This is a genomic window from Streptomyces sp. NPDC100445 (assembly GCF_044759735.1).
In the GTDB taxonomy this organism is placed as follows: domain Bacteria; phylum Actinomycetota; class Actinomycetes; order Streptomycetales; family Streptomycetaceae; genus Streptomyces.
This window is the reverse complement of record NZ_JBIVZV010000017.1, coordinates 55,618-110,662: the sequence shown is the minus strand read 5'-3', so window position 1 is coordinate 110,662 and position 55,045 is coordinate 55,618. Positions and strand designations below refer to the sequence as shown.

The 55,045-nt window shown below is 74.0% G+C and carries 56 protein-coding genes and 1 riboswitch (2 of these 57 running past the window's edge); of the genes, 24 read left to right on the top strand and 32 right to left on the bottom strand.

Annotated features, from left to right (window positions below):
* Positions 1-252, top strand: the end of a protein-coding gene (locus tag ACIQVT_RS32595; RefSeq protein WP_403762533.1) for an RICIN domain-containing protein. Its footprint begins 1,644 nt before the window's first position; only the last 252 of its 1,896 coding nucleotides appear in the window; its start codon lies beyond the left edge, outside the window; it ends in the stop codon at positions 250-252.
* 267 nt (positions 253-519) lie between these two features.
* Positions 520-1,164 carry a DedA family protein gene (locus ACIQVT_RS32590; protein ID WP_403762530.1) on the top strand — a complete coding sequence of 215 codons (645 nt, stop codon included), beginning with the start codon at positions 520-522 and terminating at the stop codon, positions 1,162-1,164.
* 47 nt (positions 1,165-1,211) lie between these two features.
* Here ACIQVT_RS32590 and ACIQVT_RS32585 read toward each other — a convergent pair whose 3' ends face one another.
* Positions 1,212-1,739 (bottom strand): gamma carbonic anhydrase family protein, encoded by a 528-nt coding sequence (locus ACIQVT_RS32585; RefSeq protein WP_403762527.1) that lies wholly within the window; start codon positions 1,737-1,739, stop codon positions 1,212-1,214.
* A 109-nt stretch (positions 1,740-1,848) separates the two neighbouring features.
* Here ACIQVT_RS32585 and ACIQVT_RS32580 point away from each other — a divergent pair, with 109 nt between their 5' ends.
* The 3 genes from ACIQVT_RS32580 (at position 1,849) to ACIQVT_RS32570 (ending at position 3,919) form a co-directional block, all read left to right on the top strand.
* Positions 1,849-2,613 (top strand): acyltransferase, encoded by a 765-nt coding sequence (locus ACIQVT_RS32580; protein ID WP_403762524.1) that lies wholly within the window; start codon positions 1,849-1,851, stop codon positions 2,611-2,613.
* Between the two features lie 132 nt (positions 2,614-2,745).
* Positions 2,746-3,318 carry a helix-turn-helix domain-containing protein gene (locus tag ACIQVT_RS32575; RefSeq protein WP_403762521.1) on the top strand — a complete coding sequence of 191 codons (573 nt, stop codon included), beginning with the start codon at positions 2,746-2,748 and terminating at the stop codon, positions 3,316-3,318.
* 43 nt (positions 3,319-3,361) lie between these two features.
* Positions 3,362-3,919 (top strand): YbaK/EbsC family protein, encoded by a 558-nt coding sequence (locus ACIQVT_RS32570; RefSeq protein ID WP_403762519.1) that lies wholly within the window; start codon positions 3,362-3,364, stop codon positions 3,917-3,919.
* Positions 3,920-3,930: 11 nt separating this feature from the next.
* Here ACIQVT_RS32570 and ACIQVT_RS32565 read toward each other — a convergent pair whose 3' ends face one another.
* From ACIQVT_RS32565 to ACIQVT_RS32555, 3 genes are all read right to left on the bottom strand, one after another.
* Positions 3,931-5,151, bottom strand: a complete 1,221-nt coding sequence (locus ACIQVT_RS32565; RefSeq protein ID WP_403762516.1) for a 4-hydroxybenzoate 3-monooxygenase — start codon at positions 5,149-5,151, stop codon at positions 3,931-3,933.
* Between the two features lie 66 nt (positions 5,152-5,217).
* On the bottom strand, positions 5,218-6,855 hold the full coding sequence (locus ACIQVT_RS32560) for an APC family permease (RefSeq protein WP_403762513.1): 1,638 nt from the start codon (positions 6,853-6,855) through the stop codon (positions 5,218-5,220).
* A 218-nt stretch (positions 6,856-7,073) separates the two neighbouring features.
* Positions 7,074-7,487 (bottom strand): CoA-binding protein, encoded by a 414-nt coding sequence (locus ACIQVT_RS32555; protein WP_403762510.1) that lies wholly within the window; start codon positions 7,485-7,487, stop codon positions 7,074-7,076.
* Positions 7,488-7,628: 141 nt separating this feature from the next.
* Here ACIQVT_RS32555 and ACIQVT_RS32550 point away from each other — a divergent pair, with 141 nt between their 5' ends.
* From ACIQVT_RS32550 to ACIQVT_RS32530, 5 genes are all read left to right on the top strand, one after another.
* The gene (locus ACIQVT_RS32550) at positions 7,629-8,369 is read left to right on the top strand and encodes a hypothetical protein (RefSeq protein WP_403762508.1); all 741 of its coding nucleotides are present in this window, start codon (positions 7,629-7,631) and stop codon (positions 8,367-8,369) included.
* Positions 8,366-8,938 carry a SixA phosphatase family protein gene (locus ACIQVT_RS32545; protein ID WP_403762505.1) on the top strand — a complete coding sequence of 191 codons (573 nt, stop codon included), beginning with the start codon at positions 8,366-8,368 and terminating at the stop codon, positions 8,936-8,938. The genes ACIQVT_RS32550 and ACIQVT_RS32545 overlap by 4 nt, the downstream gene beginning before the upstream one ends.
* A gap of 23 nt (positions 8,939-8,961) precedes the next feature.
* Positions 8,962-9,588, top strand: coding sequence for a YigZ family protein (locus ACIQVT_RS32540; protein WP_403762503.1), 627 nt, complete (start codon positions 8,962-8,964; stop codon positions 9,586-9,588).
* Positions 9,589-9,695: 107 nt separating this feature from the next.
* A complete protein-coding gene (locus tag ACIQVT_RS32535; RefSeq protein ID WP_403762500.1) occupies positions 9,696-10,859 on the top strand; it encodes an exonuclease SbcCD subunit D in 1,164 nt (387 codons plus the stop codon).
* On the top strand, positions 10,856-13,849 hold the full coding sequence (locus tag ACIQVT_RS32530) for an AAA family ATPase (RefSeq protein WP_403762495.1): 2,994 nt from the start codon (positions 10,856-10,858) through the stop codon (positions 13,847-13,849). Before ACIQVT_RS32535 ends, ACIQVT_RS32530 begins: the two co-directional genes overlap by 4 nt.
* Here ACIQVT_RS32530 and ACIQVT_RS32525 read toward each other — a convergent pair.
* Positions 13,846-14,292 (bottom strand): Lrp/AsnC family transcriptional regulator, encoded by a 447-nt coding sequence (locus tag ACIQVT_RS32525; RefSeq protein ID WP_403762492.1) that lies wholly within the window; start codon positions 14,290-14,292, stop codon positions 13,846-13,848. The genes ACIQVT_RS32530 and ACIQVT_RS32525 overlap by 4 nt on opposite strands.
* Positions 14,293-14,385: 93 nt before the next feature.
* On the opposite strand from ACIQVT_RS32525, the gene ACIQVT_RS32520 reads away from it, so the two are divergent.
* Complete coding sequence (locus ACIQVT_RS32520) at positions 14,386-14,862, top strand: rhodanese-like domain-containing protein (RefSeq protein WP_403762489.1); 477 nt, start codon at positions 14,386-14,388, stop codon at positions 14,860-14,862.
* 16 nt (positions 14,863-14,878) lie between these two features.
* On the opposite strand, the gene ACIQVT_RS32515 is transcribed toward ACIQVT_RS32520, so the two are convergent.
* From ACIQVT_RS32515 to ACIQVT_RS32490, 6 genes are all read right to left on the bottom strand, one after another.
* On the bottom strand, positions 14,879-16,114 hold the full coding sequence (locus ACIQVT_RS32515; RefSeq protein WP_403762484.1) for a cytochrome P450: 1,236 nt from the start codon (positions 16,112-16,114) through the stop codon (positions 14,879-14,881).
* Between the two features lie 33 nt (positions 16,115-16,147).
* Positions 16,148-17,539, bottom strand: coding sequence for an NAD(P)/FAD-dependent oxidoreductase (locus ACIQVT_RS32510; protein WP_403762481.1), 1,392 nt, complete (start codon positions 17,537-17,539; stop codon positions 16,148-16,150).
* Complete coding sequence (locus tag ACIQVT_RS32505) at positions 17,529-17,777, bottom strand: ferredoxin (RefSeq protein WP_403762478.1); 249 nt, start codon at positions 17,775-17,777, stop codon at positions 17,529-17,531. Before ACIQVT_RS32505 ends, ACIQVT_RS32510 begins: the two co-directional genes overlap by 11 nt.
* Before the next feature lie 158 nt (positions 17,778-17,935).
* Positions 17,936-18,613 carry a hypothetical protein gene (locus ACIQVT_RS32500; protein WP_403762475.1) on the bottom strand — a complete coding sequence of 226 codons (678 nt, stop codon included), beginning with the start codon at positions 18,611-18,613 and terminating at the stop codon, positions 17,936-17,938.
* A gap of 140 nt (positions 18,614-18,753) precedes the next feature.
* Entirely contained in the window at positions 18,754-20,445 is a 1,692-nt protein-coding gene (locus ACIQVT_RS32495; protein ID WP_403762472.1) for a DUF885 domain-containing protein, read from the bottom strand.
* Positions 20,446-20,496: 51 nt separating this feature from the next.
* The gene (locus ACIQVT_RS32490; RefSeq protein ID WP_403762469.1) at positions 20,497-20,982 is read right to left on the bottom strand and encodes an Lrp/AsnC family transcriptional regulator; all 486 of its coding nucleotides are present in this window, start codon (positions 20,980-20,982) and stop codon (positions 20,497-20,499) included.
* A gap of 60 nt (positions 20,983-21,042) precedes the next feature.
* Between ACIQVT_RS32490 and ACIQVT_RS32485 the strand changes: the two genes are divergently transcribed.
* The gene (locus tag ACIQVT_RS32485) at positions 21,043-22,254 is read left to right on the top strand and encodes a trans-sulfuration enzyme family protein (RefSeq protein WP_403762466.1); all 1,212 of its coding nucleotides are present in this window, start codon (positions 21,043-21,045) and stop codon (positions 22,252-22,254) included.
* Between the two features lie 93 nt (positions 22,255-22,347).
* Here ACIQVT_RS32485 and ACIQVT_RS32480 read toward each other — a convergent pair whose 3' ends face one another.
* The 3 genes from ACIQVT_RS32480 to ACIQVT_RS32470 form a co-directional block, all read right to left on the bottom strand.
* Entirely contained in the window at positions 22,348-23,772 is a 1,425-nt protein-coding gene (locus tag ACIQVT_RS32480; protein ID WP_403762463.1) for a GNAT family N-acetyltransferase, read from the bottom strand.
* 148 nt (positions 23,773-23,920) lie between these two features.
* A complete protein-coding gene (locus tag ACIQVT_RS32475) occupies positions 23,921-25,507 on the bottom strand; it encodes an alkaline phosphatase D family protein (RefSeq protein WP_403762460.1) in 1,587 nt (528 codons plus the stop codon).
* 130 nt (positions 25,508-25,637) lie between these two features.
* Positions 25,638-26,468, bottom strand: coding sequence for an alpha/beta fold hydrolase (locus ACIQVT_RS32470; RefSeq protein ID WP_403762457.1), 831 nt, complete (start codon positions 26,466-26,468; stop codon positions 25,638-25,640).
* Between the two features lie 143 nt (positions 26,469-26,611).
* On the opposite strand from ACIQVT_RS32470, the gene ACIQVT_RS32465 reads away from it, so the two are divergent.
* Both ACIQVT_RS32465 and ACIQVT_RS32460 read left to right on the top strand, forming a co-directional pair.
* Positions 26,612-27,496, top strand: a complete 885-nt coding sequence (locus tag ACIQVT_RS32465; protein ID WP_403762454.1) for an RNA polymerase sigma-70 factor — start codon at positions 26,612-26,614, stop codon at positions 27,494-27,496.
* Between the two features lie 276 nt (positions 27,497-27,772).
* Positions 27,773-28,534, top strand: a complete 762-nt coding sequence (locus ACIQVT_RS32460; protein WP_403762451.1) for a GntR family transcriptional regulator — start codon at positions 27,773-27,775, stop codon at positions 28,532-28,534.
* A gap of 840 nt (positions 28,535-29,374) precedes the next feature.
* Here the strand turns inward: ACIQVT_RS32460 and ACIQVT_RS32455 are convergent.
* Together ACIQVT_RS32455 and ACIQVT_RS32450 are read right to left on the bottom strand one after the other, a co-directional pair.
* Positions 29,375-30,532, bottom strand: coding sequence for an ROK family transcriptional regulator (locus ACIQVT_RS32455; protein WP_403762448.1), 1,158 nt, complete (start codon positions 30,530-30,532; stop codon positions 29,375-29,377).
* 98 nt (positions 30,533-30,630) lie between these two features.
* Positions 30,631-31,287 carry a response regulator gene (locus ACIQVT_RS32450; protein WP_403762445.1) on the bottom strand — a complete coding sequence of 219 codons (657 nt, stop codon included), beginning with the start codon at positions 31,285-31,287 and terminating at the stop codon, positions 30,631-30,633.
* A 209-nt stretch (positions 31,288-31,496) separates the two neighbouring features.
* Here ACIQVT_RS32450 and ACIQVT_RS32445 point away from each other — a divergent pair, with 209 nt between their 5' ends.
* A complete protein-coding gene (locus ACIQVT_RS32445; RefSeq protein ID WP_403762442.1) occupies positions 31,497-31,949 on the top strand; it encodes a hypothetical protein in 453 nt (150 codons plus the stop codon).
* Here the strand turns inward: ACIQVT_RS32445 and mug are convergent.
* From mug to ACIQVT_RS32405, 8 genes are all read right to left on the bottom strand, one after another.
* The gene (mug, locus tag ACIQVT_RS32440) at positions 31,910-32,473 is read right to left on the bottom strand and encodes a G/U mismatch-specific DNA glycosylase (RefSeq protein ID WP_403762711.1); all 564 of its coding nucleotides are present in this window, start codon (positions 32,471-32,473) and stop codon (positions 31,910-31,912) included. The genes ACIQVT_RS32445 and mug overlap by 40 nt on opposite strands.
* Before the next feature lie 47 nt (positions 32,474-32,520).
* Complete coding sequence (gene purB, locus ACIQVT_RS32435) at positions 32,521-33,963, bottom strand: adenylosuccinate lyase (RefSeq protein WP_403762438.1); 1,443 nt, start codon at positions 33,961-33,963, stop codon at positions 32,521-32,523.
* A 102-nt stretch (positions 33,964-34,065) separates the two neighbouring features.
* Positions 34,066-34,854 carry an SGNH/GDSL hydrolase family protein gene (locus tag ACIQVT_RS32430; protein WP_403762435.1) on the bottom strand — a complete coding sequence of 263 codons (789 nt, stop codon included), beginning with the start codon at positions 34,852-34,854 and terminating at the stop codon, positions 34,066-34,068.
* Positions 34,855-35,649: 795 nt separating this feature from the next.
* Positions 35,650-36,669, bottom strand: coding sequence for a hemolysin family protein (locus tag ACIQVT_RS32425; RefSeq protein ID WP_403762432.1), 1,020 nt, complete (start codon positions 36,667-36,669; stop codon positions 35,650-35,652).
* Positions 36,666-38,051 carry a hemolysin family protein gene (locus ACIQVT_RS32420; RefSeq protein WP_403762429.1) on the bottom strand — a complete coding sequence of 462 codons (1,386 nt, stop codon included), beginning with the start codon at positions 38,049-38,051 and terminating at the stop codon, positions 36,666-36,668. Before ACIQVT_RS32420 ends, ACIQVT_RS32425 begins: the two co-directional genes overlap by 4 nt.
* Positions 38,052-38,218: 167 nt before the next feature.
* The gene (locus ACIQVT_RS32415) at positions 38,219-38,662 is read right to left on the bottom strand and encodes a GNAT family N-acetyltransferase (protein WP_403762426.1); all 444 of its coding nucleotides are present in this window, start codon (positions 38,660-38,662) and stop codon (positions 38,219-38,221) included.
* Between the two features lie 98 nt (positions 38,663-38,760).
* Positions 38,761-41,328 (bottom strand): ABC transporter permease, encoded by a 2,568-nt coding sequence (locus ACIQVT_RS32410; RefSeq protein WP_403762423.1) that lies wholly within the window; start codon positions 41,326-41,328, stop codon positions 38,761-38,763.
* A 3-nt stretch (positions 41,329-41,331) separates the two neighbouring features.
* Entirely contained in the window at positions 41,332-42,156 is an 825-nt protein-coding gene (locus ACIQVT_RS32405; RefSeq protein ID WP_403762420.1) for an ABC transporter ATP-binding protein, read from the bottom strand.
* Positions 42,157-42,274: 118 nt separating this feature from the next.
* Between ACIQVT_RS32405 and ACIQVT_RS32400 the strand changes: the two genes are divergently transcribed.
* Both ACIQVT_RS32400 and ACIQVT_RS32395 read left to right on the top strand, forming a co-directional pair.
* Entirely contained in the window at positions 42,275-42,529 is a 255-nt protein-coding gene (locus ACIQVT_RS32400; protein WP_403762417.1) for a toxin-antitoxin system HicB family antitoxin, read from the top strand.
* Between the two features lie 10 nt (positions 42,530-42,539).
* On the top strand, positions 42,540-42,914 hold the full coding sequence (locus tag ACIQVT_RS32395) for a fic family toxin-antitoxin system, toxin component (RefSeq protein ID WP_403762414.1): 375 nt from the start codon (positions 42,540-42,542) through the stop codon (positions 42,912-42,914).
* A gap of 487 nt (positions 42,915-43,401) precedes the next feature.
* On the opposite strand, the gene bioD is transcribed toward ACIQVT_RS32395, so the two are convergent.
* Genes bioD through bioB form a run of 3 tightly spaced genes read right to left on the bottom strand, consistent with a single transcriptional unit; the run spans position 43,402 to position 46,553 of the window.
* Positions 43,402-44,118: a dethiobiotin synthase gene (bioD, locus tag ACIQVT_RS32390; RefSeq protein ID WP_403762411.1), complete on the bottom strand. Its 717-nt coding sequence runs from the start codon at positions 44,116-44,118 to the stop codon at positions 43,402-43,404.
* A gap of 1 nt (position 44,119) precedes the next feature.
* Positions 44,120-45,400, bottom strand: coding sequence for an adenosylmethionine--8-amino-7-oxononanoate transaminase (locus ACIQVT_RS32385; RefSeq protein WP_403762408.1), 1,281 nt, complete (start codon positions 45,398-45,400; stop codon positions 44,120-44,122).
* The gene (bioB, locus tag ACIQVT_RS32380) at positions 45,393-46,553 is read right to left on the bottom strand and encodes a biotin synthase BioB (RefSeq protein WP_403762405.1); all 1,161 of its coding nucleotides are present in this window, start codon (positions 46,551-46,553) and stop codon (positions 45,393-45,395) included. The genes ACIQVT_RS32385 and bioB overlap by 8 nt, the downstream gene beginning before the upstream one ends.
* 146 nt (positions 46,554-46,699) lie before the next feature.
* Between bioB and ACIQVT_RS32375 the strand changes: the two genes are divergently transcribed.
* A complete protein-coding gene (locus ACIQVT_RS32375; protein ID WP_403762402.1) occupies positions 46,700-47,827 on the top strand; it encodes an 8-amino-7-oxononanoate synthase in 1,128 nt (375 codons plus the stop codon).
* Positions 47,828-47,884: 57 nt separating this feature from the next.
* Here the strand turns inward: ACIQVT_RS32375 and ACIQVT_RS32370 are convergent, their stop codons facing one another.
* Together ACIQVT_RS32370 and ACIQVT_RS32365 are read right to left on the bottom strand one after the other, a co-directional pair.
* Positions 47,885-48,106 (bottom strand): DUF397 domain-containing protein, encoded by a 222-nt coding sequence (locus ACIQVT_RS32370; protein WP_403762400.1) that lies wholly within the window; start codon positions 48,104-48,106, stop codon positions 47,885-47,887.
* A 9-nt stretch (positions 48,107-48,115) separates the two neighbouring features.
* Positions 48,116-48,976: a helix-turn-helix domain-containing protein gene (locus tag ACIQVT_RS32365; RefSeq protein WP_403762397.1), complete on the bottom strand. Its 861-nt coding sequence runs from the start codon at positions 48,974-48,976 to the stop codon at positions 48,116-48,118.
* A 214-nt stretch (positions 48,977-49,190) separates the two neighbouring features.
* On the opposite strand from ACIQVT_RS32365, the gene ACIQVT_RS32360 reads away from it, so the two are divergent.
* Positions 49,191-49,649, top strand: a complete 459-nt coding sequence (locus ACIQVT_RS32360; RefSeq protein ID WP_403762394.1) for an ATP-binding protein — start codon at positions 49,191-49,193, stop codon at positions 49,647-49,649.
* Positions 49,650-49,812: 163 nt separating this feature from the next.
* Here ACIQVT_RS32360 and ACIQVT_RS32355 read toward each other — a convergent pair whose 3' ends face one another.
* The 3 genes from ACIQVT_RS32355 to ACIQVT_RS32345 all read right to left on the bottom strand — a co-directional run bounded on the left by ACIQVT_RS32355 (position 49,813) and on the right by ACIQVT_RS32345 (position 51,808).
* The gene (locus ACIQVT_RS32355; RefSeq protein ID WP_403762391.1) at positions 49,813-50,286 is read right to left on the bottom strand and encodes a C40 family peptidase; all 474 of its coding nucleotides are present in this window, start codon (positions 50,284-50,286) and stop codon (positions 49,813-49,815) included.
* Positions 50,287-50,288: 2 nt separating this feature from the next.
* A riboswitch (cyclic di-AMP (ydaO/yuaA leader) is annotated at positions 50,289-50,426 on the bottom strand.
* Between the two features lie 432 nt (positions 50,427-50,858).
* The gene (locus tag ACIQVT_RS32350) at positions 50,859-51,164 is read right to left on the bottom strand and encodes a hypothetical protein (RefSeq protein ID WP_403762709.1); all 306 of its coding nucleotides are present in this window, start codon (positions 51,162-51,164) and stop codon (positions 50,859-50,861) included.
* An 8-nt stretch (positions 51,165-51,172) separates the two neighbouring features.
* Entirely contained in the window at positions 51,173-51,808 is a 636-nt protein-coding gene (locus ACIQVT_RS32345) for an ATP-dependent Clp protease proteolytic subunit (protein WP_403762388.1), read from the bottom strand.
* A 180-nt stretch (positions 51,809-51,988) separates the two neighbouring features.
* Between ACIQVT_RS32345 and ACIQVT_RS32340 the strand changes: the two genes are divergently transcribed.
* The 5 genes from ACIQVT_RS32340 to ACIQVT_RS32320 form a co-directional block, all read left to right on the top strand.
* A complete protein-coding gene (locus ACIQVT_RS32340) occupies positions 51,989-52,276 on the top strand; it encodes a type II toxin-antitoxin system Phd/YefM family antitoxin (protein ID WP_403762385.1) in 288 nt (95 codons plus the stop codon).
* Positions 52,277-52,515: 239 nt separating this feature from the next.
* On the top strand, positions 52,516-52,818 hold the full coding sequence (locus tag ACIQVT_RS32335; protein WP_403762382.1) for an urease subunit gamma: 303 nt from the start codon (positions 52,516-52,518) through the stop codon (positions 52,816-52,818).
* An 11-nt stretch (positions 52,819-52,829) separates the two neighbouring features.
* On the top strand, positions 52,830-53,141 hold the full coding sequence (locus ACIQVT_RS32330) for an urease subunit beta (protein ID WP_403762377.1): 312 nt from the start codon (positions 52,830-52,832) through the stop codon (positions 53,139-53,141).
* Positions 53,134-54,855 (top strand): urease subunit alpha, encoded by a 1,722-nt coding sequence (locus tag ACIQVT_RS32325; RefSeq protein WP_403762374.1) that lies wholly within the window; start codon positions 53,134-53,136, stop codon positions 54,853-54,855. The genes ACIQVT_RS32330 and ACIQVT_RS32325 overlap by 8 nt, the downstream gene beginning before the upstream one ends.
* Positions 54,855-55,045, top strand: the 5' portion of a protein-coding gene (locus ACIQVT_RS32320) for an urease accessory protein UreF (RefSeq protein WP_403762371.1). The gene runs 484 nt beyond the window's last position; only the first 191 of its 675 coding nucleotides appear in the window; its start codon is at positions 54,855-54,857; its stop codon lies beyond the right edge, outside the window. The genes ACIQVT_RS32325 and ACIQVT_RS32320 overlap by 1 nt, the downstream gene beginning before the upstream one ends.

The following is a 55,045-nucleotide window of genomic DNA, read 5'->3' as shown; positions in this document are numbered from 1 at the left end:
CCGGAGGACGACGCGACGGCAGCCGGCCGGGTGGCCGGGCCGGGAACCGCCGAGGTGCGCGCCGGGGGAGACCGGCACCGGGCGGCGGACGGCGGCCCGGACAGCGCCGGTGGTACGACGGATGCCGCGATGGCGCGCGTGGCGGTGACGCCGGGGCACGTCGTCGGTCCGGTGGGGGACGGCCCGGTGGGTGTGCGGGCGGGTTCGCCGGTGGGAAGCGCGGTCCGGGCCGTAGCGGTGTCGGCCGGGTGAGGTGCGGACCGCGTCCGCCGGTTCGGAGGTGCCGCCCGAGGATGCCGTGGGGGCGGGCCGGGCAGGGGCCGGCCGGTGTCAGGGCGGGGACGCGGTCGCCCGTCGGGTGCCACTCGGTGTCCGGAAGTGTGCGCGGCGGGCCGGGGGCGCCGGGACCGGGTGGCGCGGGCAGGCGGGTCTTCGGCGGCGACCAGGTAGCCTTCCCCGGGGGCGCGCTGTACACGCGGTGACCCGGAGGCAAGGGCAGCGACAGGGGAGGTACCGGCGGTGCACGTCCAGGAATGGCTCGACTCGGTGCCGGCGGCCGCCGTCTACGCCGTGGTGGCCCTCGTGATCGGTCTGGAGAGCCTGGGCATCCCGCTGCCCGGCGAGATCATCCTGGTCTCCGCGGCCCTGATGTCCTCCCAGAACTCGGGCGTCAACCCGGTCGTCCTCGGGGTGTGCGCGACCGCCGGCGCCGTGATCGGCGACTCCATCGGCTACGCGATCGGCCGCAAGGGCGGACGCCCGCTGCTCGCCTGGCTCGGCGCGAGGTTCCCGAGGCACTTCGGCGCGGGCCATGTGGCGACCGCCGAGCGGTCGTTCAAGAAGTGGGGCATGTGGGCGGTCTTCTTCGGCCGCTTCGTCGCCCTCCTGCGGATCTTCGCCGGTCCGCTCGCGGGTGTCCTGCACATGCCGTACTGGAAGTTCCTGATCGCCAACGTCCTCGGCGGCGTCTGCTGGGCCGGTGGCACGACGGCCGTCATCTACTACGTGGGTCTCGTCGCCGAGGACTGGCTGAAGCGGTTCTCGTACCTGGGCCTGGTGGTGGCCCTGCTGATCGGCCTGGGGTCGGTGCTGATCCTGAAGCGCAAGGCGAGGAACGCGCAGCCGGCCGAGCGGGAACCGGAACCCGTGAACGCCGGCGACTGAGCCGCCCCCGCGCATCCGCCCCGCACCGGGTCCTGCCGGCGCGCGGTCTACCGGTGCACGTCCTTGTGCGCCTTGCCGAGGTCCGCGTACAGGGTGCCGTTGAGGGTGATCCCCTCGCGTTCCTCCGCCGACAGTTCCCGCCGCACCTTCGCCGGCACCCCCGCCACCAGCGACCCGGCGGGCACCACCATCCCCTGCGGCACCAGGGCCTGCGCGGCGACCAGCGACCCGGCCCCGATCACCGCCCCGTTGAGCACGGTCGCCCCCATCCCGACCAGGCAGTCGTCCTCCACGGTCGCCCCGTGCACCACCGCGTTGTGCCCGATCGACACCCGCTCCCCGACGGTGACCGGGAAGCCGGGGTCGGCGTGCAGTGTGACGTTGTCCTGCACGTTGGCCCGCGCCCCCACGGTGATCCGTTCCACGTCGCCCCGCAGGACCGCCCCGTACCAGACGCTCGCGCCCGCGTGCAGCGTGACGTCCCCGATGACGGAGGCCGTGGGAGCCACGAACGCCTCCGGATCGACCTCGGGCTCCTTGCCCCCGATACCCACGATCAGCGCCTTGTGCGTCATCACCCGTCTCCTCGTGTCGGCAGTACACCGCACGGTACGACACCCGGTGGGGTGAAGATCACAGCAGCCCTCGGGCTCCTCCCGGGCGACCGGTGAGTAACGTGAGCGCGTGTCGAAGCGCAAGAACACGTTCACGTCCTGGCGGCGCCGGCTGGCGCAGCGTGCCGTGCACGCGGGCTGGTCGTGGGTGCGCGAGGCGGGTTCGGTGTCGGCCGAGCACCCCGGGCGGTACCGCTTCGGCTCGATCGGCGAGGCCACCCGGCTGGCCTTCCCGCTCGGCACGGTCTTCGGCGAGCCCTGGATCCGGCTGGGCTCCCACTGCATCATCGCGGAGCAGGTCACCCTCACCGCCGGCCTGATGCCGGACCTCGACCTGGGTCCCGACCCCATCCTGCGGATAGGCGACGGCGTCGTCCTCGGCCGCGGCAGCCACGTCATCGCGGACACGACGGTCACCATCGGCAGCGACTGCTACTTCGGCCCGTACGTCTACGTCACCTCCACCAACCACTCCTACGACGACCCGCACCAGCCCATCGGCCGGCAGTGGCCGCGGATGGAGCCCGTCGAGATCGGCCCGGGCTGCTGGATCGGCACCGGCGCGGTGATCCTGCCGGGCGCGCGGATCGGCCGGAACGTGGTCGTGGCGGCCGGCGCGGTGGTCCGGGGCACGGTCCCCGACCACGCCGTGGTGGCGGGGGCGCCCGCCCGGGTCGTCCGGCGCTGGACGGCCGGCGACGGCTGGCAGCCGCCCCTGCGGACCCCGGCCCCGGTGCCGATCCCGGACGGCACGACGCCGGAGCAGTTGCGGGCGCTGGGGGAGCTGGACGAGGACGTCGTCGCCCGGCTCGCCGCGCTCGAACCGGAGGCCTGACGGGACGGGCCGGCGACCGGCAGGGCCGACCGGGCAGTACAGTTCGGTGGACGCTCCGGTGCACCGCACCGTAGTGCGGGGGACCGCACCGCGCTCCCCGCCGTCCTGGACTTCCCGGATATTGGACACCACGTGTCGGACCTCGAACTCCTGACCCAGTCGCTGGCGCGCAACGTCAAGCACTGGCGTGCCGTGCGCGGCTTCACCCTGGACGTGCTCGCCGCCCGGGCCGGTGTCAGCCGCGGCATGCTCATCCAGATCGAGCAGGCCCGTACGAACCCCAGCATCGGCACGGTCGTGAAGATCGGTGACGCGCTGGGCGTCAGCGTCACCACGCTCCTCGACTACGAACAGGGCCCGACGGTCCGGATCGTCCCCGCCGAACGGGCCGTCCGGCTCTGGCACACGGAGGCCGGCAGCTACAACCGGCTGCTGGCCGGCACGGAGGCGCCGGGACCGCTGGAGATGTGGGACTGGCGGTTGATGCCGGGCGAGAGCAGCCCATCGGAGCCGCACCCGGGAGGCACCGTCGAGCTGGTGCACGTCACCGCGGGCGAGCTGACCCTCGTCGTGGACGGGACGGAGTACCGGGTACCGGCGGGCGCGAGCGCCTCCTTCGAGGCCAATGTCCCGCACCGGTACACCAACCGGGGGGACGCGCCGATGGAGATGGTGATGGCGGTCTCCGTGCCGCCCGTGCCCTGAGACGCCGGTACGGCGCGCGGGCGGCTCTTGCTAGCGTGCGGCCATGCGCCCACCCATCGGAGACTTCGACACCGCCACCCCCGCCCCCGAGTGCCTGGACGAGCTGACCGCGCCCGTCGCCGACGCCGTACGCGACTGGCAGGGCGCCGTCCCGGCCGACCGGATCCTGTACGTCGACACCGACCCCCGGTGGGCCGACACGGCCGTCTTCGTGGAGCACTACGGCCGTGACCTGCTGGAGCGGTCGGCGAACTGTGTCGTCGTCGCGGGCAAGCGGGGCGGCGCGACGACCCTGGCCGCCTGCGTGGTGCTCTCCACCACCCGGGTCGACGTCAACGGTGCCGTGCGCCGTCAACTCGGCGCCCGCAAGGCCTCGTTCGCCCCCATGGAGACGGCGACCGGCGAGACCGGCATGGAGTACGGCGGCATCACCCCGGTCGGGCTGCCCACCGGCTGGCCGGTGCTGGTGGACGCGGCCGTCGTCGACCTGCCCTACGTCCTGGTCGGCAGCGGCCGCCGGCGCGGGAAGCTGCTGGTGCCGGGCAAGGCCCTCGCCGAACTGCCGGGCGCGGTCGTGCGGGAGGGCCTGGGCGTCGTGTGACGCGGGAGCGTTCAGTACGCGGCGGCCGTGCCGAGGTACTGCTCGGCGAAGGCCGCCGCCGCTGCCGGTGACGTGAACAGCCGGCGCAGGCGGGCCCGGGCGGTGCCGGCCCGGTAGGGGTCGCCGTGGGACATGCCGTGGTAGATCTCGGAGAGCCACTGGGAGAACTCCTGGTAGTCCCACACCCGGCGCAGACAGGCCTCCGCGTAGTCGTCCAGGCCCGCGCCGTCGCCCCTCGTCAACCGCGCGACGAGGCCGTCGCCGAGCAGGAACGCGTCGTGGAGGGCCAGGTTCATGCCCTTGGCGGCGATCGGGGCGACGAGGTGCGCGGCGTCACCGGCCAGCAGGAGCCGGCCGTACACCATGGGCTCCACCACGTAGTTGTGCATGTCCAGCACCCGCTTCTCCAGCAGCGGACCCCGCGTCAGCGGCGGTCGGTCCGCGGCGCCGAGGCGTCGCTGGAGTTGGTCCCAGACCCGCTCGTCCGGCCAGTTGTCCGGGTCGTCGCCCGGTGGGCACTGGAGGTAGTACCGGGTCAGCCGCGGGCCGCGGGCCATGTGCCCGGCGAAACCGTCGGGGTGCATGCCGAACAGCACGCAGTCGGAGGACGGCGGTGCCTCGGCGAGCAGCGCCAGCCAGCCGATGCCGTAGTCGTGCCGGGAGATGCGGGCCCGCTCGGGCAGCGCGGCCCGGCTCGCCCCCCGGGCGCCGTCGCAGCCCGCCACGAAGTCGCAGCGCACCAGGTGCCGTTCGCCGCTGTCGGGGTCGGTGTAGGAGACCGCGGGCCGGTCGGAGTCCAGGTCGTGCAGGCGGACGTCGCGCACACCGAAGCGGATGGCGCCGCCGCGCACGTCGGCGTACTCGCGCACGAGGTCCGTGACCAGCGCGGGCTGCGGATAGACCCAGTGGTGGCGTCCCGTCAGCTCACCGTAGGCGAAGCGGTGGCCCCGGCCGTCGAAGCGGAACTCGCAGGCGGTGTGCGGCTGGGCGCGCGCGGTCAGGTCGCCGGCGAGGCCGCGCTGTTCGAGGCCGCGTACCGCCCATTCCTCGATGACCCCGGCGCGCGGCCGCTGTTCGATGAACGCGCGGCTGCCGGCCTCCAGGACCAGACAGTCGACGCCGGCGGCGCGCAGGATGTTCCCGACGGTCAGTCCGGCCGGGCCGGCGCCCACGACGACGACCGGGCGGTGGGACACGGCGGGGGAGCCGGGGTGGGGGGAGGGAGACGTCACCCGAGCATTATGACGGTGTCCCGTCAGACGAGCCGACGGGACACCGGGTGGGGACGCGCGGGCTGTTCAGTGCGCGGGCGCGTCCGTGACCACGACCTCCTCGATGCTGCGCTCGATCGCCGCGGGGCTGGACGCGGTGGCCCGGGCCCAGTAGTAGATGCCCAGCGAGAAGGCGGCGACGACCAGGATGTCCCACCACAGCGGGATGGTGCCCCGGCCGCCGAAGCCGCCGAGCCAGGAGATCACGCCGAGGCCGAGCAGGTAGCCGGGCAGCCACTGCGCCGCGCGGAAGTCCAGTCGGGGCGCGTCGGGCAGCCGCTTCCTGGTGGCGTACCAGGCGTAGGAGCCCAGCAGCACGTAGCCGAGCAGGATCGCGAAGCCCAGCCGCCACAGGGTGTCCCAGCCGGCCCAGTAGATGATGAGGTTGGCGACCACGAACGACAGCGGAGAAACGATTCTGCCGCCGGGCAGCCGGTACGGGCGGTCATGGTGCGGCAACCGGTCGGCGAAGACGCCGTAGGCCAGCGGCGCGCCCGCGTACATCAGCACACTCGCCGAGGTGATGAAGCCGACCAGCTCCTGCCAACTCGGGAACGGCAGGAAGCAGATCACACCGGTGACGAACGACATCAGCAGGCCGAACCACGGCACGCCGCGCTTGTCGGTGCGGGCGAAGGCCTTCGGGGCGTAGCCGTTCTTGGCGAGGCCGTAGGAGACGCGCGAGGTGGCGGTGGTGTAGATCAGGCCGGTGCCACCGGGGGAGATGATCGCGTCGATGTAGAGCACCCAGCCCAGCCAGCCGAGGCCCACGAGGGTCGCCAGGCCCGCCCAGGGACCGCTGATGCCGGGGAAGTCCAGCTTGGCCCAGCCGTGCGCGAAGGAGGCGTGCGGCAGCGCGGCGATGAACACGACCTGGAGGAGGATGTAGATCACGGCGCCGATCGCGACCGAGCCGAGGGTCGCCCGGGGCAGGTCACGCTTGGGGTTGCGGCTCTCGCCCGCCAGCTGGATCGCCTGCTCGAAGCCGAGCAGCGCGAAGATGATGCCGCTGGAGCTGATGGCGCCGAGCATGCCCTTGGCGCCGAACGGGGCGAAGCCCTCGGAGGTGAAGTTGCTCGCGTGGAAGTTGCCCATGGCGATGATGAAGATCGCGCCGAGCGGGACGGCGATCTTCCACCAGGTGGCGGCGCTGTTGGTGTGCGCCAGGGCCCGGACGCCGAAGAAGTTGACGCCGACGAAGACCGCCATCAGCCCGACGGCGGTGAGGAGGCCGACGACCGTCAGTGTGCCGTCGGCGTGCTGGAGTCCCTGCGCCCACTGCCAGTGACCGGCGTAACCGATCATGGCCTCGACCTCGATGGGTGCCACGGTGGCCGCCTGGAGCCAGGAGAACCAGCCGAAGGACATGCCGGCCAGGCCACCGAAGGCGTAGTGCGGGTAGCGGGCGGTGCCGCCCGCCACCGGGAACATGCCGCCGAGTTCGGCGTGCACCAGCGCGAGCAGCACGATCGCGACCGCGCCGATCACCCACGAGACGATCGCCGCGGGACCGGCCACGACGACCGCCTTCTCGGCGCCGTACAGCCAGCCGGAGCCGATGATGGAGCCGACGGAGGCCCACGTCAGGCCGATCAGTCCGACATCGCGGCGCAGGCCGCCGGACTCCGTCGTGGCCTGTGGCACGGCATGGTCGACTTTCACCATGTCAGGTGGCCTCTCAGTTCATGAACGCGAAACAAACGAGCAAGGACGCCACAGGCTAGAAAGACATTCCGCTTCTACAGAAGACTGTTTCCCAAAACTTGACCCAGGATCTTGTCGGGCTTGGGAACAGCGTTCACACAGGTCAGAGATCAACTCCGAATGTCAATATTCACCGGAGAATTGTGAGAAGAAGGTGAGACAGCGGAGTGCCGGGCTGGTTACAGGCGGGGAATTTCTATCGCCGGGCACCGGTCCATGACCATCTCCAGGCCCGCCGCCCGGGTCCGTTCGTAGGCATCGGGGTCGACGACCCCCAGCTGGAACCACACCGCCTTCGCGCCCCGCGCCACGGCCTCGTCGGCCACCGCGCCGGCCAGCGCGCTGTTGACGAAGACGTCCACCACGTCCACGTCGAAGGGGATGTCCGCCAGCGAGGCGTACCCCGGTTCGCCGTGCACCGTCTCCGCCTTGGGGTGCACCGGCACGATCCGCTTGCCGAACCGCTGGAGCACCCGCGCCACCCCGTGGGCGGCCCGGTCCCGGTTGGCGGACAGACCGACCACGGCCCAGGTGTCGCCCAGCTCGGTCAGGATCCTGCGGATCGTCGCGTCGTCGCCGTACTCGCCGTACATCGGCCGCCTCCTCGGGCTGCGGGAACAGAACGTCGGAGGAACAGCGTCCCCCGAGTGCGGATTCCCGCCGTACCCCGCCACGATGACCGGAATCGGCGCAAGCTGCCCGCATCCGGCCGTCCGGCCGCCTACGCTCGCCCCGTGCTGCGCATCCTCGACGTCCGAACCGGTGAGCCCGTCACCGCCGCGCCCGCCCGCCGCGGCCTGACCCGCGTCGAGGCCCACGCCCCGGGCCTCGACCCCACGGCCCTGCGGGTGCTGCTCACCGCCGACCTGCTCGTCCGGGCCCTGGAGCTGGGCGGCACCCCGGTCTGGACGCTCCTCACCGCCCCCCGCGAACAGGCCGAGCTCCGCACGGCCGCCACCCATCTCGCCATCCGGCCCTTCGAGGACGGCCGGGACCTCGCGTCCGGGCTGGGCGAGGCCCAGGTGATCCATGTCACGGGGCCCCACACCACGATCGTCCGTGCCGAGGGCCCGGTGGCGGCCGTGGCGCCGGTGGCCTGGACCGGCCCCGAGCCACCGCTCCCCGCCCTCCTCGCCGACCCCGCCGCCCTGCGGCTCGCCCTCGTCTCCGTGCCCCGGCGGGAGACCGCGCGGCTGGACGCCGCCGCCCTGGACCGGGCCGCCGGACAGCTGGCCCACTGGCGGCGGGCCGTGGCCGCATGGTCCCGGCGGCCCTCCCGGCCGGTGCCCGAGAACGTCCGGACGCGGCTGCGCGCCGCCTGGGACGACGACCTCGACCTGCCCCGCTGCCTGGAGGTGCTGCGCGACGCGGAGCGTGCCCCGGACCTGCCCGACGGCGCCCGCTTCGAGACCTTCGCCCACGCCGACCGCCTGCTCGCCCTCGACCTCCTGCGCGACCTCGGGAACCCGGCGTGATCGAGCGGCCGGGCGCGGGACCGCTGCGCCGGCTGGTGGTGCTCCGGCACGCCAAGTCGGCCTGGCCAGAGGGCGTCGAGGACCACGGCCGGCCGCTCGCGCCCAGGGGGCTGCGGGACGCCCCGGCCGCCGGACGCGCCCTCGCCGACGCCGGCTCGCTGCCCGACCTCGCCCTGTGCTCCACCGCCGTCCGCGCCCGCCGCACCTGGGAACTGGCCGCCGCCCAGTGGGGCACCCCGCCGCCGGTCCGCGCGGACCGGCGGCTGTACGCGGCCGGGGTGCCGGCTCTGCTGGAGGTCGTGCACGAGGTGGGGCCGGAGGTGGAGACGCTGCTGCTGGTCGGGCACAACCCGGGCCTGGCCGACCTGGTGCGGGCGCTCGCCGCGGACGGCCTGGACGACACCCTGGACCGGGTGCGGGCCAAGTTCCCGACGGCCGCGATCGCCGTCCTCGCCTGGCGCGGCACCGGCTGGCCCGCGCTGACCCCGGGCACGGCCCTGCTGACCTCGTTCACGGTGCCGCGCGGGGGCCGCGGGAGCGGCGGCGCCGGCACGGGCGCGGACCGGTGACGTGCTGCGCATAGGCTGACGGGATGCAGGACGAGTACCGCACCGTCGCCCGCGCGGGTGTGCACGAGACCGAGATCAACCGCTCCCGCTTCCGGTGCGCCCTCGCCCCGGCCGCCACCGAGCGGGAGGCGCAGGAGTTCGTCGCGGCCGTCCGCAGGGAGCACGCCGACGCCACCCACAACTGCTGGGCGTACGTCATCGGAGCCGACGCCTCGGTGCAGCGGGTCAGCGACGACGGCGAACCGGGCGGCACCGCCGGCGTCCCCATGCTCCAGATGCTGCTGCGCCGTGACGTGCGGTACGTCGCCGCCGTCGTCACCCGCTACTACGGCGGGGTCAAGCTCGGCGCCGGCGGACTCATCCGCGCGTACGGCGGCGTGGTCGGCGAGGCCCTGGACGCGCTCGGCACCCGCACCCGGCGCCGCTTCCGGCTGGCCACCGTGACCGTCGACCACCAGCGCGCGGGCAAGGTCCAGAACGACCTGCGGGCCACCGGACGCGAGGTGCGCGACGTCCGCTACGGCGAGGTCGTGACCCTGGAGATCGGGCTGCCGGACGCGGACGTGGCGGCCTTCCGCGCCTGGCTCGCCGATGTGACGGCGGGCACGGCCGGCTTCGAACTGGGCGGCGAAGCCTACGGAGATGCCTGACCATTCCGGCAAAACGGTCATAACCCTCTTGCGGTGGCGGGGTCGTGACGGGCTGGTACGGGAGTAACCGCCCGTGATGTCGGGCCCGGCCGATAGTCTCGGGGCCCATGAGATTCCTGCACACGTCCGACTGGCACCTGGGCCGGTCCTTCCACCGGGCGGACCTGCTCGGGGCGCAGGCCCGGTTCATCGGCCACCTCGTCGCCACCGCGCGTGAGCACGCGGTGGACGCGGTGGTCGTGTCGGGCGACGTGTACGACCGGGCGGTGCCCCCGCTCGCCGCCGTGGAACTCTTCGACACCGCCCTGCACCGCCTCGCGGACCTCGGCGTCCCCACGGTGATGATCTCCGGGAACCACGACTCGGCCCGCCGCCTCGGCGTAGGCGCCGGACTCATCGACCGCGCCGGCATCCACCTGCGCACCGAACCGGCCGCCGCCGGCACCCCCGTCGTCCTCCACGACGCCCACGGCGACGTCGCGTTCTACGGGCTGCCCTACCTCGAGCCCGCCCTCGTCAAGGACGAGTTCGCCGTGGACAAGGCCGGGCACGAGGCCGTGCTCGGCGCCGCCATGGACCGCGTCCGCGCCGACCTCGCCACCCGCCCGGCGGGCACCCGCTCCGTCGTCCTCGCCCACGCCTTCGTCACCGGCGGCCTGGCCAGCGACAGCGAGCGCGACATCACGGTCGGCGGCGTGGCCGCCGTACCGGCCGGCGTGTTCGACGGCGTCGACTACGTGGCCCTCGGACACCTGCACGGCTGCCAGGCCATCACCGAGCGCGTGCGCTACTCCGGCTCCCCGCTCGCCTACTCCTTCTCCGAGGCCGGCCACCGCAAGAGCATGTGGCTGGTCGACCTGGACGCGGACGGCTCGGTCACCGCCGAGCGCGTCGACTGCCCGGTGCCGCGCCCCCTGGCCCGCATCCGCGGCGCCCTGGACGCCCTCCTCGCCGACCCGGAGCTGACCCGCCACGAGGACGCCTGGATCGAGGCCACCCTCACCGACCCGGCCCGGCCCGCCGACCCCATGGCCCGCCTCACCGCACGCTTCCCGCACACCCTCAGCCTCGTCTTCGACCCCGACCGGGCCCCCGACGACCCCCAGGTGTCCTACGCCCGGCGGCTCACCGGCCGCGACGACCACCAGATCGCCCAGGACTTCGTCGCCCACGTGCGCGGCACCGGACCCGACGAGCACGAGACGGCCGTGCTGCGCGACGCGTTCGACGCCGTCCGCGCCGACGACGCCGTACGAGAGGTGGCACGATGAGGCTGCACCGGCTCGACATCACCGCCTTCGGGCCCTTCGGCGGCGCCCGGAGCGTCGACTTCGACGCCCTGTCCGCCGCCGGCCTCTTCCTGCTCCACGGCCCCACCGGCGCCGGCAAGACCTCCGTCCTGGACGCCGTCTGCTACGCCCTCTACGGCTCCGTCCCCGGCGCCCGGCAGAGCGGCCAGGGCGCGCACCTGCGCAGCGACCACGCCCCGCCCGGCACCCGCACCGAGGTCCGCCTCGACCTGACCGTCGCCGGACGCCGGCTGGAGATCACCCGGCAGCCCCCCTGGGAACGGCCCAAGCTGCGCGGCAGGGGCACCACCGTCGACAAGGCGCAGACCTGGTTGCGCGAGTACGACAACACGGCCGGTACCTGGCGCGACCTCAGCCGCTCCCACCAGGAGACGGGCGAGGAGATCACCCAGCTGCTCGGGATGAGCCGCGACCAGTTCTGCCAGGTCGTCCTGCTGCCCCAGGGCGACTTCGCGCGCTTCCTGCGCGCCGACGCCGAGGCCCGCGGCAAGCTGCTCGGCCGCCTCTTCGACACCCGGCGCTTCGCCGACGTCGAGAAGCGCCTCGCCGACCGCCGCAAGGCCACCGAGGCGCGCGTCCGCGACGGCGACGCGGCGCTGCTCGCCGACGCCTACCGCATGCAGCAGGCCGCCGGCGACGCCATGGACCTGCCCGACCTGGGCCCCGGCGACCCGGGACTGGCCGAGGCCGTCCTCGGCGCCGCCGCCGTCGCCCGCAGCACCGCCCGCGAACGCCTCACCGTCGCCCGCTGCCGTCTCGCCGCCGCCGAGTCCGCCCACGCCGAAGCCCGCGGTGCCCTGGACGAGATACGCGAACGGGCCCGGCTCCAGGCCCGGTTCGCCGAGGCCCGGGAGCGCACCGCCCGCCTCCGGGAGAGCGCCGGCGCCCGCCGGGAGGCGGGCGAGCGCATGGAACGGGCCCGCAAGGCCGAGGCCGTCGCGCCCGCCCTGGAGCTGCGGGAGGCCGCCGAGGCGGAGCACCGCCGGGCCGCCGCGGCCGAGACCCGCGCCCGCGGGCGGCTGACCGGACCGCACACCGGCGCCGACGCGAGCGGACTGGCCGCCGCCGCCCGCCGCACCGCCGAGGAACTCGGCGGGCTCGACGCGGCCCGGCGTGCCGAACGGCGGCTCGCCGAAGTCACCGAGGAGCGCGCCGGACTCGACCGGCAGGAGAGCGCCGATGAGGACGTCCTGCGCGAGGCCGACGCCTGGCTCGCCGAATGGGACGGCACCCGCGCGGCGCTCCAGGCCCGCGTCGACTCCGCCCAGGAGGCCGCCACCCGCGCCGAACAGCTCGCCGTCCAGCGCGCCCCCATGCGGCGCAGGCTCGACGCGGCCCGCACCCGCGACCGCCTCGCCGACGACCTCGCACAGGCCCGCCGGCGCGCGGAGGACTCCTCGCGGCACGCCCTCGACGCCCGCGCCCACTGGCTCGACCTCAAGGAACAGCGGCTGAACGGCATCGCCGCCGAACTCGCCGCCCACCTCACCGACGGGGAGCCCTGCGCGGTCTGCGGGGCCACCGCGCACCCCGCCCCGGCCCGCAAGGCCGCCGGACACGTCGACCGGGACACCGAGGATCGCGCCCTCACCGCCTACCAGCGGGCCGAGGAACAGCGCGGCGAGGACGAGCGGCGCCTCGGCGAGGTCCGCGAGGCGCTGGCCGCCGCCACCGCCGAGGCCGGCGGGACGCCCACCGACCGGCTCGCCGCCGAGGCCGGAGAGCTGGAGGAGGAGTATGCCCGCGCCCGGCACGCGGCCTCCGCGCTGCACGCCGCCCAGGAGGAGCTGCGGCGCGCCGGACAGGAACGGGAGCAGCGTCTCGCCGACCGCCAGCAGGCCGCCCTACGGGCCGCCTCCCGGCTCACCCGCCGCGACACCCTGGAACGGGAACAGACCTCCCTGGAAGCCGAGTTGGTGCTGGCCCGCGGCGCCTCGCAGAGCGTGGCCGCGCGCGCCGCGGAGCTGGAACGGCTCGCCGCACGCCTCACCGAGGCCGCCGACGCCGTGCGCCTCGCCGAGGACACCGCCCAGCGGCTGAAGGACGCCGACGCCCGCCTCGCCGACGCCGCCTACCGGGCCGGCTTCGACACCCCGCACGCCGCGGCGGCGGCCCTGCTGGACGCCGCCGGCCATCGCGAGCTCCAGCACCGACTGGACGCCTGGCAGCGGGAGGAGGCCGCCGTCCGCGCCGTCCTCGACGAGCCCGGCGCCGCGGCGGCCGCCCAGGAGCCGCCCGCCGACCCGGCCACCGCCGAGCGGGCGGCGGCCGGCGCGGAACGCCGGCTGCGTGAGGCCGCCTCCGCCCGCGACGCCGCCGCCCGTTGCCGCGCCGAGCTGGACCGTCTCTCCACCCGTGCCACCGAGGCCGTGCGCCGCCTCGGGCCGCTGCGCGAGGAGTACGGCCGGGTGGCCCGGCTCGCCGCGCTCACCGCCGGCAACTCCGCCGACAACGAACGCCGGATGCGCCTGGAGTCGTACGTCCTGGCGGCCCGGCTGGAGCAGGTCGCCGCCGCCGCGACCGTCCGCCTCCAGCGCATGTCGTCCGGCCGCTACACCCTCGTCCACTCCGACGACCGCACCGGACGCGGACGCAGCGGGCTGGGGCTGCACGTGGTCGACGCCTGGACCGGGCGGGCCCGGGACACCGCGACCCTGTCCGGCGGCGAGACCTTCTTCGCCTCGCTCGCCCTCGCCCTCGGCCTCGCCGACGTGGTCACCGACGAGGCGGGCGGCGTCCGCCTGGACACCCTCTTCATCGACGAGGGCTTCGGCAGCCTCGACGACCAGACCCTCGACGAGGTCCTGGACGTCCTCGACTCGCTGCGCGAACGCGACCGCAGCGTCGGCATCGTGAGCCACGTCGCCGACCTGCGCCGCCGCATCCACGCCCAGCTGGAGGTCGTCAAGGGCCGGACGGGCTCCACCCTGCGCCAGCACGGGGTGGGTTAACGGCCCAGCGGACGCCGTGGCAGCGGGGAGGAGTACACGACGCTGGTGGTGACCGAACCCAGCGAGCCGATCCGGCCCGAGACCTCCTCCAGGTGGGACATGGAGCGGGCGGCGACCTTGATGACGAAGCAGTCGTCGCCCGTCACGTGGTGCGCCTCCAGGATCTCCGGCGTCCCCGCCACCAGGTCGTGGAACGGCCGGTAGTTGCCGTTCGGGTAGCGCAGCCGCACGAACGCCAGGATGGGCAGGCCCAGCCGGTCGGGGTCGACCACCGCCGCGTACCCCTGTATGACGCCCGCCTCCTCCAGCCGCCGCACCCGTTCGGTGACGGCGCTGGGCGACATCGACACGGCGCGCGCCAGCTCGGCGTAGCTGGCCCGTCCGTCGCGCTGGAGGACCTCGAGAATGCGCCAGTCGGTGGCGTCCGGGGAATACACGGTCATCAGGGATGGATAGCAGGGAAACCCCGGCCGGGCAAGAGCCGTCCCGTGGATCGCCTCTTCGGACGGCGGCGCGCGGGCCGTAGATTTCCCGTCATGATCCACACGGCTTCCGAGAATCCCGTCCTGCGTGTCCCGCCCGCCGACCCCGCCGAGGCCGCCGCCCACTTCCGGGCGCGGCTCGCCTTCCACACCGACGTCTCCGACGTGGCGGGCGCGCTCGCGGCCGGCGGCGACCCCGGCTTCGTCCTGGTCGACTCCCGTTCCGCCGAGTCCTGGGAGCAGGGCCGCGTCCCCGGCGCGGTCCACCTGCCGACCGCGCTCGTCGCGGAGCGGGCCGGGCGGCTCCTCGACAGATCCGTGCCGGTGGTGACGTACTGCTGGGGTCCGGGCTGCGACGGCGCCACCCGTGCCGCCCTCGCCCTCGCCGAACTCGGCTACCGCGTCAAGGAGATGCTCGGCGGCTTCGAGTACTGGGCGCGCGAGGGCCTTCCCTACGAGACCGGGCGGGGGCCGGGCCGCCGGGACACCGACCCGCTGACGGCGCCCGTGGCCGGCGACTGCGGCTGCTGACGCCCGCCCGCGACGGTCAACGCCAGCCGTCGAAGGCGACGCCCAGGTGCCGGGGCCCGCGCAGCACGGCGTTCTGCCGGTACGGCGGCGGGTCCTCCGTGAGACGGGGGTTCTCCATCCGCCGGGCCAGCTCGGACAGGGCGATCTGTGTCTCCAGCCGGGCCAGCGGGGCACCGAAACAACTGTGGATGCCGCTGCCGAAACCGAGGTGCTGGAGGTCCTCGCGGTCCGGGTCGAACCGCCCGGGGTCCTTGAACCGCTCGGGGTCGCGGTTGCCCGCGGCCAGGACCAGCCACAGCCGTGAACCCTTGGGGATGGTCACCCCGCGCACCTCGATGTCGGCGATGCAGGTGCGCTGCGGCACGATCTGCACCGGCGGCTCGTACCGCAGCAGCTCCTCCACGATCCTGACCGACAGGCCCGGATCCGTCCGCAGCCGCTGGAGGACGTCCGGATGGCGCAGCAGCGTCAGCATGCCGTTCGTGATCAGGTTGACCGTCGTCTCGTGGCCGGCGATCAGCAGCAGCACCGCGGTGCTGAGCACCTCCATCATCGTCATCGACCCGTCCGGGCCCTGACTGCTCACCAGGTCGGACAGCAGGTCGTCCCGCGGCTCCTTGGTGCGTTCCTCGACCAGCCCGGCCAGGTACATGCCGAGCTGCATCCGCGCCTCCTGGGTCGCCTTCACGAACTCGGCGCCCGCCGTCTTGCGCATCTCCGGGTCCAGGCCGGCGACCAGCGGATCGACCCAGGCGCGGAACCGCGGCTCGTCCTCGCGGGGCACGCCGAGCAGCCGGCAGATCACCGTCACCGGGAACGGATAGGCGAACTGGTCCACCAGGTCGATCTGCCGGGTGTCCGCGAGGCCGTCGATCAGCTCCGTGACGATGCCCGCCATCTCGCCCCGCATGTTCTCGACCCGGCGCGGCCGGTGCGGCGGCCCGAAGGCGCTGTTGGCGATGCGCCGGAGCCGGTCGTGCTCGGGCGGGTCGAGCCGCAGGAAGGACGGTGGCAGCCCGGTGTTCTCCGCCTGCGACACCTCGTCGTCCCCCGCCGCGGCGAGGTTGGCGGCGTCCGAGCTGACCCGGGGATCGTGGAGCAGCCCCTCGATGTCGTAGTAGGAGCAGATGACGTAGGGGCCGTCCTCCTCCTCGTGCAGGACCGGTGTCCTGCGCAGCTCCTCGTAGAGCGGGTACGGGTCGGCGCGGTTGGCGAAGTCGGTGATCTGGCGCACCAGCGAGGCTTGCGTCATGACAGGTCCTTGGAGCGTCGGGGCCGGCGGCGGTCAGTGCCGGGCGGGGTGGAAGACCAGCTGCTGGTCGGCCGGCGAGTAGCCGCTGAGGGTCACCGTGGGGCCGTGGGTCGGCAGGGACGGGTCGGGGAAGTCGGCCGCCACCGGCCGCCGGCCCTCGGGACGCCGGTCCATCGTCGCGAACTCCACCGGGAACGGGGCGCCCCGCTCGATCTGCCGCTGGTAGAACTCCAGCCACCGGGTGTTGTCGAAGCTGACGGCGGCGATCATCCGCCCCTGGTGGCCGTAGACCCCGACGAACCGGCGCTCGGCCAGCGAACCCTGCGTGATCATGAGTTGGTCGCCCATGGGCGGCACACCGACCGACTTGATGTTCACACCGAACATCGAGGACCAGAAGGCGGGCATCCACAGGTGCGGGCGCCGCTCGGCACCGTGGCAGATCATGTTGTGCGCGGCCGTCTCCGCTTGGGCGACCGCGTTGCCCCAGTGCTCCAACGACAGGAACTGGTAGCCGAACAGCGCGTGCGGGGAGCGCGCCACGTCGCCCGCCACGAAGACGTCGTCGGTGACGATGCCCCGGAAGTCGAAGGCACGGCACCCCGCGTCACAGGCGATGCCCCGCGGCCCGGCGCCGAGCCCCGACCCGGCCAGCCACTCCGTGTTCCGCACCGAACCCAGCGAGACCACGACCACGTCCGCCTCGACGACGCTCTCGTCCGACAGGTGGACGGCCCGCACCCGGCCGACCGCGTCGCCCTCCAGCGAGGTCACCGTGACATGGGTGCGCAGGTCGACGCCGTTGTCGGTCTGGAGACCGGCGGCGACCGCGCCGATCGCCCCGCCGAGCGCGCCCACCAACGGGGCGCCCGCGCGTTCCGCCACGGTGACGGGAAGGCCCATCTCCCGGCACGCCGAGGCGACCTCCGAACCGGCGAACCCGGCGCCGATGACGAACACCCGGCGCGGCCCCGCCTTCAGCCGCCGGTACAGGTCGGCCGCGTCCTCGCGCGTGCGCAGCAGGCAGACGCCGTCCAGCCGGGCCTCCTCCGCCTTCGGCCACGGCCGGGCGCGGACGCCGGTCGCGATCAGCAGCCGGTCGTACTCCACCTCGTCGCCGTCGGCCAGCCGGACCCGCTTCGCCGTCAGGTCCAGCCCGGCCGCCGCGACACCGAGCCGCCACCGGGCGTCGATCTCCCGGCGGTGGGGCAGCTCGGTGTGGTGCGGGGACGCGTGGCCGAGGAGCACGGACTTCGACAGCGGCGGCCGGTCGTACGGCTCGTGGGGCTCGTCGCCGACCAGGGTCAGCTCGCCGGCGAACCCCTCCGCGCGCAGCGTCTCCGCGGCCCGCAGACCGGCCAGCGAGGCACCCACGATCACGATGCGGCCCTCGCACCTGAGCCACTCCACGTGGTCAGTGGCCATCGGACGCCTCCCCGGCGGAACCGGCCACCGGGGTGCCCGCGGCACCGTCCAGGCCGTCCGCCGTGATCGCCTGCACCGGACACGCGGCGACGGCACGTGCCAGCCGCTCCCGCTGCTCCTCGTCCGCGCGCGGGTTGTAGATCAGCGACTCCTCGCCGTGCATGGCGAAGACGTCGGGCGCGAGGAACGCGCACTGCGCGTACCCCTGACACTTGTTGAGATCGACGACGAGCCTCATCGACGCTCCGCCCTTCCGGTGGCCAGGTCCGGTGCCCGCCACGCGGCTCGCGCGGGCGGCCCCGGACGGCGGTCGTCCCCCGGGCCAGCATGCGAGCGGGCCGCGGCACCCGCGCGCCGGGCACGCCGATCGAGTGAGGGGCTCCGGGGCAGCGGACGTCACCGGGCCGTCGCCGGCCGTGGCCGGGCGCGCCGGGCGGCGACCAGGATGTACACGCCGATCAGCAGCGACCACGCCGGGAAGACGAGTTCCGCCCAGGGCACGTTCGACGACAGGAGGAGCAGCACCAGTGCGGTCAGGGCGCCCAGGACCGTGAGGGGGCGCGGCAGCACGCCGAGGCGGTGGCCGATCACCGACAGCGAGGTCACGAAGACCGCCGCCATCCGCATCGCGTACCCCGTCATCAGCGTGTACGCGAAGTGGCGGCCGAAGTCCCAGGTGGCCGGCGCCGGGGAGGTGCCGGCGGGATGGGCCACCGCGAGCACGGCGCCCGCCGCCGCGGCGGCCCCGAACATCATGGCGGTGAAGACCAGTCCGCTGCCGAGGAAGACGGTGCCGAGGAACCTGTCCTCGGCGTCGCCGACGTGCGCCCGCACCGCACCGATGAACCACAGGAAGAAGATGCCGGCGAACGGCACCAGCGCGAGGGCCGCGCGCAGCGCGTCCCGCTGCGCGGAGTCCGTGAACCCGCGCGCGGTGACCGCGTCGGCGCCGCCGGGGATGCCCAGCCGGACCAGGACGATCGCCGCCGCCAGGAGCAGCGCGAAGACGACTCCGGCCAGCCCCGCCGCCCGCGGTGCCTCCAGCGCCTGCTGCGCCGGCCCCTTCTCGCGCATGCCCGGCCCGCCTTCCGCATCGGCCCCCGGGCACCAGCTAGCCGCCTCCGCCCGACCCGCGCCACCGCAGGGCGTCCGTACGGCCGAGCGGGCGCGGGCCCGGGGGCGTGCCCAGGGCCCGGACCGGGCCTCCCCCGGGGTCAGAGCCGGGAGAGCTCGTCCACCAGGTCGTCCAGGCCCAGCGAACCCTGCGACAGCGCCGCCATGTGCCAGGCCTTCGGGTCGAACGCGTCACCGTGCCGCTCACGGGCCTTCTCCCGGCCCAGCAGCCACGCCCGCTCGCCCAGCTTGTAGCCGATGGCCTGGCCGGGGATCGTCAGGTAACGGGTCAGCTCGCTCTCGACGAAGTCCGCCGGCCGGCTGCTGTGCGCGCCGAAGAACTCCTGCGCCAGTTCCGGCGTCCACCGCTCACCGGGGTGGAACGGCGAGTCCGCCGGGATCTCCAGCTCCAGGTGCATGCCGATGTCCATGACCACCCGGATCGCCCGCATCATCTGCGCGTCGAGGTAGCCGAGCCGCTCCTCCGGGTCCGCGAGGTAGCCCAGCTCGTCCATCAGCCGCTCCGCGTACAGCGCCCAGCCCTCCAGGTTGGCGCTGACCCCGCCGACCGTCGCCTGGTAGCGGGAGAGGTTCTCCGCGACGTGCGCCCACTGCGCGAGCTGGAGGTGGTGCCCCGGCACGCCCTCGTGGTACCAGGTCGACACCAGGTCGTAGACCGGGAACCGGGTCTGCCCCATCGTGGGCAGCCAGGTGCGGCCCGGCCGGGAGAAGTCCTCCGACGGGCCCGTGTAGTAGGGGGCCGCCGCGCCGCCGGGCGGGGCGATGCGCGACTCCACCTTCCGCACCCGCTCCGCGAGGTCGAAGTGGGTGCCGTCCAGGTCCTCGATGGCCTTGTCCATCAGCCCCTGGAGCCAGGCGCGGACCTCCTCCACGCCCTCGATGTGCCGGCCGTGCTCGTCCAGGTGCGCGAGCGCCACCCACGGCGTCGCGGCGCCGGGCAGGATCCTCTCGGCCTCTTTGCGCATCTCGGCGAGGAGCCGGTGGAACTCGGCCCAGCCGTACGCGTACGCCTCGTCCAGGTCCAGGTCGGTGCCGTTGTAGTAGCGGGCCCAGCGCGCGTACCGCTCCCGGCCCACCACGTTCGGGGCGGCCGCGACCGCCGGCGCGTACACGTCCCGCATCCAGTCCCGCAGCTCCCGCAGGGCGCCGGTCGCCGCGCGCGCCGCCCCGTCCAGCTCGGCGCGCAGCACCTCGGGGCCGGCGGCGGCGAAGTCCTCGTACCAGCCGCGGCCCGAACCGTCCGTGTCGATCCACTCGGTCAGCTGCTCGATGTAGGTGGCGGTCGGCCGGGGCGCCGCGAACAGCTTGCGCTCCAGCCCGAGTTCCAGGGACTCCCGGTAACCCGCGAGCGCGCCCGGCACGGCACGCAGCCGCTCCGCGACCGCCGACCAGTCCTCGTCCGTCCGCACCGGCATGACGCTGAACACCTCGCGCACCGAGTGGCCGGGCGTACCCATGTTGCCGACCGCGCGCAGGTGTTCGTCCGCCTCCAGGACGGCGAGTTCGGCGGTCAGCCGCTCCCGCAACAGCCGCCCGCAGCGCCGCTCGGCGTCGCTGTCCGCCCCGGGCTGCCGCTCAGCCACGTCCAGCCGGCCGAGCGTGGCACGGATCAGCTCCGCCTGGGCCTGCTGACCGGCGGGTGAGTAGTCGGGCAGGCGCGGCGAACTCTCGGGCACACCCAGGTACGTGCCGGTGACCGGGTCGAGGGCGATGAGGTCGTCCACGTACGCGTCGGCGACCTGACGGGGCAGCTGGATCTTGGTCTCAGACATGCGGTCCATCCTCGTACGCGGCGGAACCCCACGTCACCACGTACGGGGGATTCAGCTCTGGGCGTGGCCGGGAGGCAGCAGCGGCCCGCACTCCCACTGCTGGAAGATCAGCCGGGTCTCCACCCGCGCCACCTCCCGGCGCGAGGTGAACTCGTCCAGCACGAGCCGCTGGAGGTCGGCCATGTCCGCGACGGCGACGTGCACCAGATAGTCGTCCGGACCGGTCAGGTGGAACACCGAACGGGCCTCCGGCAGGGCCCGGACGCGCTCCACGAACGGCCCGACCAGCTCCCGCCGGTGCGGACGCACCTGCACCGACAGCAGGGCCTGGAGCCCGCGTCCGAGCTTGGCCGGATCGAGCCGCAGCCGGTGCCCCAGGATCACGCCGGAACGGCGCAGCCGGGTCACCCGGTCCAGACAGGTCGACGGTGCCACGCCCACCTGCGCGGCGAGGTCGCGGTAGGTGGTCCGGGCGTCGTTCTGCAACAGGCGCAACAGATGCAGGTCCACCGGATCCAGTACGACTGAATCGGCCATGGCCCGAACGTAACACGGTGTTCGGCGCCGGTGAACCGTCCTTTGTTCACCCTTCCGGCCATGGACACACCGAGCACCGGCGCCCACGGCGACGTGCGCGCCGCATCGAGAGCCCTGGCCACGGAGGCCGTGCACGCCGGCCGCGACGACCTCGCCCGCCAGGGCCTGCACGCCCCGCCGATCGACCTGTCGACCACCTACCCCTCGTACGACAGCCGCGCCGAGGCCGCCCGCATCGACACCTTCGCCGCCGACGGCGCCGACCCGTCCGGCCCGCCGGTCTACGGCCGCCTCGGCAACCCGACCGTGGCCCGCTTCGAGACCGCCCTCGCCCGCCTGGAGGGCACCGAGTCCGCGGTCGCCTTCGCCAGCGGCATGGCCGCGCTCAGCGCCGTCCTCCTCGCCCTGCCCCACCCGCGGCACGTCGTCGCGGTACGGCCCCTGTACGGGTGCAGCGACCACCTGCTGACCGCCGGACTGCTCGGTACGGAGGTGACCTGGACCGACCCGGACGGCATCGCGCGGGCGCTGCGCCCGGAGACCGGCCTCGTGCTGGTCGAGTCCCCGGCCAATCCGACCCTCGCCGAACTCGACCTGCGGGCCGTCGCCCGCGCCTGCGGCCCGGTGCCGCTGCTCGCCGACAACACCTTCGCCACCCCCGTGCTCCAGCGCCCGGCCGAACAGGGCGCGCGGCTGGTGCTGCACAGCGCCACCAAGTACCTCGGCGGCCATGGCGACGTGCTCGCCGGTGTGGTCGCCTGCGACGAGGAGTTCGCGGGCCGGCTGCGGCGGATACGGTTCGCCACCGGTGGAGTCCTGCACCCGCTGGCCGGCTACCTGCTGCTGCGGGGCCTGTCCACGCTCCCGGTGCGGGTCCGGGCCGCCTCCGCCAACGCCGCCGAACTGGTCCGCCGGCTCACCGCCGACCCGCGGGTGGCCCGCGTGCACTATCCGCGGCTCGGCGGCGCGATGATCGCCTTCGAGGTGTACGGCGACCCGCACGAGGTGATCTCCCGGGTCCGGCTCGTCACCCCCGCGGTGAGCCTCGGCAGCGTCGACACGCTGATCCAGCATCCCGCGTCCATCAGCCACCGCATCGTCGACGCCGGTGACCGGCGCGCCTCCGGCGTCAGCGACCGGCTGCTGCGGCTGTCGGTGGGGCTGGAGGACGTGGACGACCTGTGGGCGGACCTGGACCGGGCCCTCGGCGACCCCGTCCCGCGCGGGACGAGGAGGGAGCCCGCGTTCGTGTCGTCCGAGGCGGGCGCGTAGCCGCACCGGGCCTCCGCCGGTGTGCGGTGCCTGTGGCGGGGTCACGGCCGGACCCCGCCGCCGGGCCGGCCGGGTCGTGGGACGCGGCCCGTGTCAGCCGAGGTGCGGGGGGCGGGCCCGGGAGGCCGTGGTCAGCGCGGTGGTGTCCAGCCGGGCCGTGATGACCAGGGTGCCCTCCTCGATCTGGTAGTCGAGGGGCAGACCGAGACCGCGCATGGCGGCGACCATGCCGGTGTTGGAGGCCTGCGTCACGGCGTACACGCTCTCGCAGCCGGCCTCCGTCGCCAGCGCCACCAGCCGGCCCAGCAGTTCCCCGCCGATGCCCCGCCGCTGCCACTCGTCCTCGATCAGCAGCGCGACCTCCGTCTCGTCGCCGTCCCACAGCAGGTGCCCCAGGCCGACGACCCGGCCGGAGGCGGTCTGCGCGGCCAGTGTCCGGCCGAAGCGGGGGCTGAGCAGGTGGGTCAGATAGCGGTCCGCGTCGCCGACCGGGCCGTGGTAGCGCATGCCGAGGGTGCGGGGCGAGCACCGGTCGTGCATCGCCCTGGCCGCGGCCAGGTCACCGGTGTCGACCCGGCGCACGGTGATGTCGTTGCCCTCCGGCAGGGTCAGCACGTCCTGACCGCGCGGGATGCGCGGTCCGAGCCGGCTGTCCAGTTCCACCAGCGCCCGCGCCCGCGCGAACTCCGTCGGGGTGAACGGCAGGTACGGCCGCTCCACGGTGAGCACCCCGCCCTCGGGCGCCCGCAGTCGCATCACGGTGTCCTCCAGGATGCCCCCGGCCGGCACCGGCTCCGGGCCGCGGCCGCCGCCGACGGGGGTGCCGGGCAGCGACCGGATCGTGCAGCGCCCCAGCAACTGGCGCAGCGCAAGCGGAAGTTCGGCGGCGTCCAGAGCCGTGCGCGCGGCCAGTCCGAGCACCCGGGTGGGCGCGTCGACCAGGTCGTGGGCGTCGGCCCGCTCGATCCAGGTGTCCGTGCCCCCGGCCAGCGCGACCGCCCGGGTGATCTCGGTCGCGGCCAGGGTGCCCGGCGAGCGCAGCAGGAACTCGTCCACGGTGCCGTCCGCCAGCGGGTGCGTCTGGAGGCTGAGGATGTCCACCCGCCGCTCGGCCAGCGCCGTGCACAGCGCGGCCAGCGAACCGGGCGCGTCCCGCACCGTCGTGCGCATCCGCCACAGCGTGCCCGCGGCGGCGATCTCGTCGGCCGCGGCGCCGGGGCGCGTGGCGGGCCCGGCCGGCCGCGCGGCGGCGGCCTGCCGGGCACCGGTATCACCGGCCGGCGGCGCGTGTCCGTGGCGGCGTGACCACCACACGTGGAAGCCCGCCGTCGCGGCCAGCACGACGGCCGACATCACCAGCAGCGCCGGTCCGTCCGGTCCGTGTCCGACCAGGTTCGCGACGGCGTCCGCCACGGCGACGGCGGTGAAGAGGGCGGCGAGTTCGACGACGTCCCGCCGCCAGTGGTGCACGGGCCGCCCGTGCTTGGCCCGGGTCACGTCAGGCATCTCTGGAGTCATGCAGCCACTGTGAAGGAACGGTGTTGCGTGATCACGAACTGATTGTGACCGATGGGTAAAAGCATGCTCCGTCCTTTTTGTTGCTCTTTCTACGGCCGACCGGTCACCTCCGGCCGGCGCACCGGCCGTCCGCCGGCCCCGAAGGCCGCTACTGGCCGACCCGGCCCGGTGACAGCGTCCGCGTGAACAGCACCGTGCCGTCCTGCTCCCGCAGCCGTACCGTCAGCTCACCGCTGTGTCCGTCGATGTCGACCTCGCCGAAGAACTGGTAACCGCCCGCGGGCGAGACGTCGGGCGCGGTGGGCGCCTTCACGAACACCCGCTCCGGGCCGAAGGTGCCGTCCAGCGCGCTCGCCGGGAACGCGCCGGCATTCAGCGGCCCGGAGACGAACTCCCAGAACGGCTCGAAGTCGGTGAACGCGGCCCGCGACGGCTGGTAGTGCTGGGCGGAGGTGTGGTGCACGTCCGCCGTCAGCCACACCGTGCCGGTGATCCGGCGGTGCTTGACGAACCGCAGCAGCTCGGCGATCTGGAGCTCCCGGCCGAGCGGGGCACCCGGGTCGCCCTGCGCCACCGCCTCGAAGTTCGGGCGGTTCTCCGTCGTGTCGGGCACCACCAGCCCGATCGGCATGTCGGCGGCGATCACCTTCCACACGGCGCGCGAGCGGGCCAGTTCCCGCTGGAGCCACTCCAGCTGCTCGCGCCCCAGGATGCCCTGCGGGTCGACGGTCCCGTCGTCGGGCGAGTTGGCGTTCCGGTAGGTGCGCATGTCGAGCACGAACACGTCCAGCAGCGGGCCCTGGCGCAGCACCCGGTACACGCGGCCCTCACGGGTGCCCGGACGCAGCGTGGAGACCGGGGCGTACTCGCTGAACGCCCGCCGTGCGCGCGCCGCGAGCACGTCGACGCTCTTCTCGGTGTACCGGGTGTCGGAGGAGGCGATCACCTCGCCCGGGTACCAGTTGTTGCGGACCTCGTGGTCGTCCCATTGCACGATCGAGGGCACCTGGGCGTTGAAGCGGCGCAGCTGGGCGTCGAGCAGGTTGTAGCGGAAGTTGCCCCGGTACTCGGCGAGAGTCTCGGCGACCTTCGACTTCTCCTCGGTGGTGACGTTCCGCCAGGTGCCGCCGTCGGGCAGGGCCTGAGTGGCGGCGATCGGCCCGTCGGCGTAGATCGCGTCGCCGCTGCACAGGAAGAAGTCGGGGTCCAGCCTCGCCATCGCGTCGAAGATGCGGTAGCCGCCCCGGTCGGGGTCGATGCCCCAGCCCTGCCCGGCCAGGTCGCCCGACCACAGGAACCGCACGCCGTCCCGGCGGCGCCGGGAGACGGTGCGGAACGTGCCGGTCACCGGCCGGCCGGTGCGGCGCGGGTCGTCGGGGTCGGCGAGCAGGACCCGGTAGTGGATCTGCTCGCCGGACGGCAGGCCGTGCAGCCGGGTGGTGCCGGTGAAGTCCGTGCCGGGGCCCAGCAGCGGGCCGTGCCACCTGCGCGCGTCGCGGAACGACTCGGTGGCCGACGTCTCCACGACCATCCGGGCCGGCCGGTCCGCACGCACCCACACCAGGCCGGAGTCGGCGGTCACGTCACCCGTCTGCACGCCCCAGTCCGCCTCGGGACGTCCGGAGCGGGCGAACGCCGGTGCCGCGCCGAGGCCGACGGGCAGGGTCAGGGCCGCCGACGTGGCGAGGGAGCCGCGCAGCACGCTGCGGCGGCCGGGGAGCGGACGGTGGGACATGGCTGCGCCTCCAGGGACGGGATCCGGCCGGTGTGCACAGCCACACCTACGGGGGTGTCGCGGCGCGCACGCGAACGCCGGGTGAACAGCGCCCCGTTCCGGTCCGCCACCGTCCGCCCCGGGCGGTGGTTCAGCGGCTGCCGTCCAGCAGGACCCGGGCGATCAGCGCGGGGTCGTCGTTCATCGGGCAGTGCCCGCAGCCGGGCAGCCGGACCAGCCGGGCATGCGGGATGAGCTGCTTGGCCCGGACGCCCTGACGGCGCACGAGGATACGGTCCCGGGTGCCCCAGGCCACCGTGACCGGCAGGCCCGGCAGGGTGTCGGCGAACCGCACGGTGGTGCCCGCGCGCAGGGTCGCCTCGAAGCCGTCGGCTCCCACCAGCGCGAGTGTCTCGGCGACCACCGCCTCCGGCGAACGCAGGCCGGGGCGGGCGTAGATGGTGCTGGTCAGTGCCGTCCGCCCGGCCGCCGTGCGCGCCAGCCGCTCCACCAGCGGCAGCGGGAGCCGTTGCGCGATGCCGCGCATCGCGAGCAGCACCGTGAACGCGTACCGCCGCTCGGCCTCCGTCCAGAAACCGGCCGGCGACAGGGCGGTGACGGACCGTGCGAGACCTCCCCGGCCGAGTTCCAGCGCGAGCAGACCACCCAGCGAGTTGCCGGCGACGTGCGGCCGGTCCAGTTCCAGCGCCTCGAACAGGGAGCCGAGCACGGTGTGGGTGGTGGCCAGGTCGTAGGCCAGCCCGTCGGGCAGGGCGGGGGAGGCGCCGAAACCCGGCAGGTCGACGGCGATGACGTCGCGCTCGGTGGCGAGGATGTCCACGACCGGGTCCCAGGCCTGCCGGTGGTGGCCGATGCCGTGCAGCAGGACCAGCGGCTCGCCGCGGCCCACGCGCGCGTAGGACACGGTCACGTCCCGCGGGCCGTGGAGGGTGGGGACCGGGAAGGAGACGGTGGCGGACATGGGGATGCTCCTCGTCTGGGCTGCTGACGGACGCCGTAGACAGCTTGTCAGCAATAACTACCGGCGGGTAGCCCCCGGAGTCACTCACGGACGCCCCCTGCCCCGGGTGGACACCCGCGGCGTCGGTCGGATGAGATGGGCCCGTGACCGCCGACCTCGCCACCGATGTCTTCGAGCAGCACCGCCCCTTCCTCATGGGCGTCGCCTACCGCATGCTCGGCCGTGTCGCCGACGCCGAGGACGTCGTCCAGGACGCCTGGCTGCGCTGGTACGGGGCCGACCGCACGGACATCCGCGAACCGCGCGCCTACCTGGTGCGCGTCACCACCCGCCTGGCCATCGACCGGCTGCGCCAGGTGCGGTCGCGCGGCGAGGCGTACGTCGGACCGTGGCTGCCCGAGCCCTACCTCACCGACTTCGGGGAGACCGCGCCGGACTCCGCCGACCGCGCCGTGCTCGCCGACACCGTGTCCCTGGCCGTGCTCGTCGTCCTGGAGTCGCTCTCGCCGCTGGAGCGGGCGGTCTTCGTGCTCAGGGAGGCGTTCGGCTACCCGTACGCCGAGATCGCCACGTTGCTCGACCGCGGCGAGGCGGCGGTACGGCAGCTCGCCGGACGCGCCCGCCGGCACGTCGCCGAGCGGCGCCCCCGCTACGACGTCGATCCCGCCCGGCGCCGGGACCTGACCGAACGATTCATCGCCGCCGCCGTGGAGGGCGACCTGGAGGGGCTGATGTCCCTGCTCGCCCCCGACGTCCGGCTGGTCGGCGACAGCGGCGGCAAGGCCAAGGCGCCGGTGCGGATCCTGCACACCGCCGACAAGGTGGGCCGCTTCCTCGTCGCCGTCTCCCGCTCCGGCCCGCCGGGACTCGATCTCCGGCTCCTGGAGACGAACGCCGGCCCCGCCGTGCTCGTCCTCGACGGCCACCGGCCCGACACCCTCTTCCAGCTGGACATCGCCGACGGCCGGATCGCGGCCGTCTACATCGTCCGCAACCCGGACAAGCTACGCACCTTCGCCGCCCGCTGAACCGGCCCACCCGCGAGCCCCCGCCCCACGGCGGGGGCTTCGCCATGTCGTCGTGACACCGCCGTACGACGGGAGGTTTGCCGCGATGTCACACGGACCGTCGGGCGCGAACGGCTCATGAACGCTGCGCGGCGGGTCCGTCACGGATTGCCCACCGGACCGAGGATTGGTCTTGACCAAGGGTGGCGGCAGCCCTATGGTCGCAGATAAGTGCAACAACCTTTAATAAACAAGGGCGCTAAAAGCCGCCGGATCACGGCTCTTGCGGAGGACAGGGTGGGGACCACGCAGCTGGAATCGGTACCGGAACCGAAGTACTGGCATCTCAGGACCGTGCTCACCGAGGCACTCGACTCCGAGTTCTCGGTCGGCGAGATCCTGCCCAACGAGCGTGACCTCGCGGCCCGCTTCGGCGTCGCCCGCGCGACGCTCCGTCAAGCCCTGGAACAGCTGGAACTGGAAGGCCGGCTCCAGCGCCGCCGCGGCGTGGGCACGACCGTCGCGCCCCCGCGCATGGGCGTGGCCGTCGGCACCGAACAGCACAGCTGGCCGGGTACCGCCGGGGACGACTGGCAGCCCCTCGACAGCGTCCAGGCCCCGCCGCCCGCCGCCGTCGCCGCGGCCCTGGAGACGGGACCGGACGAGGCGGTCCACACCGTCCGCCGCTCCCGCATGTCCAACGGCCAGCAGGTCGCCACCGAGCTGCTCCACATCCCGGCGGCCTCCCTGCCCGACCTCACCGCGATCGACGCCCCGTCCGGCGCGGCACGCGCGCGGGCCGTCCTGCGCGAGCTTCAGCACCTGCCGCTGGAGGGCAAGGACCGCGCCGTCGAGCTGGGTTCCGCACGCGCGGAGGACGCCCGGGAACTCGACCGGCTCCCCGGCTCACCCGTCCTCGTCGTCACCACCCGCTTCTTCGCCCAGGGCCGCACCGCCGCCCTGTCGGTCGCGACCTACCGCGCCGACACCTGCCGGCTGACCTTCGGCGACTCGGCCGGCGTGGAGATACACCACGACCCGGAACGCCAAGCGTCCTGACCCCCGCCCCACCGCAGCAGGCGCGTCACCACGGCGGTCGGCCAGAGTGGCACGGCTGCCGTGCGACCCCGGCGGGCGGTTCGAGAGACGGCCGTCGCCCGCCGCCGCCCGGCGTCAGGGGGTCAGACCGGCGCCGTAGCGGCCTCGCCGCCGTAGACGGTCGGTCATGGCGGTACGGCTGCCGTGCCACTGCCCCCGGCGACCGTGCCTCCCGGCCGCCGGCCGGGGGCACGCCTACTGGCATCGAGTGCCGGAACACCGCGCCGGGCGCCTCCCGCTGTCGGCCAACGACGCCCGGGCGCCGGTGATCCGGCGCCCGGCGCCGTAGCGGTACGGCTCCCGGTCCGGTTCCTCCGGACGACCGTGCCCCAGCCGGCGGTCGGCCGGGCGCGCCTGCCGGTGTCCAGCGTCCCCACGGCCGGACGCCGCGCCGGACGCCTTTCGTCGCCGCAAGCGCGGCCGTTGGCCGACGGCTCCGAGCGCCGAGGGTCCCGCACCCTGCGTAGTGGCGGTCCGTTGTTGTGCCCCTGCCCCTGCCCCCGTCCGTGACCGGGCCACCGTGTTCGGCGCCTTCAGCCGCCGCCCCCGGCATCCGGGCCGTCGATTCCGGCCGTCGGTCAACGGCGTCCGGCGTTACCGTCGGGCCCCGCGGGCAGCCGGCGGTCGGCCGGGGCGCGCCGCCGTTGTCCAGGGTCCCCCGGCCGCACGACGGCACCCGTGCCCGGCGGCTCCAGTTGCCGTCGTGCGGCCGGGGGCAACGACACCCGGCGTCGCGGGGACGCCCCGCGTCACTGCACCCCTCGGTCGGTCATGGGCGGTGGCTTCGAGTCGCCGGTTCGGTCAGCGGCGGGCCGTCACCGTGGCGTCGACCGCGAAGAGCTGCTCCTCGACGTGGTCGAGAGCCAGGCGCAGTGCGCCGGTGGCGACGGCCGCCTCCCCGAGCAGGGACAGGGTGACCTGAGGCGGACGCAGGCAGTAACGGGCCAGTTCGCGGCGCAGGGGTTCCAGGACGCCGTCCAGGCCGGCCGCCCAGCCACCGATCACGACCAGTTCGGGATCGAGCGCCAGCACCAGCGCGGCCACGTCGTGCACGAGCCGTTGGATGAACCGTTCGACGGCCGCCCGCGCCCGCTGGTCGCCCTCGCGGGCCAGTGCGAACACCTCGGCGACGGCCTGCTCGTCCAGCGGGTGCAGGGGCTCGTCGGTGGTGGACAGCAGCGTCTCCGGCGTCGCCTCCCGGCCCAGCAGGTGCAGCGCGCCGATCTCGCCGGCGGCCCCGCCGTACCCCCGGTGCAGCCGCCCCCCGATCAGCGCGCCCGCCCCGGGGCTCAGTCCGGCCAGTACGAACACCACGTCGTCGGTCTCGCTCGCCGCGCCCTTCCAGTGTTCGGCGACGGCCGCCGCGTTGGCGTCGTTCTCCACCAGCACCGGGCACTTGAAGGACCGGCTCAGTCGCTCGCCGAGCCTCAGGCCGGTCCACTGCGGCAGCGCCGTGCTCAGCCGTACCGTGCCGTCCGCGTCCACGATGCCCGGCGTGCCCACGCCCACCGCCCGCAGCGAACCGCGGGCGACACCGGCCCGGCGCAGCAGTTCGGCGACCGCCCCGCGCAACCGGTCGAGCCGCTCGTCGGCCGGGGCCGTCTCGTCGACGTCCTTGGCCTGCGCCCCCAGCACCCGCCCGTCCAGCGCGGACAGCACGGCGGCGACCCGGTGCGGCCCGATCTCCAGGCCCAGCAGGTATCCCGCCTCGGCCCGGAACCGGAACCGGCGGGCGGGCCGGCCCTGTCGGCGCGCACCGCCCTCGTCGGCCGCCGCCTCCACGACGAGACCACCCTCGATGAGCCCTTCGACGACACCCTCGACGGTCGGCCGGGACAGCCCGGTGACGCGGGTGATCTCGGTGAGCGTCGCGCAGTCCGTCGCCCGCAGTGCGTGCAGCACCACCGCGGAATTGATCCTTCGCAGCAGCGAGGGATCGCCGCCGGTCAGCTGACCCACCGTCCGTCCTCCCAGCTCGCGGCCGTGTTGGCCGGATCGTACTCGGCCCGGACCGCCCCGGCGAGTGTCCGCTTCCGCCCACTGAGGGCACCACCCGCTCACCCGGGCTCCACGAAGCCCGACTCGTAGGCCGCGATCACCGCCTGGGTGCGGTCGCGCGCCCCCAGCTTGGCCAGGACGGCACTGACGTGTGACTTCACCGTCTCGGTACCCACGAACAGCCGTGCGGCGATCTCCGCGTTCGACAGGCCCCCGGCCATCAGCCGCAGCACCTCCGCCTCCCGCTCGGTCAGCCGGGCCCGTTCCAGCGCGGCCCGCGCCGGACCCCGCCCGTCGCCGTACCGGGTCGCGAGGCGCCGTACGGAGGCGGGGAACAGCAGTGACCCGCCCTCCGCCACCAGCCGTACCGCGTGCACGATCTCCGCCGGCCGGGCCCGCTTCAGCAGGAAGCCGTCGGCGCCCGCGCGCAGCGCCTCGTACACGTACTCGTCGTCCTCGAACGTGGTCACCACGAGGATCTTCGGCGGCTCGGCAACCGTGCGCAGCACCGCGCGCGTGGCCTCGATCCCGTCCAGCAGCGGCATCCGCACGTCCATCGCGACCACGTCCGGCCGCAGCTGCCGTACCAGGGGGACGACCGCCGCGCCGTCGGCCGCCTCGCCCACCACCTCGATGTCGGGCTGCGCCGTCAGCACGGCCCGCAGACCCGCGCGGACCAGTGGTTCGTCGTCGACGAGGAGAACGGTGACCGGCATCCGGCCAGCGTAGATCAGCCGAGCGGCAGCTCCGCGCGCACCTGCCAACTGGGACGGCAGCCTCCGTGGAGCGGGCTCGCGGTGACCGCCCTGTGGACGGCGGCGGCCCTGCTGGCGGGCGGGTGGAGCGTGCGCCGCCGGGACGCCTGACGGCGGGCGGGCACCTGACGGGCCGCCAATTGTCAGTGGTGCCAGCTTTACTGGGGGGCATGGACATCGCGACGTGTCTGGACGTCATCGACCTGCTGTGCGCCCGGGAGTTCCCGGCGGCGCACGGCAGGACGGAGCACGGCGAGAGCGGCCCCGGGTACCACATAGCGGCGCTGCGGACGAGCGGGGACGTCCTCGGCACCGGCGACGGCGACGGCAGCGAGCGGGAGGAGTCGGAGGCGCAGTACGAGGCCGACCGGGACGGCCTGGCCGAGCGGCTCGGCGAGCGCTGGGGGCGGCCGCAGCACCTCAGCCTCTACAGCGTGCTCGACCGGACGGTCTCCGGCGAGGACATCGCCGAGCCCTGGGCCGGGCTCAGCGCTCACGTCCCCGACATCCAGTTGTGGCGGGCCCCCCGGACGGACCGCTGGGTCGCCCTCGGGGTGTCCCGGTGGGACAGGGACCTGCCTTGTCAGCTGCTCGGGATAGTGACGGAGACCGACCCGCCGTGACCGGCCGCGTCCGCCGCCTCGCGCAGCCGGGCGAACTCCTCCGCCATCGTGGCCGCCGTCCAGTGCGCGTTCAGCCCGCTGGGGTTGGGCAGCACCCACACCCGGGTGCCCCCGATCGTGCGCTCCTGCGGGCCCACCCGGGCGGTACGGTCACCGAACGCGGCCCGGTAGGCGGTCACCCCGACCACGGCCAGCCAGCCCGGGCTCAGCCGCGTCACCTTCTCGGTCAGCAGCCGCCCGCCCTCGGCGTACTCCTCGGCGGTCAGTTCGTCCGCCCGGGCTGTCGCCCGCGCCACCATGTTGGTGATCCCGAGCCCGTACGACAGCAGCTCACCCTGCTCGGCCGGCTTCAGCAGCCGGGGCGTGAACCCGGACAGGTGCAGCACCGGCCAGAACCGGTTGCCGGGCCGGGCGAAGTGGTGGCCGGTCGCCGCCGTCATCAAGCCCGGGTTGATGCCGCAGAAGAGCACCCGCAGACCGTCCGCGACCAGGTCCGGGACGAGCCGGTCGCGGGCGGCCTCCAGTTCCGCCTGGGTGAGGCGGGGAGTGCGGGGCGGGCGGGGTACGGCGGTCAGAGGATCGCTCCGGGAGCGTATCCGGCGGCCTCCGGGTACCGCTTCATCAGTTCCTCGATCCGGCCGGCCAGCACGGCGACCTGGTCGGCGGCGGCACCGGTGAAGGACAGCTTGTCGGCCATCAGCGCGGCCAGCTGCTCCCGGTCGAGCGGCAGCCGCTCGTCCGCCGCGAGCTTGTCCAGCAGGTCGTTGCGGTCCGCGCCCTGCTCACGCATCGCGAGCGCGGTGGCCACCGCGTTCTCCTTGATGGCCTCGTGGGCGACCTCGCGGCCGACACCGGCCCGCACCGCGCCCATGAGCACCTTGGTGGTGGCCAGGAACGGGAGGTAGCGGTCCAGCTCACGGGCGACGACGGCCGGGAAGGCGCCGAACTCGTCGAGGACCGTCAGGAAGGTCTCCAGCAGGCCGTCCAGCGCGAAGAAGGCGTCCGGCAGCGCGACCCGGCGCACCACCGAGCAGGACACGTCGCCCTCGTTCCACTGGTCGCCCGCCAGCTCGCCCGTCATCGAGGCGTAGCCGCGCAGCACGACCATCAGGCCGTTGACGCGCTCGCAGGAGCGGGTGTTCATCTTGTGGGGCATCGCCGACGAGCCGACCTGACCCGGCTTGAAGCCCTCGGTGACCAGCTCGTGCCCGGCCATCAGCCGCACCGTCTTGGCCAGCGAGGACGGTGCCGCCGCGAGCTGCACCAGCGCGGTGACGACCTCGTAGTCCAGCGAGCGCGGGTAGACCTGGCCGACCGAGGTGAAGGCCTGCGAGAAACCGAGGTGCCGGGCGATCCGGGTCTCCAGCTCGGCGAGCTTGCCGGCGTCACCGCCCAGCAGGTCCAGCATGTCCTGCGCGGTGCCGACCGGGCCCTTGATGCCGCGCAGCGGGTAGCGGGCCAGCAGTTCCTCCACCCGCCCGTGGGCCACCAGCAGCTCGTCGGCGGCGGTCGCGAACCGCTTGCCCAGGGTGGTGGCCTGCGCGGCCACGTTGTGGGAGCGGCCGGCCATGACCAGCTGGGCGTACTCACCGGCCAGCTTGCCCAGGCGGGCCAGCACGGCCACCGTACGATCGCGCATCAGCTCCAGCGAGAGCCGGATCTGCAACTGCTCGACGTTCTCGGTCAGGTCGCGGGAGGTCATGCCCTTGTGCACGTGCTCGTGGCCGGCGAGGTCGTTGAACTCCTCGATCCGCGCCTTCACGTCGTGCCGGGTGACCTTCTCGCGCTCGGCGATCGAGGCCAGGTCGACGGTGTCGAGGACACGCTCGTAGTCGGCGATCGCCTCGTCCGGCACCTCGATGCCGAGGTCCTTCTGGGCCCGCAGCACGGCGAGCCAGAGCTGCCGCTCCAGTCTCACCTTCTGCTCGGGCGACCAGAGCGTGGCGAGCTGGGCGGAGGCGTAGCGTCCGGCGAGGACGTTCGGGATGCGGGGCTTGGCGGGCGCAGAAGTCACGTGTCCAGAGTCTACTGGCGGTTCGTGCAGGCCAGCGCCATGGGGGTGTTCGGCGGAAGCTACGAGACCCGCGTCACTCCCGGTCCGCCGCCCGGCGGGCCGCTACGCCTGTCCCTCGTACGGCAGCAGCTCGGCGCGCTTGGGCGGGCGGCCGTCGCCCGACGAGCGGCCGGTCAGACGGCGACCTATCCACGGGAGCAGGTGCTGCCGGGCGAACCGGGCGTCGGTGATCCTGCGGGACACCCAGCCCGGCGGCGCGGTCGGCGCCATCGGGACGTGCCACTCGGCGTCCTCGGCCTCGTGGCCGAGCGTCTGCCACACCGCCTCGGCGACCCGGCGGTGGCCCTCCGCCGTCAGGTGCAGCCGGTCCACGTCCCACATCCGGGGGTCGGCCAGCGCGGGTGCCCCGTACAGGTCGACCACCACGGCGCCGTGCTTGTCCCCCAGCTCCTCCACGTAGGCGAACAGCTCCTCCATGCGCGGGCGGAACCGTTCCAGCACCGGGCCACGGCGGCCGGGGCTGCGCATCAGCACCAGTTGCTCGCAGGCGGGCGCCAGTCGCTCCACGGCCTCGGTGAGCAGGTCCCGGACCCGGTTCATGTCGCACTTGGGGCGCAGGGTGTCGTTGAGCCCGCCGACCAGGGTGATGACGTCCGGCCTCATGGCCACGGCCGCCGGTACCTGCTCGTCGACGATCTGCTTGATCAGTTTCCCGCGCACGGCGAGGTTGGCGTACCGGAACCCCGGGGTGTGGGCGGCCATCCGCGCGGCGAGCAGGTCGGCCCAGCCCCGGTAGGAGCCGTCGGGCAACAGGTCCGACATGCCCTCGGTGAACGAGTCACCGACGGCGACCAGGCTGGTGTAGTGGGGAGGAGTGGGATTCGTCTGCATGGCGACAGAGATGCTATCCCGCGCCCATACCTGCCGGTCGGTCGGCCCATCTCTTCCACCTGGGGCGGCCCGGCGCCGCCCCCTACGGGCACTCCCATCCGCCCCACCATCGCCCTTCGGACGACCCAGTTCGCCGGTCGGTCGACCCGCGCCACTCAGCGCGGGCAGCCTTGTCCACGGTCGGTCGGCACCCGGTCGGTCGGCTCCCCGTCCCCGGGCCACCCCGTTCGCCCAACGGCCTCGGCCGGTGGGCTCGCTACAGCCTTCGGGTCCCGGTCGGGCGGCCCGCTTCGTGCTCCGGGACGGCACCGCCCGCCGGTGGGCCGCTCCGTGCCGGTCCCGGTGGATGCCTCTGCTCGCCGGTCGGCCGACCTCACGGTCACGGGCGGTTCCGTCCGACCGGCGGGTTGAGGCATCGGGCCCAGGGGCCGCTCGGCGCGCCGGCCTCCGGTCCCGGCCGAGATGGTGGTCGCCCCCGTCCACCGGCCGGTGGGATCACCGCGCCCCCGGGCCCCGGTCAGCCAGCCCAGGCACCCAGGTCGCCCCACCCGTCGGACGCCCCGCGCCGGCCCGTGCGGTCACCCGCGTCCACCGAGCGGGCGGCCCCACGGTCCCCGGAGCGGCCTCAGCACACCCGTACCACCACGGTCCCTGCGGTGGCCCCAGCGCACCCGTCGGCCGCCCGGCCCCCTGGACCGACCGCGTCCACCGACCGACCGCGTCCACCGACCGACCGCGTCCACCGACCGACCGCGTCCACCGACCGACCACGTCCACCGGTAGGCGCGGGTGGGGTCAGGTCTGGGCCGGTTGGCCGAAGAGTTGGCGCAGTACGTCCTCCATGGTCACGAGTCCGGCCAGCCGGCCGTCGTCGCCGAGCACGGCGGCGACGTGCGTACGGCTGCGCCGCATCGCGGTGAGCACGTCGTCGAGCGGCGTCCGCTCCCGTACGCGCGCGATGGACCGCATGTCGCCCAGCCCGAACGGCAGGTCCCGTGGTGTCGCGTCCAGGGCGTCCTTCACGTGCAGGTAGCCCACGATCCGGCGGCCCGCGTCGACCACCGGGAAGCGGGAGAAGCCCGACTCGGCGGACAGCCGTTCCAACTGCTCCGGGGTGACGCCCACACGCGCGTAGACGACCCGTGCCAGCGGTACGACGACGTCCCGTACCGGGCGGCTGCCCAGCTCCAGGGCGTCGTGCAGCCGTTCCTGCGCCCGGTCGTCGATCAGGCCCGCCTCGCTGGCGTCCTTGACGATCTCCGCCAGTTCGGAGTCGGTGAAGGTCGCCGCGACCTCGCCCTTCGCCTCCACCCGGAGCAGCTTCAGCAGACCGTTGGCGAAGGTGTTGACGGTGAAGATCACCGGCCGGAGCGCCCGGGACAGCGCGACCAGGGGAGGGCCGAGGGCCAGCGCGCTGCGCACCGGTTCGGCGAGGGCGATGTTCTTGGGGACCATCTCGCCGAGCAGCATGTGCAGGTAGGTCGCCAGGGACAGCGCGATCACGAAGGACACGGCGTGTCCGACGCCGGTCGGCACGCCGACGGCGTGGAACACCGGCTCCAGCAGGTGCGCGATCGCCGGCTCGGCGACCACGCCCAGCACCAGCGTGCACAGCGTGATGCCGAGCTGGGTGGCGGCCAGCAGGGCCGACACGTGCTCCAGTCCCCACAGCACGCTCCGCGCCCGGCGGTCGCCCTCCTGGGCCAGCGGCTCGACCTGTGAGCGGCGCACCGAGATGAGCGCGAACTCGGCGCCGACGAAGAAGGCGTTGACGACGAGGGTCGCCAGGCCGATCAGGAGCTGTAGGGCGGTCATCGGGTCCCCTCCGGCCTGTCGTCCAGGCGTGCGCCGGCCCGTGTGCCGGATCCGCCGCCGGGCTCGGTCCACTCGTCGTCCAGGGGCGCGTGCAGCAGCACCCGGGCGGCCCGCCGGCCGGAGGCGTCGGCCACGTCCAGCCGCCAGCCGGCGACGTGCACGCTGTCGCCCGCGGCGGGTATCCGGCCCAGCTCGGTGGCGACCAGGCCGGCCAGCGTCTCGTACGGTCCTTCCGGCAGCCGCAGTCCGACGCGCGCGAGCTGGTCGGCGCGGGCGGCGCCGTCGACCAGGTACAGGGCCCGGCCCTCGTCGTCGGTGCCCGCGGGGGCGAGACCGGACGTCTCGTGCGGGTCGTGTTCGTCCCGTACCTCGCCGACGACCTCCTCGACGATGTCCTCCAGCGTCGCCACACCGGCCGTGCCGCCGTACTCGTCGATGACGACGGCCATGGTGCGCCGGCCGCCGAGCCGGTCCAGCAGCCGGTCGACGGTGAGGGACTCGGGGACCAGCAGCGGCTCGCGCATCACCTGGCCGACCGTGCGGTGGCGCCGCTGGTCCGCGGGGACGGCGAGGACGTCCTTGATGTGGGCGGTGCCGACGACGGAGTCCAGGCCGCCGCGGTAGACCGGGAACCGGGACAGGCCGGTGGCCCGGGTCGCGTTCGCCACGTCCTCGCAGGTGGCCTGGAGGTCCAGGGCGACGACCTGGACGCGCGGCGTCATCACGTTCTCCGCGGTCAGGTCGGCCAGGTTCAGGGTGCGGACGAACAGCTCGGCCGTGTCCGCCTCCAGGAAGCCCTCCTTCGCGGAGTGCCGGGCGAGGGCGGCCAGCTCCTGCGGCCCGCGCGCGGAGGCCAGCTCCTCGGCGGGCTCGACGCCGAAGCGCCGTACGAGCCGGTTGGCGGCGTTGTTGAGGTGGGTGATGAAGGGCCGGAAGGCCGCGCTGAACATGCGCTGCGCGTTCCCCACGCGCAGGGCCACGGCCAGCGGGGAGGAGATCGCCCAGTTCTTCGGCACCAGCTCGCCGACGACCATCAGGAACACCGTGGACAGGGCCGTGCCGAGCACCAGCGCCGCGGAACTCGCCGCGCCGGCGGACAGGCCCATCGCCCGGAACGGCCCGGCGAGCAGTTTCGCGATCGACGGTTCGGCGAGCATGCCGACCACCAGGTTGGTGACGGTGATGCCCAGCTGGGCGCCGGAGAGCTGGAAGGTCAGGTTCCGTACGGCCTTCAGGGCGCCCGCGGCACCACGCTCGCCCCGCCCGGCGGCACGCTCCAGCTCGCCCCGTTCGACCGTGGTCAGCGAGAACTCCGCCGCCACGAAGGCGCCGCAGGCGACCGACAGCAGGATCGCGACCAGGAGGAGGAGCACTTCGGTCATCGGGTCACCCCCGTCCCATGGTCGGACAGGGCAGGGAGGGACGCGCGGTGTCGCGCACGGGGAGGCTCGCCCATGGGCGGAGGCTCACAACCTTTCATGTAGGGCCGAGTGCTCCCACAAGGGTAAAGGATGGGCAAAAATCGTCCGGTGTCGGCGGGGGACCGGCCTCACCGGGGTCCCTCGTCCCGTTCGGCCAGCGGCTTCACCCAGCGCCGCCACTGCTCCTGCGACCCGTATCCCGCGGCCCGCCAGGCGTGGTGGGCGGTCTCGTTGCGGACCAGCACCATGGCGTCCGCGCGGCGGCCCCCGAGCCGCGCGAAGCGCTCCTCGGCGGCGGCCAGCAGCGCCGAGCCGATGCCCCGCCGTCGCCATCCCGGGTGCACCGCGAGCCGGTACAGATGGCACCGCCAGCCGTCGAAGCCGGCGATCACCGTGCCGACCAGCTCTCCGTCCCGCTCGGCGAGGAGGAGCGCTCCGGGGTCGCGGCCGAGCAGCCGCTCCACACCGGCGCGGTCGTCGCTGATGCTCGTCCCCTCGGCGGCCGTCCTCCAGAAGGCCAGGACGGAGTCGAGGTCGTCGGGCAGGGCGGCGCGTACGGAAGGTTCGTTCATCCGGTCATCGTGGGTGCCGCCGTCCGCCCGGGACCGAAGTTTCCATCATGCGGACTGCTTCCGCCGCGCGGCCGGTGCCAGTGCCCCGGCCCGCGGGGTCATTCGTGGGCGATCGCCGCCAGTACGTTCATCCGCGACGCCCGCAGCGCCGGCAGCAGGGCCGCCACGACACCCACCACCGCCGAGCCGACCACCACCGCGACGATCGTGCCCCAGGGGATCGCCAGCGCCGTCAGCCCGCGCAGTGCCAGCACCTGCTGCATGCACACACCCCACACCAGCCCGAGCCCGAGCCCGAGCACCGCTCCGAACACCGCGATGACCACCGACTCCAGCCGGATCATCCGGCGCAGCTGCCGCCGGCCCAGCCCGATCGCCCGCAACAGCCCGATCTCCCGGGTCCGCTCCACCACCGACAGGGCGAGCGTGTTCACCACACCGAGCACGGCGATGACGATCGCGAGCCCCAGCAGCGCGTACACCAGGTACAGCAGGACGGCGATCTGGTTGTGGACCAGGTCCTTGTAGTCGGCCTGGTCGCGCACCTGTACCTGCGGGAACGGCTTGAGCACCCGTTCCAGCCGGGGCCGCAGGTCCGTCGCCGTCGTGCCGGGGGCCGCGTTCACGTAGAGCGCCGCGTCCTGCCCGTTCGGCACGTACCTCCGCAGGGTCCCGAGGCCGAGGAAGACGCCGCCCTCGGTACCGAAGGACTCGGCCGACTGCTGGTCGGTCAGCGCGCCGACGGTCAGCTCCGCCCGCCGGCCGCCGGGGAACTCCACCGGCAGCACGGTCCCGGTCCGCACACCGTGGTCCCGGGCGTAGTCGGCGTCCATGGCGAGGTGCCCGTCGGCCAGGGCCGCCGCCGTACCGCCCCGCGCGTACGTGAGGTGCACGACGTCGTCCAGGCCGGGGCCGTACGCGGCGGCGTTCGTCCGCACCCGCCCGCCGTCCGGCAGCCCTACGGCGACGGGCGCGAGCCGCTGGACCACCACCAGCCCGGCCCCGGGGGCGGCGGCCACCCGGTCCCGGACCGCCCCGGTGAACGGCGTGAAGCCGGAGCCCTGGACCACGAAGTCCGCGCCCAGGGTGCGGTCGATCTGCCGGTCGAACGACGCCGACATCGAGGCGCTCGCCACCGACATGCCGCCGACCAGGGCCAGGCCCACCATCAGGGCCGCGGCGGTGGCACCCGTGCGGCGCGGATTGCGCAGGGCGTTGCGCTGGCTCATCCGGCCGACCGGGCCGAACAGCGCGGGGAAGGCCCCGCCCAGCACCCGGATCACCGGCCGCACCAGCAGCGGCCCGGCGACCACCGTGGCGACGAGCGTCAGTACGACACCGAGCCCCAGCAGCGCGGCCGCCTGCGCGGTCCGCGTGGCCACCGCGCACCCGGCCAGCGCCGCCGCGCCGGCCGCCCCGGTCACCGCCCCGGCGACCGCCCGGCTCCGCAGCGGCCTGCCCGCGCCGGCGACCTCCGCGTCCGCGAGCGCCGCCATCGGCGAGACGGCCGCGGCGCGCCGGGCCGGCAGGTAGGCGGCCACGAAGGTCACGCCGAGCCCCACCCCGTAGGCGGCGACCGGCGTACCCCAGCCGATCACCATCTCGGTGCCCCGCAGGTTCATCCCGACCGCGCTGATCAGCCGGAACAGTCCGAACGCCAGCCCGATCCCGGCGGCGAGACCGAGCGTCGAGCCGAACAGCCCCAGCAGCAGTGCCTCGGTGAGCACCGAGCGCCGCACCTGCCGCCGGTCCGCGCCCAGCGCCCGGAGCAGGCCCAGCTCGCGGGTGCGCTGCGCGATCAGCATGGAGAACGTGTTGACGATGAGGAACACGCCGACGAGCAGGGCGACACCGGCGAAGCCCAGCATCACGTACTTGATCACGTCGAGGAAGGTGCCGAGGTCCGCCGCGGCCGACCTGGCCTGCTCACCGGCGGTCCGCAGGGCGTACGTCCGGGTGTCGATCACCGTGCCGACACGCCGTGCGAGTTCGGCGTCGGGGACCCCGGCGGCCGCGTCCACCGAGATGCCGGTCGCCCGGGCGGACGAGCCGAGCAGTTCCCGGCCGGCCACCGCCGGGTCGAGGTAGAGCCGCGCCGCGCCCGGGTTGGTGGTGGTGAAGGCGGCGATGCCGACGACCCGCACCCGGAAGGTGCCCGGCTGCGCCTGCACCGTCAGGGTGTCCCCGATCCGCACGTGCCGCCGGCCCGCCGTGTCCGCGTCCAGCAGCGCCTCACCGGCACCGTGCGGCGCGTGGCCGGAGGTCAGCCGCACCGGGCTGCGGGGGATCGCGTACCAGGCACCGGCGACGGTGGGAGCGCCGGTGGTCGGGCCGACGGGCTTGTCGTGGCGGTCAACCACCACCACGTTCCGCACCGACACGTCGGCGCGGGCCGCCGCGACACCGGGGACCCCCGCCACCCGGTCCCTCAGCGCGGCCGGCACCGTCTGCACGGCGCCGCTCTCCCGCGCCGAGCGCAGGTCCCCGCGCGGCTGGACCGTCACGTCCGCGGCGGTGGAGGCGAACAGCCGGTCGAACGTGCGGGTGACGGTGTCGGAGAAGATCAGGCTGCCGGCGACGAACGCCACCGACAGCACGACGGCCAGCGCCGACAGCGCCAGCCGCCCCTTGTGCGCGAGGAAGCTCCGCAGGGTCGCCCTGAGCACCGGTCAGCCCTCCGCGGCCGTGCCGCCGGACGGGCTCCCGGTCCCGCAGGGGTCGGCGGCCCGCGGACCTCCCGTGGACAGCACGCGCATCCGCTCCAGGACGTTCTCCGCCGTCGGGTGCGCGGTCCGGTCCACGATCCGCCCGTCGGCGAGGAAGAGCACGAGATCGGAGCGGGCGGCGGCGCTCGGGTCGTGGGTGACCATGACCACCGTCTGCCCGAGGTCGTCCACGGCGCCCCGCAGGAAGCCCAGGACCTCCCGGCCGGCCTGCGAGTCCAGGTTGCCGGTCGGTTCGTCGGCGAAGATCAGCTCGGGGCGGGAGGCCAGCGCTCGCGCGCACGCGACCCGCTGCTGCTGACCGCCCGACAGTTGCGCCGGCCGGTGGGTGAGGCGGTCCCGTAGTCCGAGGGTGTCGATGACCTGGTCCAGCCACCGCGCGTCGGGCTTCCGGCCCGCGATGTCCATCGGCAGGGTGATGTTCTCGGCGGCGGTCAGCGTGGGGATGAGGTTGAACGACTGGAACATGAACCCGATCCGGTCCCGCCGCAGCCGGGTCAGCTCCCGTTCCCTCAGCCCGGTGATCTCGGTGGCACCGAGCCACACCCGGCCGGCCGAGACGGTGTCGAGGCCGGCCAGGCAGTGCATCAGCGTGGACTTCCCCGACCCCGACGGGCCCATCACGGCGGTGAAGCGGCCCCGCGCGATGTCCACGTCCACCGCGTCCAGGGCGAGCACCGCCGTCTCGCCGGAACCGTACGCCTTCGTCAGGCCCCGGGCGCGGGCCGCGACCCCGCCGTCCGGGGCGTGCTGCGCAGCAGGTGTCGACACGAGCGCCTCCCGGTCGCCGAACCGTCCGTTCCGGGCGAGCGTAAGGGACCCGCCGGGACGGCGCAGCGCTTCCGTGCGCCCCTTGCCGCCGCTAGCGCAGCGCCGCTAGCGTCGAGGAATGGCGAAGACCCAGCTGAACGTGCGCGTGGACGAGGGCACCGCCCGCGCGGCCCGCGAGCGCGCCCTGGCCCGCGGCATGAGCGTCAACCGCTACATCGAGGAACTGGTCAGGCAGGACACCGGGGAGCCCGGCCGTACGTTCGTGGAGGCCGCCGCCGACTTCATGAAGCAGTACGAGTCCGCGTTCGCCGAGGAGTGCGCCGGGCCACGGGGTGCCGAGCCCGAGCCCCGCGAAGACCGCGACCGGCCCTGAACCCGGTCCCTTGAACGATCTCCGCATCGACCTGGCCTGGCTCCTCATGCTCGCCGAACGGCAGACCCCGGGAGACCCCCAGGTCACCGACTGGGGCGCCCTCGTCGCAGCCGTCGCCCGACACCGGGCCGAGATATTCGGCGTACCGGTGTACGACTCCCCGTACGCGCGGGCCGCGGCGCTCCTCCAGCTGCTCATCCATGTCCCGGCCCTGGAGCGGTCCAACGCCCTGTTCGCCTCGGCGGTCGCCTACGGCTACCTGGTGGCCAGCGGGGTCAAGGTCGTCACCACACCCGAACAGGTCAGGGACCTCGCCCGCCTGGTCAAGGACGGCACCGCGAGCATCGACGACATCGCCCGCCGGCTACGTCGGTGGAGCGCCTGACCGCCCCAGGGAGGGACCCGTGGCCGGGGGCGGACCGCCGACCGGCAGGCCCCCCGGGCGGGTGCGGCGCCGCCCTGCCCGGTGGCCGATGCGCACCAGGGCCGCCGGGCCAGCGCGCGCTGCTCGGCGCGGACGGAGCGGCCCCCACGCGGAGCGCCCACTCACGCCGGTGGAGCGCCTGACCGCCCGCGGGACGGACCCGTGGCCGGGGGCGGATCGCCGACCGGCAGGCCCCGCCGTCCGGATACGGCGCCACCCTGCCCGGTGGTCCGTGCGCACCGGGGCCGCCGGGCGAGCACGCGCCGCTCGGCGGCCGACGGAGCGGCCCCCACGCGGAGCGCCCCCCCACGCGGAGCGCGCCCACGCGGAGCGCGCCCACGCGGAGCGCGCCCACGCGGAGCGCGCCCACGCGGAGCGCGCCCACGCGGAGCGCGCCCACGCGGAGCGGCCCCATGCGGAGCGCCCCCGGGACTCGCCGGGCGTTCCGTCACGGGGCCTCGCGGATCCGGAACGCCTCCGCGTCCCACGTGCCGTCCAGCCGGGGGGCGAGCCAGGCCGGTGCCGCGGCGCGGAACCCGGCGGGCGGCAGCGAACCGGCCCCGGCGGGCAGGGCGCCCAGGAGCGGGGCGTCGGCCACCTCGGGCAGGTCGGCCACGTTGCAGCGGGTGGCCAGGTCGGGGGAGTCCGGCCAACTGCCGATCACCACGCCGAGCGGTTCCAGTTCCCGGCGCCGCAGCTCGCGCACCGTCAGCTCCGTCGCGTTGAGCGTGCCGAGCCCGGCCTGCGCCACGATGAGCACCGGCGCGCCCAGCAGCCGGGCGGCGTCGGCGAGGGTGCCGCCGGCCGCGTCGAACCGGACGAGCAGCCCGCCCGCCCCCTCGACCAGCACCAGGTCGTGCTCGGTGGCCAGCTTGGCGGCCCGCTCGGCGACCTCGTGCGGATGCACCGGCGCCCTCCCGGCCCGCCGGGCCGCCGTGCCCGGCGCCAACGGGTCGGGGTAGCGGGCCGTCTCGGCGGCCGTGACGGGACCGGCGAGCCGGGCGACCTCGTCGGCGTCCCCGCGCTCGTCCGGCCCTACCCCCGTCTGGGCGGCCTTCAGCACGGCCACCGAACGCCCGGCCGCGAGCGCCGCGGCGGCGACGGCGGCGGTGGTGACGGTCTTGCCGACCTCCGTGCCCGTTCCCGTGATCACCAGTACCGGCATCTCAACCCTCCCGTGCCGCGGCGCACACCGCGCGCGCGATCCGTGCCACGTCCTCGTCCGAGGTGACGTACGGCGGCATCGTGTAGACCAGGTCGCGGAAGGGGCGCAGCCACACGCCCTCCCGCACGGCGGCGTCCGTCGCGGCCCGCATGTCGACCTCGTGGTCGAGCTGGACGACGCCGATGGCCCCGAGGACGCGCACCTCGCGCACCCCGGGCAGCTCGCGCGCCGGCGCCAGGCCGGCCCGCAGACCCGCCTCGATCCGCCGGACCTCCGACAGCCAGTCCTGCCGCTGGAGCAGTTCGATCGAGGCGCAGGCGACGGCCGCGGCCAGCGGGTTGCCCATGAACGTCGGGCCGTGCGCGAGCACCGGCACCTCGCCGCGCGAGATGCCGTCGGCGACCCGCGCGGTGCACAAGGTGGCCGCCATCGTCAGGTAGCCGCCGGTCAACGCCTTGCCGACGCACATCACGTCCGGGCTGACGCCTGCGTGGCCGGCCGCGAACAGCGCGCCCGTGCGCCCGAACCCGGTGGCGATCTCGTCGAACACGAGCAGGACGTCGTGCGCGTCGCACGCCTCGCGCAGCACCCGCAGGTAGGCGGGGGAGTGGAAACGCATCCCGCCCGCGCCCTGCACCACCGGTTCCACTATCACCGCGGCCAGTTCGTCCGCGTGCTCGGCGATCAGCTCGCGCAGCCCCTCCGCGTACGCATCGTCGTACTCCGCGGGCGGCGCGTCGGCGAACACCTGACGGGGGAGCACGCCGCTCCACAGCTCGTGCATCCCGCCCTCGGGGTCGCACACCGACATCGGCTGCCAGGTGTCCCCGTGGTAGCCGCCCCGCCAGGTCAGCAGGCGCTGTTTGCCGGGCCGGCCGAGCGAACGCCAGTACTGGAGGCACATCTTGACCGCGACCTCGACCGACACGGACCCCGAGTCGGCCAGGAACACGTGCTCCAGGCCGTCCGGCGAGATGTCGACGAGGAGCTTCGCCAGCCGGACGGCGGGCTCGTGGGTGAGCCCGCCGAACATGACGTGGCTCATCCGCCCGAGCTGTTCGCGCGCGGCCTCGTTGAGCACCGGGTGGTTGTAGCCGTGGATGGCCGACCACCAGGACGACATGCCGTCGACCAGTTCCCCGGAGCCGTCGGCCAGCCGCAGCCGGACCCCGCTCGCGGCCTCCACCACGAGCGGCTCGGTACGTCCGGGCATCGGTCCGTAGGGATGCCACACGTGCCGCCGGTCCAGCTCCAGCAGTTCCGCCACGCCGAGGTCAGGCATTGGGCGCGAGGTCCGTCCCGGCGCCCCGGCGGCGGACGGCCACGAGGTCGGTCCGCGCCTCTCCCGCCGCCGGGGCGGCGGCCGCGGCCGGGGCGCACGCGCCGCCGTCGTGGCAGCTCCCGCCGCCGTCGTGGCAGCCCCCGGCGTCCGTCCGGTGCTCCGGCAGCGTCACCTCGCCGGCGCCCTCCACCTCGAAGCCGGCGTCCGCGATCATGTCCAGGTCGGCCTTGCCGGCCTGGCCCTCACTGGTGAGGTAGTCGCCGAGGAAGATGGAGTTGGCCAGGTGCAGCGCGAGCGGCTGCATCGTGCGCAGGTGCACCTCGCGGCCGCCCGCGATGCGGACCTCCACGTCCGGGCAGACGAACCGGACCATCGCGAGGATGCGCAGGCAGCGCTGCGGGGTGAGGTTCCACTCCTTGGCCAGCGGGGTGCCCTCGAACGGGATGAGGAAGTTCACCGGAACGGAGTCGGGGTCCAGCTCGCGCAGCGAGAAGACGACGTCGACGAGGTCCTCGTCGCTCTCGCCCATGCCCGCGATGAGGCCCGAACAGGCGGACAGTCCGGCGGCGTGCGCCTTCCGCACCGTTTCCACCCGGTCGGCGTACGTGTGGGTGGTGGTGATGTCGCCGTAGGTTGACTCGGAGGTGTTCAGGTTGTGGTTGTAGGCGTCCGCGCCGGCCTCGCGCAGCCGCTCGGCCTGCCCGTCGGAGAGCAGACCGAGGCAGGCGCACACCTCGACGTCCTCGTTCCGCTCCTTGATCGCCTTGATGGTGTCCGAGACGCGGTCCACGTCCCGGTCCGTCGGGCCGCGGCCGCTGGCCACCAGGCAGACCCGCTTGGCGCCGCCCGCGAGGCCCGCGGCGGCGGCCTGCGAGGCCTGGTCCGGCTTCAGCCAGGTGTACTTCAGGATGCCGGCCTCGGAACCGAGCCGCTGGGAGCAGTAGGAGCAGTCCTCCGGGCACAGGCCCGACTTGAGGTTCACCAGATAGTTGAGTTTCACCCGTCGCCCGAACCAGTGCCGGCGCACCTTGCCGGCCGCGGCCACCACATCGAGCAGGTCGTCGTCGGAGGTGGCCAGTACGGCGAGTGCTTCCTCGCGGGTCGGCAGCTCGCGCCGAAGCCCCTTGTCCACCAGCGTGTTCAGCAGGTCCATGAGGCCCGATCCTGTCCTACGGGACCGCTCGGGGCCAAGGAGAGTTCGTACAACGGAGGCGGTTCACCGTGTGGGTATCGCCACACACCGGGCGACCGGTCGTGCCGCTAAGGTCTGTCCGCTACCTACAAAAGCACGGAGGACCCATGGCGTTCGGCTGGATCGACGAGCAGGCCGGGGCGCGCCGCCGCGCGGGGCTCGTCCGCACCCTGCGTCCGCGTCCCGCCGACTCCCCGCTGCTGGACCTGGCGAGCAACGACTACCTGGGTCTGGCCCGCCATCCGGAGGTCACCGGGGCGGCGGCGCGGGCCGCCCGGACGTGGGGCGGCGGCTCCACCGGGTCCCGGCTGGTGACCGGCACCACCGAGCTGCACACCGAGCTGGAGTCGGCGCTGGCCGCGTTCTGCGGGTTCGAGGCGGCCCTGGTCTTCTCCTCCGGCTACGCGGCGAACCTGGCCGCGGTCACCGCCCTCGGCCCGCACGGCTCGCTGATCGTCTCCGACGCGGGCAACCACGCCTCCCTCATCGACGGCTGCCGGCTCGCGCGAGGCACCACCCAGGTCGTCGGGCACGCCGACCCGGAGTCCGTGCGCAAGGCGCTCGGCACGCACCGGGGAGCGGCGATCGTCGTCTCCGACACGGTGTTCTCGGTCGACGGGGACCGGGCGCCGCTGGCCGCGCTGGCCGCCGCGTGCCGGGAGCACGGCGCCGGGCTGGTCGTGGACGACGCCCACGGGCTCGGTGTACTGGGTGACGGCGGCCGGGGCGCGGCGCACGCGGCCGGGCTCGCCGGCGCCGGTGACGTGGTCGTCACGGCGACCCTGTCCAAGTCGCTGGGCAGCCAGGGCGGGGTGGTGCTGGGCCCGGCCCGGGTGATCGACCACCTGGTCAACGCGGCCCGTACGTTCATCTTCGACACCGGTCTGGCACCGGCGGCGGCCGGCGCCGCGCTGGCCGCGCTGCGGCTGCTGGAGCGCGAGCCGCGACGGGCGGCGCGGGCCCGCGAGGTGGCCGCGGACCTGCACGCGCGGCTGACCGCCGCGGGCCTGGAGGCGGTGCGTCCGGACGCCGCGGTGGTCTCCGTGCGGGCCCCGTCCCCGGAGCAGGCGGTGCGCTGGGCGGCCGACTGCCGTACGGCGGGTCTGTCCGTGGGCTGTTTCCGTCCTCCCTCCGTGCCCGACGGCATCTCACGGCTGAGACTGACCGCCCGCGCGGACCTGTCCGGGGCCGAGATCGAACGCGCTGTACGAGTGATCGGCGAGACGCGACCATGAGTCGGCGTGACACGGCCGTGTGCCGCCGGCGAACGATGCGGAAGTGACCGGTTCCGGTCAGACGGCGCCGAGGAACCCGGTCCAACTGCCGGCGGAGAAGAGCAGCGCCGGTCCGGCCGGGTTCTTCGAGTCGCGCACGGCGAGGAGTCCGGCCCCGGGGCCGGAGCGCGGCCGGGCGGTCTCCACGCAGTTGTTGGCTCCGGTGCTGTAGCTGCTGCGCAGCCAGCGCACGTCGTGCAGGTCGGTACTGGCGGGGACGTTCCGGGGAGGTGCGGGCATGGTGCCTCCTTACGCGCCGTCACCTATTGCGGCGATGTAGTCCAACGAGTCGTCGGGGGAAAGGGCGTGGAACTGGAGGGTGTGGAAGGCCTCGGTGTAGGCCACCAGGTCTTCTTTCCGTTCCAGGTAGAGGCTACTCGTCAACTGGTCGAGAACGACGACATCCAGATCAGAAGTGCTCGGAAATGAGAAGATAACGAAAGGCCCCGTCAGGCCGATATGCGCTCCGGCCGAGAAGGGCAGGATCTGGAGCCTCACCTGCGGCAGCGAGGCGGCCTCCAACAGCCGATCCAGTTGACGGGCCATCACCTCGGGGCCGCCGACCTCGCGGCGCAGCACCGCCTCGTCCAGCACGGCGCTCAGTGTCGGCGGCGGGTCCGCGCGCAGCACGTCCTGCCGGGCCAGACGTACCTCCACCAGGGTGTCCAGGCGGTCCTCGTCCAGGTCCTTCACGGCCGCCCGGGTCACCGCGCGGGCGTACTCGGACGTCTGGAGCAGACCGGGCACGACCGTGGTCTCCAGGGTGCGCATGGCGCTCGCCTGCGACTCCAGGCTGATGAAGTCCCGGTAAGTGGGCGGCAGTTCACCCCGGTACGTGTGCCACCAGCGGTGCCGGTCGCCCGCGTCCTGCGACCCCGCCAGCATCAGCAGCAACTCGCGCAGGTGCCCGTCCAGCACCCCGTAGGCGTCCAGCAGCAATCGGAGATCGGCCGGTTTCACACCGCTGGCGCCGGTCTCGATACGGCTCACTTTCGACTGGTGCCAGCCGACGAGCCGGGCGACCTCACCGCTCGTGAAGCCGGCACCGGTACGCAGCCTGCGCAGTTCGGCGCCCAGTTTGCGGCGGCGCACTGCCGGACCGTTCTGCATGGGCCTCTCCTTACTCCTTCCGGGCCGCCCACATACGGTTTCGCAGTGCAGAGTTCACCGCTTCGAGCGACAGATATATGCATATCCCGGTGGATCGCTCCCCCTGACCGACCCGTTGATGGCAGTCTGGCGAACAAGCACCAGTTCCGGGACCGTACTCGAAGCATTCGCTGTATGTCGGACCGCGATCCCGCGGGAAAGGGACGACGTCGCCATGGCAGACCACCTGGAAGCATCCGTCACTCTGCCGAGCGATCCCGCCTCGGTCTCCGCCGCCCGCTCCTACGTCGTGGGCACCCTCGCGGAGTGGGGCCTGCCGTCGGACACCGAAACGGCCGACACCGTCCGGCTCATCGTCTCGGAGCTGGCCACCAACGCCGTGCAGCACACCCTCGGCCAGTCGCCCACCTTCACGGTGGCCATCGCCCTGGACCGGGACGAGCACCTGCGCATCGGCGTCACGGACAGCCATCCGTGTTTCCCGAAGCGGCTGCCCGCCGCCGTCCAGCAGGACAACGGGCGCGGCATGGTCATCATCCGCTGGCTCACCGCGGAGCACGGAGGCAGATTCCGCGTCCGCCCCACCCGCGAGGGCGGCAAGACGGTGTGCATCGAGCTTCCCTGGACGGTCCCGGCCGCCCCGTTACCGGCGGCCGGACCGCAACAGCCCTGAGCCCCGCCACCGCCCGTCCGGCTCGGTGCGGGGGCCGTACGACGCCGTGGCCCGCCCGCGGGGCGCGGACGGGCCGTGGGGCGGCATCACGGCGCGCGGGGCCCGCCGCCCGCGGCCGGGCCGCCCTGGGCCGGCGCCGCCGCCCCGGCCCCCGTACGGCGCGTCAGCTGACCCGGCCGTACCAGACGCTCCTGGTCCAGATCTTCTGGAGCCGCACCACGTCACCGGTCTTCGGGGCGTGCCAGATCTTGCCGTGGCCCGCGTAGATGCCCACGTGGTACACGCTGGAACCCGAGTGGAAGAACACGAGGTCGCCCGCCTTGCGGCTGTGGGCGGAGATGTGGTGGGTCTTGTTGTACTGCTGCGCGGCGGTGCGCGGCAGCTTCTTGCCCACCTTCTTGAAGGAGTAGAGGGTCAGTCCCGAGCAGTCGAACCTGCGCGGGCCCGTGGCGCCCCACTTGTACGGTGCACCCTTCTTGGAGGCCGCGACCTTGAGTGCCTTCGACGCCATCGTCGCGGCGGACGCGTCGGTGGCGAGGCCGGGTACCGCGATCGAGCCGCCCACGGCGGCGAGGGTGAGGGCCGAGGCCGTGCCGGCTCGGGCCATCAGCGACGGGACACGATTGAGCGCAGTCATGCGCAACCCTTCGTCAGCCGCCTGTGAAGGATGACCTGTCGGATTCGGGCTGGCGAAGTTGCCCGGCCGTGTCGCCACGGCTTCACCCCAAGGGCTGCTCGGAACCCCGTCCGCCTGCGTCGAGCAGACGAACACGTGTTCCGGCGACCCGTCTTGCCTGGGTCCTCCACTCCTGCCGATCCACTCCTGTCGACCGGTCATCCGGGCGGCGGCAGGACTCGGCGTCCGCCCGGATCGCCCCGCCGCGGTGGCGGGGGCTTGTCGTCAGACAGGGATCTTGACCTACTCCTGTCCGAAAATCCCAACGGAATCGGGGATTTGTGGTGTTACTCACCACTCACCCGTTCGGGTGGACATCGTCTTGTTCGAGTCGCCGTCAGGTCTCGTTCGTAGCCCCGGACCTGGGGCTAAACGCTTCCTGGGAGACACTCGACCCGTATGCCGCGCAAGTCGGGAAGCCCGAAAATCATTCTGGATGTCCACCGGACGGCCGTACGTCGTTCGGGCCGTTTCGACTCCGGTCGGACGCCAGGCGTCGCCAGGGAGCCGCTCCGGTCGGACGGTCGTCCGCCTCAACCGACGGCGTCCGGCGGGAGCGTGACGCGAGCGGTACGGCGCTCACCGTCCAGCACGCGCAGCGCCCGTGCCAGCGTGCCCCCGTGCAGCTCCGTCTCGCCCCGCCGGTGCATCACCTCGAGCGCGTCCCGCAGCTCCACCGCCTTGCGCACCAGGGCCTGCGCGGCGCGCAGCCCGCGGTACGTCTCCCCGTGCCGGGCCGGATTGACCCGGCCCAGCAGGTCGGCCGCCTCCAGGTAACGGTCGATCACCTCGCCCTCGGCGCGGGTCAGCGCGGGCAGCGGCGGCAGGTCCGGCGGCACGGGGGCGCTCACCTCGGCCCCGATACGCCGGACGCCTCCCGGCGGCTGGGCACGATGTGGTCCACCAGGCCGTAGGCGAGGGCGCCGGGGGCGTCCAGGAAGAGGTCCCGCTGCAGGTCGTCGTGGACCTGCCCGGCCGTGCGCCCCGTGTGCCGCACGAGCATCTCCGCCAGCAGGGCGCGGACCCGGGTCAACTCCCCGGCCTCGATGAGCAGGTCGCTGGGCCGGCCGCGCACCGGCTCGGGCAGTGCGGGCTGTTCGATCAGCATCCGCGCGCCGGGCAGCGCGCACCGCTTGCCCGGGGCGCCGGCCGCGAGCAGCACCGCGGCGGTGGAGGAGGCCTGTCCGAGGCAGTACGTCGCCACGTCGCAGCTGATGTAACGCATGGTGTCGTAGATCGTGGTCATGGCGTGGAACGGACCGCCCGGCGAGTTGATGTACAGCGTGATGTCCTGGTCGGGGGCCGCGTGTTCGAGGTACATGAGCTGAGCCGTCACGTCGCTCGCGGCCGCGTCGTCGACCGGGGTGCCGAGCAGGACGATCCGGGACTCGAAGAGCTTGGCGTACGGGTCGAGCGTGCGGCTGCCGCTCGACCCGCGTTCGGTGAACTCGGGCAGGACGTGGCGGGCTGACGGTCGGGACATGGGCACACCCCTCCTCACGGCGGACCGACTCCGGTCCACCCTCTGTAAAAAATGTACAGGACGTACAGAGACCGGGAGTGCGCATCGATATGCACGGCCACCGACGCGGCGTCGGCCCGCGGCGCCGGCTCCGGCCGCCGGGCCGGCCGGTCCCGCGGGGGCTGCCCGTAAGCTGGTGGTATGGCCTACGAGATTCCGGTGACGCAAGCCAGGGCTGAACTCGCCGACCTGATCAACCGGGTCGTGTACGGCGGTGAGCGTGTCGTCGTGACGCGGCACGGCAAGCCCTTGGTCGCCCTGGTCTCGGCCGCCGACCTGGAGCGTCTGGACTCCCTCGACTCCCTCGACGAGCCGGACGAGGAGCAGATCGTCAGCTCGGTGTCGCGGGTGCACGAGGCCGGGCCGGGCCGGCACGAGCAGCGGCGTTTCGGGATAGCGGCGGAGCACCGGGGGCCGGGCACGTCCTGAGGCGTGCCGTCGCGCGAGCCGGTATGGCGAAGCCCATCGCGTGGTCATGCGCCGCTCAAAGCCTGGTTAACGTCGTTGAAACTCCGGCGTTCTAGCCTGCCGCTCCACGCCACCAGGGGTTTTTCTGCCCGGGTTCGACGACGATCCGGGGATTTGTCTGTGTGCTACACCTATCCCCGTCGCGGTGGCTGCGGCAACCGGACCCCGCACGGTCCGGAGCAAGGACTGTGAGGTGGGACGTGCAACTGACCCCGCACGAGCAAGAGAGGCTGCTGATCCACGTGGCGGCCGACGTGGCCGAGAAGCGCAGGGCGCGCGGGCTACGGCTCAACCACCCGGAAGCGGTCGCCCTCATCACGTCGCACATCCTGGAGGGGGCCCGCGACGGCCGTACCGTCGCCGAGCTGATGTCCTCCGGCCGCAAGCTCCTCACCCGGGACGACGTCATGGACGGGGTCGCCGAGATGGTCCACGACGTCCAGGTCGAGGCCACCTTCCCGGACGGCACCAAGCTCGTCACCGTGCACGAGCCGATCTTCTGAGGGGCGGCGCGATGATTCCCGGAGAGATCCTGTTCGCGGACGGCCCCGTCGCCGTCAACGAGGGGCGCGAGGTCACCCGCCTGACCGTCCTCAACGCCGCCGACCGGCCGGTCCAGGTCGGCTCGCACTACCACTTCGCCGAGGCCAACCCCGGCCTGGAGTTCGACCGCGCCGCCGCGCGCGGCAGGCGGCTGGACGTCGCCGCCGGCACCGCCGTGCGCTTCGAGCCCGGCATCCCCGTCGAGGTCGGGCTCGTCCCGCTGGCCGGTGCCCGGATCGTGCCGGGGCTGCGCGGCGAGACCGGGGGCGCCCTCGATGGCTGAGATCTCCCGCGCCGCCTACGCCGACCTGTTCGGCCCCACCACCGGCGACCGCATCCGGCTCGCCGACACCGACCTGCTGATCGAGATCGAGGAGGACCGCTCCCGGGGCCCCGCCGGCTCCGGCGACGAGGCGGTCTTCGGCGGCGGCAAGGTCATCCGCGAGTCGATGGGCCAGTCCCGCGCCACCCGGGCCGAGGGCACCCCCGACACCGTGATCACCGGTGCCGTCGTCGTCGACCACTGGGGCGTCGTCAAGGCCGACATCGGCATCCGCGACGGCCGGATCACCGCCCTCGGCAAGGCCGGCAACCCGGACACCATGGACGGCGTCCACCCCGACCTCGTCATCGGCCCCGAGACCGAGATCATCGCGGGCAACGGCCGCATCCTCACCGCCGGTGCCATCGACGCCCACGTCCACTTCATCTGCCCCCAGGTCGCCGACGAGGCGCTGGCCTCCGGCATCACCACCCTGGTCGGCGGCGGCACCGGCCCCGCCGAGGGCTCCAAGGCGACCACCGTGACGCCCGGCCCCTGGCACCTGGCCCGCATGCTGGAGGCGATGGAGGCCTACCCGGTCAACGTCGGCCTGCTCGGCAAGGGCAACACCGTCAGCCACGACGCGATGCTCTCCCAGATCCGTGGCGGCGCCGTCGGCCTGAAGCTGCACGAGGACTGGGGTTCCACCCCGGCCGTCATCGACGCCGCGCTCACCGTCGCCGACCGGACCGGCATCCAGGTCGCCATCCACACCGACACGCTGAACGAGGCCGGGTTCGTCGGCGACACCCTCGCCGCGATCGCCGGCCGGGGCATCCACTCGTACCACACCGAGGGTGCCGGCGGCGGGCACGCGCCGGACATCATGACGGTCGTCTCCCGGCCCAACGTCCTGCCCAGCTCCACGAACCCGACGCGGCCCTTCACCGTCAACACGACCGAGGAACACCTCGACATGCTGATGGTGTGCCACCACCTCAACCCGGCCGTCCCCGAGGACCTGGCCTTCGCCGAGTCCCGGATCCGTCCCTCCACCATCGGCGCGGAGGACATCCTCCACGACCTCGGCGCGATCTCGGTCATCTCCTCCGACTCCCAGGCCATGGGCCGGGTGGGCGAGGTCGTCCTGCGCACCTGGCAGACGGCCCACGTCATGAAGCGGCGGCGGGGCGCGCTGCCGGGTGACGGACACGCCGACAACCACCGCGTCCGGCGCTACGTCGCCAAGTACACGATCAACCCCGCCCTCGCCCAGGGACTCGGTTCCCTGATCGGCTCCGTGGAGACCGGCAAGCTCGCCGACCTGGTCCTGTGGGAGCCCGCGTTCTTCGGGGTGAAACCGCTCCTCGTGCTCAAGGGCGGGCAGATCGCCTACGCGCAGATGGGCGACGCCAACGCCTCCATCCCGACCCCGCAGCCCATCCTGCCCCGGCCGATGTACGGCGCGATCGGCCGGGCCCCAGCCGCCAATTCGGTCAACTTCGTCGCCGACCTCGCGATCGAGGACGGGCTGCCGGAACGGCTGGGGCTGGGCAAGCGGTTCGTGGCGATCGACTCCACCCGCGCGGTCACCAAGGCCGACATGCGCGAGAACGACGCCCTGCCCGACGTCCGCATCGACCCCGACAGTTTCGCCGTGCGCATCGACGGGGAACTGGTCGAGGCCACCCCGGCCGTCGAACTGCCCATGGCCCAGCGTTACTTCCTCTTCTGATGTCCAGGGCAGCACTGCTCGTCCTGGCCGACGGCCGGTTCCCCGCCGGTGGGCACGCGCACTCCGGCGGGGCGGAGGCCGCCGTCCGGGCGGGCCGCGTCACCGACGCCGCGGGCCTGGAGGACTTCTGCCGCGGCCGGCTGCACACCGCCGGACTGGTCGCGGCGGCGCTGGCGGCCGCCGCCGTACT

Bases quoted from the DNA above. Each gene is read 5' to 3' on its own strand.
- ACIQVT_RS32510 (WP_403762481.1), bottom strand. From the start codon at position 17,539: ATGGCCACTGACCACGTGGAGTGGCTCAGGTGCGAGGGCCGCATCGTG.
- ACIQVT_RS32535 (WP_403762500.1), top strand. From the start codon at position 9,696: ATGAGATTCCTGCACACGTCCGACTGGCACCTGGGCCGGTCCTTCCAC.
- bioB (WP_403762405.1), bottom strand. From the start codon at position 46,553: ATGGACCTGCTGAACACGCTGGTGGACAAGGGGCTTCGGCGCGAGCTG.
- bioD (WP_403762411.1), bottom strand. From the start codon at position 44,118: ATGCCGGTACTGGTGATCACGGGAACGGGCACGGAGGTCGGCAAGACC.
- ACIQVT_RS32365 (WP_403762397.1), bottom strand. From the start codon at position 48,976: ATGCAGAACGGTCCGGCAGTGCGCCGCCGCAAACTGGGCGCCGAACTG.
- ACIQVT_RS32470 (WP_403762457.1), bottom strand. From the start codon at position 26,468: ATGTCCGCCACCGTCTCCTTCCCGGTCCCCACCCTCCACGGCCCGCGG.
- ACIQVT_RS32330 (WP_403762377.1), top strand. From the start codon at position 52,830: ATGATTCCCGGAGAGATCCTGTTCGCGGACGGCCCCGTCGCCGTCAAC.
- ACIQVT_RS32475 (WP_403762460.1), bottom strand. From the start codon at position 25,507: ATGTCCCACCGTCCGCTCCCCGGCCGCCGCAGCGTGCTGCGCGGCTCC.
- ACIQVT_RS32490 (WP_403762469.1), bottom strand. From the start codon at position 20,982: ATGGCCGATTCAGTCGTACTGGATCCGGTGGACCTGCATCTGTTGCGC.
- ACIQVT_RS32495 (WP_403762472.1), bottom strand. From the start codon at position 20,445: ATGTCTGAGACCAAGATCCAGCTGCCCCGTCAGGTCGCCGACGCGTAC.
- ACIQVT_RS32325 (WP_403762374.1), top strand. From the start codon at position 53,134: ATGGCTGAGATCTCCCGCGCCGCCTACGCCGACCTGTTCGGCCCCACC.
- ACIQVT_RS32520 (WP_403762489.1), top strand. From the start codon at position 14,386: ATGATCCACACGGCTTCCGAGAATCCCGTCCTGCGTGTCCCGCCCGCC.
- ACIQVT_RS32540 (WP_403762503.1), top strand. From the start codon at position 8,962: ATGCAGGACGAGTACCGCACCGTCGCCCGCGCGGGTGTGCACGAGACC.
- ACIQVT_RS32485 (WP_403762466.1), top strand. From the start codon at position 21,043: ATGGACACACCGAGCACCGGCGCCCACGGCGACGTGCGCGCCGCATCG.
- ACIQVT_RS32515 (WP_403762484.1), bottom strand. From the start codon at position 16,114: ATGACGCAAGCCTCGCTGGTGCGCCAGATCACCGACTTCGCCAACCGC.
- ACIQVT_RS32375 (WP_403762402.1), top strand. From the start codon at position 46,700: ATGGCGTTCGGCTGGATCGACGAGCAGGCCGGGGCGCGCCGCCGCGCG.
- ACIQVT_RS32420 (WP_403762429.1), bottom strand. From the start codon at position 38,051: ATGACCGAAGTGCTCCTCCTCCTGGTCGCGATCCTGCTGTCGGTCGCC.
- ACIQVT_RS32585 (WP_403762527.1), bottom strand. From the start codon at position 1,739: ATGACGCACAAGGCGCTGATCGTGGGTATCGGGGGCAAGGAGCCCGAG.
- ACIQVT_RS32560 (WP_403762513.1), bottom strand. From the start codon at position 6,855: ATGGTGAAAGTCGACCATGCCGTGCCACAGGCCACGACGGAGTCCGGC.
- ACIQVT_RS32500 (WP_403762475.1), bottom strand. From the start codon at position 18,613: ATGCGCGAGAAGGGGCCGGCGCAGCAGGCGCTGGAGGCACCGCGGGCG.
- ACIQVT_RS32415 (WP_403762426.1), bottom strand. From the start codon at position 38,662: ATGAACGAACCTTCCGTACGCGCCGCCCTGCCCGACGACCTCGACTCC.
- ACIQVT_RS32430 (WP_403762435.1), bottom strand. From the start codon at position 34,854: ATGCAGACGAATCCCACTCCTCCCCACTACACCAGCCTGGTCGCCGTC.
- ACIQVT_RS32505 (WP_403762478.1), bottom strand. From the start codon at position 17,777: ATGAGGCTCGTCGTCGATCTCAACAAGTGTCAGGGGTACGCGCAGTGC.
- ACIQVT_RS32480 (WP_403762463.1), bottom strand. From the start codon at position 23,772: ATGACTCCAGAGATGCCTGACGTGACCCGGGCCAAGCACGGGCGGCCC.
- ACIQVT_RS32340 (WP_403762385.1), top strand. From the start codon at position 51,989: ATGGCCTACGAGATTCCGGTGACGCAAGCCAGGGCTGAACTCGCCGAC.
- ACIQVT_RS32425 (WP_403762432.1), bottom strand. From the start codon at position 36,669: ATGACCGCCCTACAGCTCCTGATCGGCCTGGCGACCCTCGTCGTCAAC.
- ACIQVT_RS32445 (WP_403762442.1), top strand. From the start codon at position 31,497: ATGGACATCGCGACGTGTCTGGACGTCATCGACCTGCTGTGCGCCCGG.
- ACIQVT_RS32355 (WP_403762391.1), bottom strand. From the start codon at position 50,286: ATGACTGCGCTCAATCGTGTCCCGTCGCTGATGGCCCGAGCCGGCACG.
- ACIQVT_RS32530 (WP_403762495.1), top strand. From the start codon at position 10,856: ATGAGGCTGCACCGGCTCGACATCACCGCCTTCGGGCCCTTCGGCGGC.
- ACIQVT_RS32345 (WP_403762388.1), bottom strand. From the start codon at position 51,808: ATGTCCCGACCGTCAGCCCGCCACGTCCTGCCCGAGTTCACCGAACGC.
- ACIQVT_RS32385 (WP_403762408.1), bottom strand. From the start codon at position 45,400: ATGCCTGACCTCGGCGTGGCGGAACTGCTGGAGCTGGACCGGCGGCAC.
- ACIQVT_RS32400 (WP_403762417.1), top strand. From the start codon at position 42,275: ATGGCGAAGACCCAGCTGAACGTGCGCGTGGACGAGGGCACCGCCCGC.
- ACIQVT_RS32370 (WP_403762400.1), bottom strand. From the start codon at position 48,106: ATGCCCGCACCTCCCCGGAACGTCCCCGCCAGTACCGACCTGCACGAC.
- ACIQVT_RS32525 (WP_403762492.1), bottom strand. From the start codon at position 14,292: ATGACCGTGTATTCCCCGGACGCCACCGACTGGCGCATTCTCGAGGTC.
- ACIQVT_RS32450 (WP_403762445.1), bottom strand. From the start codon at position 31,287: ATGCCGGTCACCGTTCTCCTCGTCGACGACGAACCACTGGTCCGCGCG.
- ACIQVT_RS32555 (WP_403762510.1), bottom strand. From the start codon at position 7,487: ATGTACGGCGAGTACGGCGACGACGCGACGATCCGCAGGATCCTGACC.
- ACIQVT_RS32360 (WP_403762394.1), top strand. From the start codon at position 49,191: ATGGCAGACCACCTGGAAGCATCCGTCACTCTGCCGAGCGATCCCGCC.
- ACIQVT_RS32570 (WP_403762519.1), top strand. From the start codon at position 3,362: ATGCGCCCACCCATCGGAGACTTCGACACCGCCACCCCCGCCCCCGAG.